This is a genomic window from Nocardia sp. NPDC102475 (assembly GCF_055584605.1).
The window spans coordinates 56,832-113,313 of record NZ_JBVJLS010000026.1 but is presented as its reverse complement, the minus strand read 5'-3'; the positions used below and the strand labels follow the sequence as shown (position 1 = coordinate 113,313).

Annotated in this window: 57 protein-coding genes (2 of these 57 only partly in view); 39 read left to right on the top strand and 18 right to left on the bottom strand. The window is 65.0% G+C overall.

Annotated elements, in window-relative coordinates; all coding sequences use genetic code 11:
• Positions 1-924 carry the 3' portion of a beta-ketoacyl synthase N-terminal-like domain-containing protein gene (locus ACZ60G_RS35685; RefSeq protein ID WP_465815865.1) on the top strand. It extends 267 nt beyond the left edge of the window, so the window shows 924 of its 1,191 coding nt (coding positions 268-1,191); the start codon falls outside the window, past its left edge; the stop codon is at positions 922-924.
• Positions 925-930: 6 nt separating this feature from the next.
• Here the strand turns inward: ACZ60G_RS35685 and ACZ60G_RS35680 are convergent, their stop codons facing one another.
• A complete protein-coding gene (locus tag ACZ60G_RS35680; protein WP_465815863.1) occupies positions 931-2,670 on the bottom strand; it encodes a sensor histidine kinase in 1,740 nt (579 codons plus the stop codon).
• Positions 2,671-2,808: 138 nt separating this feature from the next.
• Here ACZ60G_RS35680 and ACZ60G_RS35675 point away from each other — a divergent pair, with 138 nt between their 5' ends.
• Positions 2,809-3,597: a sigma 54 modulation/S30EA ribosomal C-terminal domain-containing protein gene (locus ACZ60G_RS35675; RefSeq protein ID WP_465815861.1), complete on the top strand. Its 789-nt coding sequence runs from the start codon at positions 2,809-2,811 to the stop codon at positions 3,595-3,597.
• Here the strand turns inward: ACZ60G_RS35675 and ACZ60G_RS35670 are convergent.
• Positions 3,594-4,226 (bottom strand): response regulator, encoded by a 633-nt coding sequence (locus ACZ60G_RS35670; protein ID WP_465815859.1) that lies wholly within the window; start codon positions 4,224-4,226, stop codon positions 3,594-3,596. The genes ACZ60G_RS35675 and ACZ60G_RS35670 overlap by 4 nt on opposite strands.
• 572 nt (positions 4,227-4,798) lie before the next feature.
• Here ACZ60G_RS35670 and ACZ60G_RS35665 point away from each other — a divergent pair.
• The 3 genes from ACZ60G_RS35665 to uvrA all read left to right on the top strand — a co-directional run bounded on the left by ACZ60G_RS35665 (position 4,799) and on the right by uvrA (position 10,240).
• Complete coding sequence (locus ACZ60G_RS35665) at positions 4,799-5,008, top strand: hypothetical protein (protein ID WP_465815857.1); 210 nt, start codon at positions 4,799-4,801, stop codon at positions 5,006-5,008.
• Complete coding sequence (locus tag ACZ60G_RS35660) at positions 5,005-7,101, top strand: amylo-alpha-1,6-glucosidase (protein WP_465815855.1); 2,097 nt, start codon at positions 5,005-5,007, stop codon at positions 7,099-7,101. Before ACZ60G_RS35665 ends, ACZ60G_RS35660 begins: the two co-directional genes overlap by 4 nt.
• A 115-nt stretch (positions 7,102-7,216) precedes the next feature.
• Positions 7,217-10,240: an excinuclease ABC subunit UvrA gene (gene uvrA / locus ACZ60G_RS35655; RefSeq protein WP_465815853.1), complete on the top strand. Its 3,024-nt coding sequence runs from the start codon at positions 7,217-7,219 to the stop codon at positions 10,238-10,240.
• Positions 10,241-10,867: 627 nt separating this feature from the next.
• On the opposite strand, the gene ACZ60G_RS35650 is transcribed toward uvrA, so the two are convergent.
• From ACZ60G_RS35650 to ACZ60G_RS35635, 4 genes are all read right to left on the bottom strand, one after another.
• A complete protein-coding gene (locus tag ACZ60G_RS35650) occupies positions 10,868-11,575 on the bottom strand; it encodes an alpha/beta fold hydrolase (RefSeq protein ID WP_465815851.1) in 708 nt (235 codons plus the stop codon).
• A 232-nt stretch (positions 11,576-11,807) separates the two neighbouring features.
• The gene (locus ACZ60G_RS35645) at positions 11,808-13,349 is read right to left on the bottom strand and encodes an FAD-dependent monooxygenase (RefSeq protein WP_465815849.1); all 1,542 of its coding nucleotides are present in this window, start codon (positions 13,347-13,349) and stop codon (positions 11,808-11,810) included.
• Positions 13,350-13,395: 46 nt separating this feature from the next.
• Positions 13,396-14,016 carry a TetR/AcrR family transcriptional regulator gene (locus ACZ60G_RS35640; protein WP_465815847.1) on the bottom strand — a complete coding sequence of 207 codons (621 nt, stop codon included), beginning with the start codon at positions 14,014-14,016 and terminating at the stop codon, positions 13,396-13,398.
• Positions 14,017-14,076: 60 nt separating this feature from the next.
• Positions 14,077-14,430 carry a DUF1844 domain-containing protein gene (locus ACZ60G_RS35635; protein ID WP_063044273.1) on the bottom strand — a complete coding sequence of 118 codons (354 nt, stop codon included), beginning with the start codon at positions 14,428-14,430 and terminating at the stop codon, positions 14,077-14,079.
• Between the two features lie 339 nt (positions 14,431-14,769).
• Here ACZ60G_RS35635 and infC point away from each other — a divergent pair, with 339 nt between their 5' ends.
• The 4 genes from infC to ACZ60G_RS35615 all read left to right on the top strand — a co-directional run bounded on the left by infC (position 14,770) and on the right by ACZ60G_RS35615 (position 17,030).
• Positions 14,770-15,456, top strand: coding sequence for a translation initiation factor IF-3 (gene infC / locus ACZ60G_RS35630; protein WP_465815893.1), 687 nt, complete (start codon positions 14,770-14,772; stop codon positions 15,454-15,456).
• A 61-nt stretch (positions 15,457-15,517) separates the two neighbouring features.
• Positions 15,518-15,712 (top strand): 50S ribosomal protein L35, encoded by a 195-nt coding sequence (gene rpmI, locus ACZ60G_RS35625; protein ID WP_040689021.1) that lies wholly within the window; start codon positions 15,518-15,520, stop codon positions 15,710-15,712.
• 102 nt (positions 15,713-15,814) lie between these two features.
• Positions 15,815-16,195 carry a 50S ribosomal protein L20 gene (gene rplT / locus ACZ60G_RS35620; protein ID WP_040689024.1) on the top strand — a complete coding sequence of 127 codons (381 nt, stop codon included), beginning with the start codon at positions 15,815-15,817 and terminating at the stop codon, positions 16,193-16,195.
• A gap of 37 nt (positions 16,196-16,232) precedes the next feature.
• Positions 16,233-17,030: a TrmH family RNA methyltransferase gene (locus ACZ60G_RS35615; RefSeq protein WP_465815844.1), complete on the top strand. Its 798-nt coding sequence runs from the start codon at positions 16,233-16,235 to the stop codon at positions 17,028-17,030.
• Positions 17,031-17,277: 247 nt separating this feature from the next.
• Here the strand turns inward: ACZ60G_RS35615 and ACZ60G_RS35610 are convergent, their stop codons facing one another.
• Positions 17,278-17,538, bottom strand: a complete 261-nt coding sequence (locus tag ACZ60G_RS35610) for a hypothetical protein (protein ID WP_465815842.1) — start codon at positions 17,536-17,538, stop codon at positions 17,278-17,280.
• A 936-nt stretch (positions 17,539-18,474) separates the two neighbouring features.
• Between ACZ60G_RS35610 and ACZ60G_RS35605 the strand changes: the two genes are divergently transcribed.
• The 11 genes from ACZ60G_RS35605 (at position 18,475) to ACZ60G_RS35555 (ending at position 25,376) form a co-directional block, all read left to right on the top strand.
• Entirely contained in the window at positions 18,475-19,365 is an 891-nt protein-coding gene (locus ACZ60G_RS35605; RefSeq protein WP_465815840.1) for a helix-turn-helix domain-containing protein, read from the top strand.
• Positions 19,362-19,568 (top strand): DUF397 domain-containing protein, encoded by a 207-nt coding sequence (locus ACZ60G_RS35600; protein WP_327096465.1) that lies wholly within the window; start codon positions 19,362-19,364, stop codon positions 19,566-19,568. The genes ACZ60G_RS35605 and ACZ60G_RS35600 overlap by 4 nt, the downstream gene beginning before the upstream one ends.
• A gap of 330 nt (positions 19,569-19,898) precedes the next feature.
• The gene (locus ACZ60G_RS35595) at positions 19,899-20,489 is read left to right on the top strand and encodes a DUF3558 domain-containing protein (protein ID WP_465815838.1); all 591 of its coding nucleotides are present in this window, start codon (positions 19,899-19,901) and stop codon (positions 20,487-20,489) included.
• Positions 20,490-20,547: 58 nt separating this feature from the next.
• Positions 20,548-21,066: a hypothetical protein gene (locus ACZ60G_RS35590; RefSeq protein ID WP_465815836.1), complete on the top strand. Its 519-nt coding sequence runs from the start codon at positions 20,548-20,550 to the stop codon at positions 21,064-21,066.
• Between the two features lie 317 nt (positions 21,067-21,383).
• Positions 21,384-21,722, top strand: a complete 339-nt coding sequence (locus tag ACZ60G_RS35585) for an ESX-1 secretion-associated protein (RefSeq protein WP_465815834.1) — start codon at positions 21,384-21,386, stop codon at positions 21,720-21,722.
• Entirely contained in the window at positions 21,719-22,018 is a 300-nt protein-coding gene (locus ACZ60G_RS35580) for a WXG100 family type VII secretion target (protein WP_465815832.1), read from the top strand. The genes ACZ60G_RS35585 and ACZ60G_RS35580 overlap by 4 nt, the downstream gene beginning before the upstream one ends.
• Positions 22,019-22,023: 5 nt before the next feature.
• Positions 22,024-23,412, top strand: a complete 1,389-nt coding sequence (locus tag ACZ60G_RS35575) for a hypothetical protein (protein WP_465815830.1) — start codon at positions 22,024-22,026, stop codon at positions 23,410-23,412.
• Entirely contained in the window at positions 23,412-23,798 is a 387-nt protein-coding gene (locus ACZ60G_RS35570) for a hypothetical protein (RefSeq protein WP_465815828.1), read from the top strand. Before ACZ60G_RS35575 ends, ACZ60G_RS35570 begins: the two co-directional genes overlap by 1 nt.
• A 487-nt stretch (positions 23,799-24,285) precedes the next feature.
• Complete coding sequence (locus tag ACZ60G_RS35565; protein WP_465815826.1) at positions 24,286-24,501, top strand: DUF7336 domain-containing protein; 216 nt, start codon at positions 24,286-24,288, stop codon at positions 24,499-24,501.
• Entirely contained in the window at positions 24,422-24,757 is a 336-nt protein-coding gene (locus tag ACZ60G_RS35560) for a DUF7336 domain-containing protein (protein ID WP_465815824.1), read from the top strand. Before ACZ60G_RS35565 ends, ACZ60G_RS35560 begins: the two co-directional genes overlap by 80 nt.
• Before the next feature lie 55 nt (positions 24,758-24,812).
• Positions 24,813-25,376 (top strand): hypothetical protein, encoded by a 564-nt coding sequence (locus ACZ60G_RS35555; protein WP_465815822.1) that lies wholly within the window; start codon positions 24,813-24,815, stop codon positions 25,374-25,376.
• 94 nt (positions 25,377-25,470) lie between these two features.
• Here ACZ60G_RS35555 and ACZ60G_RS35550 read toward each other — a convergent pair whose 3' ends face one another.
• The 3 genes from ACZ60G_RS35550 to ACZ60G_RS35540 all read right to left on the bottom strand — a co-directional run bounded on the left by ACZ60G_RS35550 (position 25,471) and on the right by ACZ60G_RS35540 (position 27,318).
• Positions 25,471-25,881, bottom strand: a complete 411-nt coding sequence (locus ACZ60G_RS35550; protein WP_465815820.1) for a rhodanese-like domain-containing protein — start codon at positions 25,879-25,881, stop codon at positions 25,471-25,473.
• Positions 25,882-26,064: 183 nt separating this feature from the next.
• Positions 26,065-26,589 carry a cysteine dioxygenase gene (locus ACZ60G_RS35545; RefSeq protein ID WP_465815818.1) on the bottom strand — a complete coding sequence of 175 codons (525 nt, stop codon included), beginning with the start codon at positions 26,587-26,589 and terminating at the stop codon, positions 26,065-26,067.
• Between the two features lie 171 nt (positions 26,590-26,760).
• Positions 26,761-27,318, bottom strand: a complete 558-nt coding sequence (locus ACZ60G_RS35540; protein ID WP_465815817.1) for a TetR/AcrR family transcriptional regulator — start codon at positions 27,316-27,318, stop codon at positions 26,761-26,763.
• A 125-nt stretch (positions 27,319-27,443) separates the two neighbouring features.
• On the opposite strand from ACZ60G_RS35540, the gene ACZ60G_RS35535 reads away from it, so the two are divergent.
• The 8 genes from ACZ60G_RS35535 (at position 27,444) to ACZ60G_RS35500 (ending at position 37,375) form a co-directional block, all read left to right on the top strand.
• Positions 27,444-28,868 carry an MFS transporter gene (locus ACZ60G_RS35535; RefSeq protein ID WP_465815815.1) on the top strand — a complete coding sequence of 475 codons (1,425 nt, stop codon included), beginning with the start codon at positions 27,444-27,446 and terminating at the stop codon, positions 28,866-28,868.
• A gap of 475 nt (positions 28,869-29,343) precedes the next feature.
• Complete coding sequence (gene pheS / locus ACZ60G_RS35530; RefSeq protein ID WP_465815813.1) at positions 29,344-30,402, top strand: phenylalanine--tRNA ligase subunit alpha; 1,059 nt, start codon at positions 29,344-29,346, stop codon at positions 30,400-30,402.
• Positions 30,403-30,448: 46 nt separating this feature from the next.
• Positions 30,449-32,953 (top strand): phenylalanine--tRNA ligase subunit beta, encoded by a 2,505-nt coding sequence (gene pheT, locus ACZ60G_RS35525; RefSeq protein ID WP_465815812.1) that lies wholly within the window; start codon positions 30,449-30,451, stop codon positions 32,951-32,953.
• A gap of 535 nt (positions 32,954-33,488) precedes the next feature.
• Entirely contained in the window at positions 33,489-34,463 is a 975-nt protein-coding gene (locus tag ACZ60G_RS35520) for an alpha/beta hydrolase (RefSeq protein ID WP_465815810.1), read from the top strand.
• 184 nt (positions 34,464-34,647) lie between these two features.
• The gene (locus ACZ60G_RS35515) at positions 34,648-34,938 is read left to right on the top strand and encodes a DUF427 domain-containing protein (RefSeq protein ID WP_465815808.1); all 291 of its coding nucleotides are present in this window, start codon (positions 34,648-34,650) and stop codon (positions 34,936-34,938) included.
• 54 nt (positions 34,939-34,992) lie between these two features.
• Positions 34,993-35,760: an alpha/beta hydrolase gene (locus ACZ60G_RS35510; protein ID WP_465815807.1), complete on the top strand. Its 768-nt coding sequence runs from the start codon at positions 34,993-34,995 to the stop codon at positions 35,758-35,760.
• Between the two features lie 25 nt (positions 35,761-35,785).
• Positions 35,786-36,304 carry a PspA/IM30 family protein gene (locus ACZ60G_RS35505; protein ID WP_465815805.1) on the top strand — a complete coding sequence of 173 codons (519 nt, stop codon included), beginning with the start codon at positions 35,786-35,788 and terminating at the stop codon, positions 36,302-36,304.
• A 42-nt stretch (positions 36,305-36,346) separates the two neighbouring features.
• Positions 36,347-37,375 carry a hypothetical protein gene (locus ACZ60G_RS35500; RefSeq protein ID WP_465815803.1) on the top strand — a complete coding sequence of 343 codons (1,029 nt, stop codon included), beginning with the start codon at positions 36,347-36,349 and terminating at the stop codon, positions 37,373-37,375.
• Positions 37,376-37,380: 5 nt separating this feature from the next.
• On the opposite strand, the gene ACZ60G_RS35495 is transcribed toward ACZ60G_RS35500, so the two are convergent.
• The 4 genes from ACZ60G_RS35495 to ACZ60G_RS35480 are packed head-to-tail and all read right to left on the bottom strand — an operon-like array spanning position 37,381 to position 40,399.
• Positions 37,381-38,154 carry an ESX secretion-associated protein EspG gene (locus tag ACZ60G_RS35495; protein ID WP_465815801.1) on the bottom strand — a complete coding sequence of 258 codons (774 nt, stop codon included), beginning with the start codon at positions 38,152-38,154 and terminating at the stop codon, positions 37,381-37,383.
• A 23-nt stretch (positions 38,155-38,177) separates the two neighbouring features.
• Positions 38,178-39,440 carry a hypothetical protein gene (locus ACZ60G_RS35490; protein ID WP_465815799.1) on the bottom strand — a complete coding sequence of 421 codons (1,263 nt, stop codon included), beginning with the start codon at positions 39,438-39,440 and terminating at the stop codon, positions 38,178-38,180.
• Positions 39,441-39,456: 16 nt separating this feature from the next.
• Positions 39,457-39,843, bottom strand: a complete 387-nt coding sequence (locus tag ACZ60G_RS35485; RefSeq protein ID WP_433521765.1) for a hypothetical protein — start codon at positions 39,841-39,843, stop codon at positions 39,457-39,459.
• A gap of 22 nt (positions 39,844-39,865) precedes the next feature.
• Positions 39,866-40,399: a DUF3558 domain-containing protein gene (locus tag ACZ60G_RS35480; RefSeq protein WP_465815797.1), complete on the bottom strand. Its 534-nt coding sequence runs from the start codon at positions 40,397-40,399 to the stop codon at positions 39,866-39,868.
• A gap of 445 nt (positions 40,400-40,844) precedes the next feature.
• Here ACZ60G_RS35480 and ACZ60G_RS35475 point away from each other — a divergent pair, with 445 nt between their 5' ends.
• The 7 genes from ACZ60G_RS35475 to ppc all read left to right on the top strand — a co-directional run bounded on the left by ACZ60G_RS35475 (position 40,845) and on the right by ppc (position 48,796).
• Positions 40,845-43,802 (top strand): sensor histidine kinase, encoded by a 2,958-nt coding sequence (locus tag ACZ60G_RS35475; RefSeq protein ID WP_465815795.1) that lies wholly within the window; start codon positions 40,845-40,847, stop codon positions 43,800-43,802.
• Complete coding sequence (locus tag ACZ60G_RS35470; protein WP_063045565.1) at positions 43,799-44,227, top strand: roadblock/LC7 domain-containing protein; 429 nt, start codon at positions 43,799-43,801, stop codon at positions 44,225-44,227. Before ACZ60G_RS35475 ends, ACZ60G_RS35470 begins: the two co-directional genes overlap by 4 nt.
• Positions 44,224-44,661 (top strand): DUF742 domain-containing protein, encoded by a 438-nt coding sequence (locus tag ACZ60G_RS35465; protein ID WP_465815793.1) that lies wholly within the window; start codon positions 44,224-44,226, stop codon positions 44,659-44,661. The genes ACZ60G_RS35470 and ACZ60G_RS35465 overlap by 4 nt, the downstream gene beginning before the upstream one ends.
• A 28-nt stretch (positions 44,662-44,689) precedes the next feature.
• The gene (locus ACZ60G_RS35460; protein WP_465815791.1) at positions 44,690-45,265 is read left to right on the top strand and encodes a GTP-binding protein; all 576 of its coding nucleotides are present in this window, start codon (positions 44,690-44,692) and stop codon (positions 45,263-45,265) included.
• A gap of 10 nt (positions 45,266-45,275) precedes the next feature.
• The gene (locus ACZ60G_RS35455; protein ID WP_465815789.1) at positions 45,276-45,437 is read left to right on the top strand and encodes a maltose acetyltransferase domain-containing protein; all 162 of its coding nucleotides are present in this window, start codon (positions 45,276-45,278) and stop codon (positions 45,435-45,437) included.
• 100 nt (positions 45,438-45,537) lie between these two features.
• Positions 45,538-45,957, top strand: a complete 420-nt coding sequence (locus tag ACZ60G_RS35450) for a VOC family protein (RefSeq protein WP_063045568.1) — start codon at positions 45,538-45,540, stop codon at positions 45,955-45,957.
• Positions 45,958-46,024: 67 nt separating this feature from the next.
• Positions 46,025-48,796: a phosphoenolpyruvate carboxylase gene (gene ppc, locus ACZ60G_RS35445; RefSeq protein ID WP_465815787.1), complete on the top strand. Its 2,772-nt coding sequence runs from the start codon at positions 46,025-46,027 to the stop codon at positions 48,794-48,796.
• Here the strand turns inward: ppc and ACZ60G_RS35440 are convergent, their stop codons facing one another.
• The 3 genes from ACZ60G_RS35440 to ACZ60G_RS35430 form a co-directional block, all read right to left on the bottom strand.
• Positions 48,797-49,204 carry a RidA family protein gene (locus tag ACZ60G_RS35440; protein WP_465815786.1) on the bottom strand — a complete coding sequence of 136 codons (408 nt, stop codon included), beginning with the start codon at positions 49,202-49,204 and terminating at the stop codon, positions 48,797-48,799.
• Positions 49,201-49,971, bottom strand: coding sequence for an IclR family transcriptional regulator (locus ACZ60G_RS35435; RefSeq protein WP_465815784.1), 771 nt, complete (start codon positions 49,969-49,971; stop codon positions 49,201-49,203). Before ACZ60G_RS35435 ends, ACZ60G_RS35440 begins: the two co-directional genes overlap by 4 nt.
• 64 nt (positions 49,972-50,035) lie before the next feature.
• Positions 50,036-51,133, bottom strand: coding sequence for a sugar kinase (locus ACZ60G_RS35430; RefSeq protein WP_465815782.1), 1,098 nt, complete (start codon positions 51,131-51,133; stop codon positions 50,036-50,038).
• 88 nt (positions 51,134-51,221) lie between these two features.
• On the opposite strand from ACZ60G_RS35430, the gene ACZ60G_RS35425 reads away from it, so the two are divergent.
• From ACZ60G_RS35425 to ACZ60G_RS35410, 4 genes are read left to right on the top strand one after another with little or no spacing between them, the layout of a single operon-like run.
• Positions 51,222-52,505 carry a type III PLP-dependent enzyme domain-containing protein gene (locus ACZ60G_RS35425; RefSeq protein WP_465815780.1) on the top strand — a complete coding sequence of 428 codons (1,284 nt, stop codon included), beginning with the start codon at positions 51,222-51,224 and terminating at the stop codon, positions 52,503-52,505.
• A gap of 9 nt (positions 52,506-52,514) precedes the next feature.
• Positions 52,515-54,125 (top strand): N-acyl-D-amino-acid deacylase family protein, encoded by a 1,611-nt coding sequence (locus ACZ60G_RS35420; protein WP_465815778.1) that lies wholly within the window; start codon positions 52,515-52,517, stop codon positions 54,123-54,125.
• A 23-nt stretch (positions 54,126-54,148) separates the two neighbouring features.
• A complete protein-coding gene (locus ACZ60G_RS35415) occupies positions 54,149-54,748 on the top strand; it encodes a bifunctional 4-hydroxy-2-oxoglutarate aldolase/2-dehydro-3-deoxy-phosphogluconate aldolase (RefSeq protein ID WP_465815891.1) in 600 nt (199 codons plus the stop codon).
• Positions 54,749-54,759: 11 nt separating this feature from the next.
• On the top strand, positions 54,760-56,211 hold the full coding sequence (locus tag ACZ60G_RS35410) for a GntP family permease (protein WP_465815776.1): 1,452 nt from the start codon (positions 54,760-54,762) through the stop codon (positions 56,209-56,211).
• Here the strand turns inward: ACZ60G_RS35410 and ACZ60G_RS35405 are convergent.
• Positions 56,204-56,482: the 3' end of a helix-turn-helix transcriptional regulator gene (locus ACZ60G_RS35405; RefSeq protein ID WP_465815775.1), read on the bottom strand. 741 nt of this gene lie beyond the right edge of the window; the window shows 279 of its 1,020 coding nt (coding positions 742-1,020); the start codon falls outside the window, past its right edge; the stop codon is at positions 56,204-56,206. The genes ACZ60G_RS35410 and ACZ60G_RS35405 overlap by 8 nt on opposite strands.

The following is a 56,482-nucleotide window of genomic DNA, read 5'->3' as shown; positions in this document are numbered from 1 at the left end:
GCCGACGCGTCCGCGCGCGGTTGGCGACCCGGCCGCACCGTCGGCCTGCTGCACGCCATCGTGCTCGGCGACGTCGCCAATTGGCGCGACTTCTATCTGGTCGATGAGGGGCACCGGCGCTCACGCGACTACATGCGACTACTGCCCTCCACACCGATCTCGGTGCTACAGCAGGAATTCGGCTTCCACGGGCCATCGATGAATGTCTCGGCGGCGTGCAGTTCGGCGAATGTCGCGCTGATCACCGCCGAACTCTGGCTGCGGTGCGGTGTCGCCGACGACGTGATCTGCATCGCCACCGATATGTCGGCCACCCCCGAAATGCTCGAGCACTTCGTCCGGCTCGGCGCCGCGGTCGGCGATGCCGAACCACTGGCCGCCTGCCGCCCCTTTCAGGAGGGCAGCCGCGGTTTCAGCATGGGCGAGGCGTCGGTCGCCTTCGTCCTCACGCGCTCGGTCGAGCGGCCCTATGCCGCGGTGCTCGGCGGCGGCATGACCAATGACGCCTATCACGTGGTTTCGGTCGATCCCGGGCACACCCAGATCTTCAACTGTGCGCGCCACGCGCTCGCGGACGCTGCTATCGCCCCCGCGGACGTGCGGTATTTCAACGCGCACGGCACCGGCACCCGGCAGTGCGATGTGGCCGAGCGGGATCTGCTGCGGCGGATGTTCGACGACCGGCCGCACGTCTATTCGGTCAAGCCGCTCGCCGGGCACTGCCAGGGGGCGGCGGCCGGTGTCGAGGTGGCCGCGGCGGCACTGGCCTACGACCGCGGCATCGTGCCCGCCGCACCGATCGTCGCACCCGCCTACGAGCGACTATTGGACGGTCCCACGCCCTTCGAGGGCGGGATCACGGTCAAGCTGTCGCTCGGCATGGGCGGCAATAATTCGATGGTCGTGCTCGGCCCGGTGGACTGAGCCGATCTACGGAAGCGGCACCGACCAGGACAACTTCGTGCCCGGCATGCCCTCTGTTTCGTGCATACCCGCCACCGCGGGTCCGATGGTGAACTGCCCGTCCGACTTCTCGGCCCGCTGCTCCAGATTCCGCAATCCGCTGCGGATCACGTGATTCGGGATGCCCCAGCCGTCATCGGTGACCACGATGGTCAGATCATCGGCCACACTGATCTCCACCGAGACGGTCGCCGCGCCGGAATGCCGCACCGCATTGCTCACCGCCTCGCGCACCACCGCCTCCGCGTGATCGGCCAATTCGGCCTCCAGTACCGACAGCGGTCCGGTCACCTGCACGGTGGCCCGCAGCGGCGAATCGGTGGTCTGCTGGCGCACCGCATCCTCGATCCGCTGCTGCAATTCGATACTGCCGCCATTGCCGCCGTGCAGATCGAAGATGGAGGTGCGGATCTCCTGGACCACCTCCTGCAGATCATTGATGACCGTCGAAAGATGTTGGCGCACTTCGGGTATCTCGGCGCGCGGTACCGCGCTCTGCAGGGTGAGCCCGATGGCGAACAGCCGCTGGATCACATGGTCGTGCAGGTCGCGGGCGATGCGGTCGCGGTCGGCGAGGATGTCGAGTTCGCGCATTCTGCGCTGGGTTTCGGCCAGCTGCATGGCCAGCGCGGCCTGGTCGGTGAAGGCGTTGGTCAGCTCGACGAGTTCGTCGGGGTAGGGCGGTGAGCCGATGGGACGCACGGTGACCAGCGTGCCGAGGGTGGCGTCGGGTGTGCACAGCGGCAGGATCAGCGCGGGCCCGACATCGTGCAGTGGGACGCCGAGGTCGATCCGGGCTGCATCGTCGAAGCGCAGCGGTGTGCGGCGGGTGAAGGCCTCGCCGAGTGCGGTGCCGTCGGCGTCCACGATCAGTCCGTCGAATCCGCTACCCGGACCGGACCATTGGGTAATGACGAGTTCGGAGACCGCGGCGAGTTGGAGTTGCGGTACCGCAGTGCTGGCCAGGAACGACTGATGTGAGCCGGTCAGGGTGCGCGCATGGTCGACGACGTGGGCGAGCACCAGATCGGGTTCGGTGCCCGCGAGGAATTCGGTGGCGATGTCGCGGGTGGCCTCGATCCAGGCCTGTCTGGTGCGCGCCGATTCGTAGAGCCTGGCGTTGTCGACCGCGATACCGGCCGCGGCCGCCAGCGCCTGCACGAGTACATCGTCGTCCTCGGTGAACGGCTGACCATTGGCTTTCTCGGTCAGGTAGAGACTGCCGAAGATCTCGTCGCGAATGCGCACCGGGACGCCGAGGAAGGTGTGCATCGGCGGGTGGTGTTCTGGAAACCCCACGGAGGCAGGGTGTTTCGAGAGTTCGTCGAGGCGCAGCGGTTTGGGTTGGGTGAATACCTCGCCGAGTACGCCGTGTCCGGCGGGAAGCTGGCCGATGCGCTCCCGGATGGTGTCGTCCATGCCCTCGTCGAGGAACTGGGTGACCTGCTGCTCATGTCCGCGCACGGCCAGCGCGCCGTAGCGGGCGTCGACCAGGCTGGTGGCGGTATGCACGATGGCGCGCAGCGTTTCATCGAGGTCGAGGCCGGAGGTGACGGTCAGCATCGCCTCGACCAAGCCGTCCATCCGGTCGCGTGAATCGATGATCAGCTCGACGCGTTCCCTGACCTCCGACAGCAGCTCCCGGAGCCGAAGTTGCGACAGCGTGTCGCGTACCGAATAGAGGCCGCTGCCCAGCTCTTCGGTCATGACGGCATCCTGTTCTGGCTGGCGCGTAACAGCGCCTACGCCAGTCTAGTTGGTCGATCGAGGACTTTCGGCCCTGTTCGCGGTGGCGTAGCGGTGATGGCATAGTCGCACACCGGGAATAGAAAGTAGGGATGTCCTATGAATTCGCCGTTGCGTTCGTCGGAGCTGTGGGCCACTGCCGCCGACCCCGAACTTGCCGTGACCACCCGGGGTGCGGTGCCACCCGCGGATGTGACCAGGGCGGTGCGGGGGATCGGCCGCGTACTGCGCCGGCACCACCTCGACGCAGCGGCACGGGTGCGGGTGACCGCGCCGGTGGATTCGGAAGAACCCACGTTGGTACAGGCCAACATTCGCATACACGACACCCCGACCCGCGTGCAGGTCACCGGTCCGCGCGGCTTCGCGGTGACCTTCGCGGTGGAACGGCTGGACCGTCAGATCGCCCGGCTGGCGACCAAACAGTCACGCGAGTGGCCCGATCCGGCGCGTCCGCCCCTGGCCAGGGTCACCGAGCCGCGCCCGATCGTGCGGAGGAAGCGCTGCGCGTTGCTGACCGGTACGCCCGCCGAGGCGTCGGCGGTGATGGATGCGATGGATTACGACTCATACCTGTTCATCGATGCCGAAACCGGTGAGGATGCCCTGGTGAGCTGGGCGGATCCACTCGGCATCCGGCTGACCAGGCAACGCACCACCCTGCCGCCGCAGGCTCCGGCGCAGCGGCCGCTCACGGTGAATTCCCTACCCCTGATCATGGATTCGGATCCGGCGCCGGTCCTGATCGAGGAGGCGGCGGTGACCCGGCTGTGCCGTAAGGGGCTGCCGTTCCTGTTCTTCACCGATGCCGACAGCGGCCGCGGCCGCCTGCTGTATCGCCGCTACGACGGGGATCTCACCATCGTCGTTCCGGTAGAAATCCGCTAGCTCTCACGCAGTTTGGAGGCCAGCACCGCGGCTTGGGTGCGTCGTTCCATGCCGAGTTTGGCCAAAAGCCGGGAGACGTAATTCTTGACGGTCTTCTCCGCCAGGAACATTCGTGCCGCGATTTGTCGATTGGTCAATCCCTCGCCGAGCAGTGCGAGCAGTCGGCGTTCCTGTTCGGTGAGGCCGGCCAGCGGCCCGTCTTTTTCGGTGCTGGACCGTAGCCGGGCTTTGAGTGCGGCCGCCGCGCGGTTATCCAATAGCGAACGTCCGATGCCGACCTGTTTGATCGCCGCGGCCAATTCCATGCCCTTGATGTTCTTGACGACATAGCCGCTCGCGCCCGCCAATATCGCGTCCAACATGGCATGTTCATCGGTGTAGGACGTCAGGATGAGGCAATGCAAATCGTCGATTTCGGCAAGTAGGTCGCGGCACAGTTCGATGCCGTTGCCGTCGGGAAGTCGGACGTCCAGTACAGCGACATCGGGTCGCAGGGCGTGAATGCCCGCTATGGCGTCCGCGACGTCGCCGGCCTGGCCGATCACGGTGAGTTCCGGATCGCTCTCCAGCAGGTCGACTAGGCCGCGCCGGACGATCTCGTGGTCGTCGACGAGGAACACTGTGATCACGCGACCTCCTGTGCGGTGCAGGGGATCTCGTGCGCCCCCGGCGTTTGGTCCTACCCGACAAGGTATCCCTCGGCGGGCCGCACCGGTATGCCTGGGAACGACATTTTCGAGTAATGGGGACTCGAATTTACCGACGAGCGCTATCGAAACACCGAAAGAAACCGACCGCTTGAATGGCATTGTGCGAATCGGGGTTCCGGGTATGCTGAGGCCGAAGTCATTCATAGCGGTCTTCGGTAGCGCGGCCTTGGAGGGCCCCATGCATAGTTATGTCGAACAATGACATATTCAGCGACGCTCGATTTCGGCAATATTTTCGGTACGCCGCGGAGCTGTCCCGATTGTGGTTCGCATGCTATCGGCACCTTCGTCGACCACCGGGACGCCCTGTTCCGGTGCGGAGAATGCGGCGTGCAATGGCGGTTCGCACATGGCCGCGCCATTCGAGAGCGCCCTGTGATCGATCCCCAGCCGGGACCCGAAGAAGCGTGGACGTGTCCATGAAGATCGGGCTGATCGTGCCGCCGTGAGTGCCGGCACCGGTGGCTACCTCGCCTTCGTCGGCCGGATGAATGCGGAGAACGGGTGCATCGAGCGGTCCGGACCGGCTGGCGCGCCGAAAACCGGTGATGATCACCGAGATCCGCGAACCGGAGCAGCGGCGCTACTACACTGAGCCGGTGCGTCCACTGATGGGAGCCGACAACCCCGAACCGCGCGAGGAGCCACTGGCGCCTCGGGTAGCGACGAGCCGGGCCATGCTGCCCACGCCGGTCGCTTGACGAGCCCCTGGGGTGACGGCGCCGATCCCGTGGCCCCCCGAGCGGTCGCCGGGGTCACCTTGGTCGAGGGCTCGACCTTCTGTATCAGCGAGGACGGCGGTGTCATCAGCCCGAATCGTGCCGAGGGATTGTTCGTGCGCGATACCAGGGTGCTGTCGCGGTGGCGGCTGACCGTCGACGGGTTGGCGCCGCAACCGCTCACCGTCCAGCACACCGAGCCCTACAGCGCGACGCTGCTGGCCAGGACGCCGCCGCGGCCCGGACGCGCCGACAGCACGGCACTGGTGACCGTCGCGCGCTATGTCGGCGACGGTATGCGCGATGACGTGACCGTCCGCAATCTCTCCGGTGCGGCGATCAGCTGTGTGGTGGTGCTGGAACTCGATGCCGATTTCGCCGATCTGTTCGAGGTGAAGGAGGGGCGGATCGGCGACAGCGTGGTGGTCACCAAGAGCAAGGCGACGGCGGGCACGGTCGAGATCAGCCGGACCGATCTGCCGCTCGCGGTGACGGTGACCGCCGCGGGGGCGACCGCGGTCGATCGCGAATTGCGGTGGCAGGTCGAGCTGCCTGGGCGCGGGGAATGGTCGGTGTGCATCCAGTACCAGCCGACGCTCGGCTCGGTGGTGACGCCGCGGCATCCGTGTGGGAATCCGATCTCGCACAGCGCGCCCGCATTGCGGATGCGCGAATGGTACGAGAATTCGCCGTCGGTCCAGACCGACGATCAGACACTCGCCGCGGTACTGCGCCGCGCTGTCGTCGATCTCGGCGCACTGCGCATCTTCGATCCCGGTCATCCGGAACGGGCGGTGGTCGCCGCGGGCGCGCCGTGGTTCATGGCGCTGTTCGGGCGGGACTCGCTACTCACCTCATGGATGGTGTTGCCGCTGGACCGGCGGCTGGCCGTCGGCACGCTGCAGAGTCTGGCCGGCTTGCAGGGCAGCGAGGTTCGCGCCATGACCGAGGAGGAGCCGGGAAAGATACCGCACGAGGTGCGGTTCGGACGGGCGGCGACGTCGCTGCTCGGCGGTGACACCGTGTACTACGGAACCGCTGATGCCACACCGCTTTTCGTGATGTTGCTCGGTGAGTTGCATCGCTGGGGACTGGACGTCGAGACCAGGGACGAGCTGCTGCCGCATGCGGATCGGGCGCTGGAGTGGATCGAACACTTCGGTGATGCGGACGGCGACGGATTCGTCGAGTATCAGCGCGCGGCCGAGCACGGTTTGGCGAATCAGGGGTGGAAGGACTCGTGGGACGGGGTGAACTTCGCCGACGGCAGGCTGCCCGAGGCGCCGATCGCGCTGGCCGAGGTGCAGGGATATGTGTACGCCGCGTATGTGGCGCGGGCGGCGCTCGCGGCCGATGTGGGTGATCACCCGACCGCGGATCGGTTCCGCGTCAAGGCGGCCGCATTGAAGGAAGCGTTCAACAAGGCGTTCTGGTTGCCCGAGCACGGTTGGTTCGCCATCGGTCTGGACGGGGACAAGCGGCCGATCGACGCGCTGACCTCGAATATCGGGCACTGCCTGTGGACCGGGATCATCGACGAGGACAAGGCGCGGCCGGTCGCGGATCACCTGCTGTCGCCGGAGATGTTCAGCGGGTGGGGTATCCGCACCTTGGCCACCGACATGGGTGCCTACAACCCGGTGAGCTATCACAACGGATCGGTCTGGCCGCACGACAACGCGATCTGCGCCGCCGGACTGATGCGCTACGGCTTCACCGAACATGCCAACCGTGTGATCGACGGGGTTCTCGACGCGTCGACTCGCTTCGGCTATCGACTGCCCGAGCTGTTCAGCGGTTTCGACCGCGCGGAATTCGACGCGCCGGTGCCGTATCCGACCTCCTGCTCGCCGCAGGCGTGGGCGTCGGCGGCGCCGCTGCTTTTCATGCGGAGCATGTTGCGGTTGGAGCCGGGTACCGGCTCGGCGTCGGTCGCGCCCGCGGTGCCGGATCGGTACCTGCCCCTGCGGGTGAGCGGGGTCCGGGTGGGGTCGGATGTGCTCACCGTCACCGTGGACAATGGGGGCTGGCAGCTCAGCGGATTGGCTGGAAAGCTGCGTCGATCCGACTCCTGACCTGGACCGATGACCGGGGAACCCGGCGTGCGACGAAACTTGTCGGTGGGTCGGCCTAGCATGGCGCTGGGGGTATCACGTCTGTTGGACCGACACGATCGAGAAGGGACACCTGGTGGCGGAACGCCTCACTGTGCGCGGAGCTCGGGAGCACAATCTCAAGAGCATCGATCTCGATCTGCCCCGCGACAGTCTCATCGTGTTCACCGGTCTATCCGGTTCGGGCAAATCCAGCCTCGCCTTCGACACGATCTTCGCCGAGGGGCAGCGCCGCTATGTCGAATCGCTGTCGGCCTACGCGCGCCAGTTCCTCGGGCAGATGGACAAGCCGGACGTCGACTTCATCGAGGGCCTTTCGCCTGCCGTTTCGATCGATCAGAAGTCGACCAACCGCAACCCCCGATCGACGGTCGGCACCATCACCGAGGTCTACGACTACCTGCGTCTGCTGTATGCGCGCGCCGGTACTCCGCACTGCCCGGTCTGCGGTGAGCTGATCGCCAAGCAGAGTCCGCAGCAGATCGTGGATCAGGTGCTCGCCATGGAGGAGGGCATCAAATTCCAGGTGCTCGCGCCGGTGGTGCGCACCCGCAAGGGCGAATTCGTCGATCTGTTCGACCAATTGAACAGCCAGGGCTATTCGCGCGTCCGGGTCGACGGCGTGGTGTATCCGCTCACCGATCCGCCGAAGCTGAAGAAGCAGGAGAAGCACGACGTCGAGGTCGTGGTGGACCGGCTCCAGGTGAAGCCGAGTTCCAAACAGCGCCTTACCGATTCGATCGAGACCGCGCTGCGGTTGGCCGACGGCATCGTGGTACTGGACTTCGTCGACCGCGACGAGCACGCCCACGATCGGGAGCGCCGGTTCTCCGAACGCCTGGCCTGCCCCAACGGTCACCCCCTGGATATCGAGGATCTCGAACCGCGCTCGTTCTCGTTCAACTCGCCCTACGGTGCGTGCCCGGACTGCACGGGACTCGGCATCCGTAAGGAGGTCGATCCGGAACTGGTGGTGCCCGATCCCGAATTGAGCCTGGCCGAGGGCGCGATCGCACCGTGGTCGCGCGGACAGACCGCCGAATACTTCACCCGGCTGCTGTCGGGTCTGGCCGAATCCGTCGGATTCTCCATGGATACGCCGTGGCAGGACCTGCCGCCGAAGGCACGCAAGGCGGTGCTGGAGGGCAGTTCGGATCAGGTGCACGTCTCCTACACCAACCGGTACGGCCGGAAGCGTTCGTACTACGCCGATTTCGAGGGCGTGATGCCGTTCCTGCAGCGGCGCATGGAGAGCACCGAATCCGAGCAGATGAAGGAGCATTACGACGGGTACATGCGCGATGTGCCGTGCCCGGTGTGCAACGGTGCTCGGCTGCGTCCGGAAATTCTGGCCGTCACCATCGCCTCGGGCGGTGAGAAGAAGTCCATCGCCGATGTGAGCGAATTGTCGATCGGTGATTGCTCGGCATTCCTGAACGCCTTGACGCTGGGGGAGCGGGAGACCGCCATTGCCGGGCAGGTGCTCAAGGAAGTGCAGGCGCGCCTGGGCTTCCTGTTGGATGTGGGACTGGAGTATCTGAGCCTGTCGCGAGCCGCGGCGACGCTGTCCGGTGGTGAGGCGCAGCGCATCCGGTTGGCGACCCAGATCGGATCCGGGCTGGTCGGTGTGCTGTATGTGCTCGACGAACCGTCGATCGGTCTGCACCAGCGCGACAACCGGCGGCTCATCGAAACGCTCACGCGGCTGCGGAATCTCGGTAATACGCTGATCGTGGTCGAACACGACGAGGACACCATTCGGGCCTCGGACTGGGTGGTCGATATCGGTCCGCTGGCAGGTGAGCACGGTGGTGAAGTCGTGCACAGCGGTCCTTATCAGGAACTGCTCACCGACCCGAAATCGCTGACCGGCGCATATCTTTCGGGCCGCGAGCGCATCGAGGTGCCGATGGTGCGGCGGCCGGTCAGTAAGAAGCGCCAGCTCACCGTGGTCGGTGCGAACGAGCACAACCTGCGCAATATCGATGTCAGCTTTCCGCTTGGCGTGCTCACCGCGGTCACCGGTGTTTCCGGTTCCGGTAAGTCCACGCTGGTCAACGACATTCTGGCGACCGTGCTCGCGAACAAGCTGAACGGTGCGCGGCAGGTGCCGGGCCGGCACACCCGGATCAACGGCCTCGATCATCTGGACAAGCTCGTGCAGGTGGACCAGTCGCCGATCGGCCGGACGCCACGCTCGAATCCGGCCACCTATACCGGCGTATTCGACAAGATCCGGACCCTGTTCGCGGCAACCACCGAGGCGAAGGTGCGCGGCTACCAGCCCGGCCGGTTCTCGTTCAATGTCAAGGGCGGCCGTTGCGAAGCGTGCTCGGGTGATGGCACTTTGAAGATCGAGATGAACTTCCTGCCGGATGTGTATGTCCCGTGCGAGGTCTGCCACGGCGCCCGGTACAACCGGGAGACGCTCGAGGTGCACTACAAGGGCAAGACCATTGCCGAGGTGCTCGATATGTCGATCGAGGAGGCCGCGGGGTTCTTCGAGCCGGTCACCTCGATCCACCGCTACCTCAAGACCCTGGTCGACGTCGGCTTGGGCTATGTGCGACTCGGCCAGAGTGCGCCGACCCTCTCCGGCGGTGAGGCACAGCGCGTCAAACTGGCGGCCGAACTGCAGAAGCGCTCCACCGGGCGCACCGTCTACATCCTCGACGAGCCGACCACCGGCCTGCACTTCGAGGACATCCGCAAGCTGCTGCTCGTCATCAACGGCTTGGTGGACAAGGGCAATACGGTCATCGTCATCGAACACAATCTGGACGTCATCAAGACCTCCGACTGGGTGGTCGATATGGGTCCCGAGGGTGGCTCCGGCGGCGGCACGGTCGTCGCCGAAGGCGCCCCGGAAGATGTTGCGGCAGTGGGCGACAGCTACACCGGTCAGTTCCTGAAGGAAGTCCTGGCACTGCCCGCCGCGACCGAGCCCAAGGCTCCGGCCAAGAAGGCGGCGAAGAAGGCAGCCCCAGCGAAGAAGGCGACGAACAATTCGTCGGCCACCAAGGCGACGGCGACGAAGATTCCGGCACCGAATGCTGCCGCCGCGAAGCGCGCATCGCGGAAGGCCGCCGCGCTCCGCTGATCTCTCGGCAGAGCAAGCCCGGTCAAATGGCTATAAACCTAGCGAGGGTAGTCAAATGGTTGCTCGAAACAGCACCCACAACCACCATTCGACTACCCTCGCCAAAACGCTCTAGAACGCGACCACAGCCAGTTGGCTGAGCTGGAAATTGTTGGCTGCGTGCATGAACGCGGGAGGTATGTCCGGTACGGCACTCGGCGTGCCAGCACTGCTCCGGCAAAACCGTGGGATGGCAAATTGTTGCTGGGCTGGCCTGACCCGAGGAGTCGGTGCAGGACAACGGGACCTACCGCAGCTTGACCTGGCCAAAATGACAAAATCTCCCCAAGGGGTGGCGTTCCCGTCTCCGCTAGGTCTCCCTTCGGGAGGCCTGTTGTTGCGCACCGACTTTCAGGGAACCGCTGAACAAGACAGGCGTGGCCGTCCAGTGGTTGTACCGGAGCAGTGCTGGGCACCTCGTGTGTCGTACCCGCCGTACCTTCCGCAGTCGGCTGGACAGGCTCGCAGCCTCCAGCTCAGTCGACCGGCCGTCGTTGCGTTCGGAGCGGCTTTTCGGCGAAGGTAGTCAAATGGTGGTTGTGGGTGTGTTTGGAGCCACCATTTGACTACCGTCGATGGGTTGCGGGCTCAGCGGTTCGCGATGCAGTGGATCAGTTCGGCGAGTTCCTTGTATCGGGACCACATCGGCCAATGGCCGGTGGGCAGATCGATGTATTCGGCGTCGATCTTGGCCAATTCGGCGAACATTGGTTCCTGACCCGCATCGCGGAGTTGTTTGACCAGGTCGGCGGTGATGCTGTTGCAGATCACCGTCGTCGGGATGGCAAGGCGCGCCGGGGACTCACTCAGTCGCAGGGGAGCGGCGGCGACTGCGGCGGGTTCGGAAACGGCACATTCGCGGAACCGGGCCAGGGACGCATCGTCCAGTCCGGTGAGGCTATTGCCGTCGGCCTCCAACTGATCCCAATCCGGTAGCGCGAGTTCGCGAACGGTCGCATCCAGTGCGGAATTGAGGATGAAGCCATTCGGTAGCGGAGCGGCGTCGACATAAATGCCGCGGCTGAAGCGTTCCGGGGCGATATCGGTGGCGAGGTAGGCGGCCGCCGCGCCGCCCGAGTGCGCGACGATCACCACCGCCTCATCCGGGGCGATTTCGTCGAGGATGGCCTGCGCCTGTATTTCCAGGGTCGCGCCGAGCCGGTCGTCATCGTCCGGGTCGAGTCCGGGCAGGGTCAGCGCCAGCACATCGTCACCCCGGCCGCGCAGATCGGCCGCGACGTCGTCCCATGCCCACGCGCCGAGCCAGAATCCGGGGATCAGAAGTATCCGTGCCATTCAGTGAGCATCGCATGCCGAACCTGGCGGAACGCAAATCCGCAGCAATATGTCTGGGTCACCGAGATGGCCACGCGCACAATGCGTTTCATTGTTCACAAGGTGAACTACTTCGGGTCGAGTTGGATTGCCCCGTGAGATCGACGGGCAGCGGCGGCACGGATTGCCCCGCGTTGCTTGCCGCCCACCCGGGTGGCATCTCCGCGATTCCGGGCGGGCCACATCGGCGTGCCTACGAGCTTCGAGCTGGACCGAACCACCGCGTCAATGCGTTCCGGAGTCGGTCATCTTCGGTACCGACTTCGCCTGCCCAGGCCACATATCCGTCCGGTCGGATAAGTAGCGCGTCAGCGGGCGCGTCCGGACAGGTCGCGATCACGGTGTCGACGCGGTCGTTCCAGTCGCCCGCGATATCGGCGAACCCGCCGTTCTCGGTCAATTGGACCAGTACAGCTCGTGCCGAGTGCAGCAGATCGGCGATACGCGTTCGGCCGCCCGAGGTTTCGAGGGTGAGGTCCGGGACCATGCGGCCGGACAGTGGGTGCGGATCGCCGATGTCGTAGCGGATATCGGATCCGGCGAGCAGATGTGCGATATGTCCAGCGCTTTCAGGTGCTTTGAGTAGTTCGCCCATGAACTCGCGCAGCGCGGTGACCTCCGGACCGGGCGCCATCAGTGCGAGCTGGGCCAGCGAGTGCATCATTACGCGCTCGCCGACCGGGTATCGCTCGGAGTGATAGGTGTCCAGCAGTCCCACGGGTGCCCAACCGTTCACCTGTGCGGCGAGCTTCCAACCGAGGTTGGCCGCGTCCTGCAAACCGAGGTTGAGGCCGGGGCCGCCCATCGCCGAATGCACGTGGGCGGAATCGCCGAGCAGGAACACATTTCCGTCGCGATAGCGTTCGGCCAGTCGAGTGTTCTGGCCTTCGGTCCGGCGCAAGGCGTGCGGGCCGGATCCGGGCGGTGGCGCGATCGGAAGGTCGACACCGAGCACCCGCCGCAGACTCGCGCGTAGTTCGTCGAGCGTCATCGGCGTGTCCTCCGGTACCGGATCGCCGTCGAACTCCATGGTCGCGACCAACGGGCGGCCGCGTTCGAGCTCTGCGAAGATGAACATGCCACGTTCGAGTCGGTTATGTCCGAAGGGAAGTCGCCCGAGGCCGGGAATCAGGATGCCGCCGTCTCCGGTTCGCAGTTCCTCCGGCAGGCTCACGTGTGCCATCCGGACCAACTTCGATGCGTTTGTGCTGCCGGGGAATTCGATTCCGGTGTGTTTGCGGACGAAGCTCTTGCCGCCGTCAGCAGCGACCAAGTATGTGGTGGTCAGGTCGTACTCGCGGTCGGGACCCGTCACTGTGACGGTCACGCTCCCGTCCTGCTGGACCAGATCGGTCAGCTCATGGCCCCAACGGATTTCGATACCGAGTTCGCGTGCCCTCTTCTCCAACAGGCGAACCAGTTTCGGCTGGGGGATGAGCAGCGCGTACATCGGATTGTTCACAACTTCGGCGAATGACACCGGCATCCCACTGAACAGATAGCCGGGCACGGGCTGTGGAGCGCCCGGCGCGCCGCCGAATTCGTGGTACAGGCCGCGCATATCCAGCAGCCGAATCACCTGGCCGACAAGGCCGTTCGCTTTCGGCTCGGCACTGGGCTCGCTCAGTTTCTCCAGCACGATGGGACGCACGCCGGCCAGTGCGAGTTCGCAGGCGAGCATGAGCCCGTTCGGTCCGGCACCGGAAATGACTACGTCGAAAGAGTTTTCGGGCATGACAAATACACCTCTTGTTGCCTTTGAAAAGTGAGTGTGCGGTGAGTCAGTCGTCGACGGAAGGCGCGGGAAGTCCCGCGGCTACCTCGTCGATGGCTTGTCGTAGCAGTGTGGTGAGCAATACCGGCGGATTCGCGTACACATAGGTCGCGGTAGCGGCCTGGTAGATCGCGCCGATCGCGCCGACGACGAGGCGGGGATACAGATCGCGGGCCGCGTCGGTTCCGGTGCGTGCCGCGATCGCCTCGATCCAGTCGTCGGATACCGCCTTGGACACCGCGGTCCGGGTCTCCGGCGCTTCGAGTAATTCGCGAATGACGGCCAGTTGGCGCGGTGTCGGCGGGTGGTCCCCGGCGCCGTCGACTTCGAGTGGTTCCAGGATCGCCGCGGTGATCGCGGTCCAGAGCGGCTCGTCCACGGGCCGGTTCCGCAGTGCGATCAGACTGCGCTGGATCCGCTCGGTCTGCCGGTAGGCCAGCGCCTCGTGCTTACCGGTGAAGTAGTTGTTGAAGGTCCGGACCGACACGCCCGCGCGGGCGGCGATGTCCTCTCTGGTGATATTGGCCAGTCCGTGTTCGAAAGCCAGCTCGAGCGTCGCATCGCTGAGTGCCTTGCGGGTGTCGAGCTTCTTGCGCTCGCGAAGGCCGAGGACTTGCTCATCTGGCATGACACCAGAGTACGGCGAAACTTGCCCAGCGGGCAATGTTTCCCGCTGGGCAAAATTCGGCTAGGCGTAGACCGGGCCGGTGTACTTCTCGCCCGGACCCTTGCCCGGCTCGTCCGGATGCGCCGAGGACTCACGGAAGGCGAGCTGCAACGACTTCAGGCCGTCGCGATACGGACCGGCATGCGGACCGAAGTATTCGATAGACGAGGTGATCAGCCCGGCGAGCGCGGTGATCAGGCGGCGCGCTTCGTCCAGATCGCGGCGCGGACTGTTGTCCGGATCCTCGTCGGCGAGCCCGAGCTTCTCCGCCGCCGCGCTCATCAGCATCATCGCGGCGCGGCTGATGATCTCGACCGCGGGGATCTCGGCCAACTCGCGGACGTCGGTCGCATCGGATACTGCCTCGTCACTCATAGGCACGAGGATGGCATCGTGGTGGTCGGGCGCGGTCGCCGGGGCGGGGCGATTCGGCGATAGCGAGTAGGAATGTTAGACTTTCCGCTGACGACCGCCCCGGGCTTGCCCGGGGCTGATAAGTGGAGCCCGACTCCCACCGTTGCCGACGAGCAATCGTACTGGTCAAACGGTCCGGTCCCCCGCCCTGCCTGGGCGGGTTTCTTGTGCGGAGGATCCTCGGTGAGGATCGTCATGGACAAGGTCGACACGAGCATGCTCGTGGTCGAAGGCCGGTCGACTCGGGCCCCGTGGCGGAATACCGCACCGGGGCCTTTGTGTTGAAAAGGGGCTGCCGTTATTGCGTGCGGTCGTCTGACGACACCGCTTGACCTAGGAGGCCCCATCAGCACTGAGACCCGCATCAACGATCGCATCCGCGTTCCCGAGGTCCGACTTATCGGACCGGGTGGTGAACAGGTTGGGATCGTGCGTGTTGAAGATGCACTACGCGTCGCCCTCGAGGCGGATCTCGACTTGGTCGAGGTCGCGCCGGATGCCCGTCCACCGGTCTGCAAGATCATGGACTACGGCAAGTTCAAGTACGAGACGGCGCAGAAGGCGCGCGAGTCTCGCAAGAACCAGGTGCAGACCGTGATCAAGGAGCAGAAGCTCCGTCCCAAGATCGACGACCATGACTATGAGACCAAGAAGCGCAACGTTGTTCGCTTCCTCGAGGCCGGCTCGAAGGTCAAGGTCACGATCATGTTCCGCGGTCGTGAGCAGTCGCGCCCCGAATTGGGTTTCCGGCTGCTGCAGCGTCTGGCCTCCGACGTCGCCGAATTGGGTTTCGTCGAGACCTCCGCCAAGCAGGACGGTCGCAATATGACCATGGTCCTCGCACCGCATAAGGGTGCGAAGACGCGGGTGAAGGCGCAGGAGGATTCGCGGGCACCGCGTCCCACCGCCACCGAAGCGCCTGCCGCTCCCGCACCTGCCGCGGGCGCACCGGTCGCCGAACAGGCCGCGCCGGCCGACCCGCAGTAATACCGATCAGAAAACCGGTGGTCCGACGAGGACCACCGGTACGAGACAGATAGAGGAATCCATGCCGAAGATGAAGAGCCACAGCGGCGCCTCGAAGCGATTCAAGGTTTCGGGCCGTGGCAAGCTGCTGCGTCAGCAGGCGAACCGTCGCCACCTGCTCGAGCACAAGTCCACTCGCCGGACTCGTCGTCTGGACGGCACGGAGGCCGTCGCGTCCGTTGACGTCCCTCGCGTCAAGCGCCTCCTGGGTCTCTGAGACCTAGGCCAGCACCCGCGCGACCGGGATTCCGGACGCCGACCACCGACCAATTCCAGGGCGTCACGCACAGCGCCCCCTAGATCGACAAAGGACTGACCCATGGCACGCGTCAAAAGGGCCGTCAACGCGCAGAAGAAGCGCCGTTCCGTTCTCGAGGCCTCCAAGGGCTACCGCGGCCAGCGCTCGCGGCTGTACCGCAAGGCCAAGGAACAGCAGCTGCACTCGCTCACCTACGCCTACCGGGACCGCCGGGCGCGCAAGGGTGACTTCCGCAAGCTCTGGATCGCCCGTATCAATGCCGCAGCGCGCCTGAACGACATCACCTACAACCGCTTCATCCAGGGCCTCAAGGCCGCCGGTGTCGAGGTGGACCGCAAGATCCTCGCCGAGCTCGCCGTCTCCGACGCCGAGGCGTTCGCCGGTCTGGTCGCCGTCGCCAAGGCCGCCCTCCCGCAGGACGTCAACGCCCCGGCAGCCTGATCCGGCCTGCGTGACGACACAGCATTCGGAACGACCCGTGGATGCGCTCTCCGAGCACAATCCGCGGGTCGTTTCCGCTGTCAAGCTCCAGCGCGCCGCAGCCCGCCGCAAGACCGGACAGTTCCTGGCGGAGGGCGCGAATTCCGTTGCCGCGGCGCTGGAAACCGGCCGGGTGCGTGAGCTGTTCTATTCGATGCACGCCGCCGTGCGAGAGAACCAGCTGATCGCCGGGGCTGCCGCCGCGGGCGTGCGCACCACGTTGGTGAGTGAGCGCGCCGCCGAACACCTCGGTGAAACCGTCACCGCGCCAGGGCTTGTCGCGGTGTGCGACCACATCGACGTGCCGCTGGCGGAAGTGCTGGCCGAGCGGCCGACACTGCTCGCCGTCCCTGTCGAGATCGCCGAGCCCGGCAATGCGGGCACACTCATTCGAGTCGCCGATGCGGTGGGCGCGAATGGTGTTGTGCTGGCGGGAGATGCGGTCGATCCGCACAATGGCAAATGCGTCCGCGCGAGTGCGGGCAGTCTGTTCCATGTGCCGATCGCGCGGCATCGCGATATCGGCGAGGTGCTCGATGCCGTTGCGGCAGCAGGCATTACGGTGCTCGCCACTGCCGCCAAGGGTGAGGTCGACCTGGACGACGCCGACGAACTGCTGGCCGGTCCGGTGGCTTGGCTGTTCGGTAATGAGGCGCATGGCCTGGACCCGTCGGTCGCCACCCGGGCCGACCACCGAGTGCGTATCCCGATCCACGGCCGCGCCGAGAGCCTCAACCTCGCCGCCGCAGCAGCTATCTGCCTGTACGCGAGCGCGCGGGTTCAGCACACGAAGTAGGTTGGCGCGAACCTGCAGTGGAACGGTCGGGTCGGATGAGCCCGATGGCCAGGAATCCGTTCGGTCACAGCGAATTTCACTCCGCTTTGCGAAGCAGTCAAAACCCTTGTGGGTCTTTGCTATTCACTTCCGCGCCGATTGCGCTTGGGCTTACGCTGCGATACTTGCACCGGCCAGCACAGCGCCCAAACCAACACCGCCAACGGCACACCAGCCGCCAGCACCAGCCCGGCCGTGCTCCAATTCATCATCCCTGCCTTCCACAGGAGAACGCGGTCCACCGAGCGAAAGACATTCGCGGAGCAACAGTTTCGACGTCCGCGACACACATCACCGCATGCAACATCAGTACATCCAGATGCAGCGGCGACGGCATGATTACAGCATCCACATCCGCACCCCGAACCTGGTCGACCAGCGGCACCAGCGTGATCTCCGGCGGCCATACCAGTGCGTAGCCGAGCCGCCGCGCGAGCCGCCGTACCTGTGCGGCGTCCCATTCCGGCATGCCGGTGACTACTGGGTCTATCCAACCCAGCGCGGTCGGACGCGGCCTCATCGCTGCCTTGCATCGCGGGGCGCGGTTGTCGGTGTGAGCCGTGCGGCGAGTGCTGCGGCATTCGCGCCTGGGTCGGTCAGCCCATCCAGCACGTCCAGCAAGGTCTGCATGTCGGGGCCGGGCGTCGCCGGTGGCCGAGGCTCAGGGAGGTAGCGACAGTCCAGCCGCTCGGCGTCGCAACGAGTCTCGATCACGCGCTGCGGCGCGTCCAGCGCAGACCCACTATCAGCGATCTGTTGTCGGGCAGAGGGTCTGGTGCAGGCCGGGCAGTCGGCGGGCGAATCGGTGGGGTGCGGATGTCCCGTCTCGATCAAGCGCGTCCAACAGCCGCGCAACATCTCACAAGTCCCCACCGTGCAGTCAGCGTGTAGATCGCGGGAGATCTCCCGATGCATCTCTGCCGGTGCCATCGCCTGGCTCGGATACCGGTGCTCGATGCGATCGGCGGCCATATCAGAACCCCTGGTGCGGAACATCAGCCGGGACCAACCGCCCCGCATCGATCAGCCGTTTCTTCGCCTGCGCCTTGACCGGGCACATCGACGCAACGCAGTCCAGGTGGGACTGCATTGTCGCGTGGGCGTATTCGATTGTCATCACAGGCAATTCGCTGTGGTTCGTTACGGGCAGGCCGTGCATGCGGATACTCCGAGCGTAGGTGTGAGTGTCTGGAATACCCGATAGCCGAGGCCGAAACTGACTGTGCGACATAGTGATTAAATGAGGCAGTGGGTACATCCCGGCTACCGGGGTGATTTCAGTAGTACGCTTCTCAGCGGGGCTGTGGAAGATTTCAGCACGTGAATTAACCAAGTTTGTTCCAAAATTCCACGGCGAGGAGCAAACTGATTCCAAACCGACATCACCCGATAGCGAGGCTAAGGAATGTCCATTGGTTCAACGGGTTCCACTCTGCCGCGTCGTATGCTCGGCCGAGCGCTCAAGCGGTTGCGGGAAGGATCGGGTGTACCGCCAAAGGTTGCGGCGCAGGCCATTCGGGTATCGGCGCAAACGTTGTGGCGGATCGAAACCGGACAACAGGGACCGAAGCTGAAAGAGATTTATGTGCAAGCGCTCTGCCAGCTGTATGGAGCGGCATCGGACGAGACGAAGGTCCTTGTCGGTCTCGTGGAGCTGGCCGAGCAGAAGAACTGGTGGCACCCGTACGAGGATGTCATTCCAGAAGTCTTCGCCCTGTTCATCGGCCTGGAAGAGTTTGCCAGCGAGCTTACGACCTTTCAGCTCACACTGATGCCGGGTCTCCTCCAGACCGCGGACTACCGACGCGCCGGTGTCTGGGCGCTGCAGCCCCAGGCCAGTCCGACCGAGGTGGAGCGCAACGTGGAGTTGACGATTCGGCGGCAAGAGCGACTCCGGAAGGATAGCCAGAACTTTACTGTGCACGCTCTTTTGTGCGAGTCGGTGTTGCGGCACCCGATCGGTGGTCCGGCGGTCATGGGACGCCAGCTCCGCCACCTCGAGGAGGCGACTCAAATGCCTAACGTGTCGATTCGCGTCGTACCGCTCAGCGCAGGAATGCATATCGGCCTGCAGGTAGGCAGCTTCGTCTTGCTGGAGTTCCCCGAACATCCAACCGCGTACTTGTCCGAGCCCCCGGTCGTCTACGTCGATGGGTACACCGGTGCCCTCTACCTGGAACGTGAGCCGGAGATTAACCAGTATCGCTCCGGACTTGCAGGCATACGCCGTGTCGCGTTGGATGAAGGGAAATCCAGGGAACTGGTGGCCCAGATAGCAAGGGAGTACGAAGGGTGAGCATCGACCTATCCGGGGCGAAGTGGTTCAAGTCCAGCCGCAGCAAGGACGCCCAGGCGTGCGTAGAAGTTGCACACCTCAACGGAGGCATGGTCGGCGTGCGCGACTCCAAGGATCGCACCGGTCCGGCGCTGGTTTTCAGTCCTGCGGAGTGGGATGCCTTCGCGGCAGGAGTCAAAGAAGGCGAGTTCGATCGCGCCTGATCGGCGGTCGACACACGAAACTGAATGAGCCCCAGGAATTTTCGCAGCCTGGGGTGTTCCACTCCAAGAGCCCCCCTGCCCGCGCGTCGGTGGCGGTACGGGGACGCGCGTCGGTTCGGCTGACCGTGGTCCGTCCGAGGTGGCGTACGACGCGTCCGATGTCCGCAACATTGGCTTCGACATCCAGCGTCATCGTTGTCGGCGTGGCTGGCCCTGAAGAATCCACTCCGCAGGAATCGCCAACGTCTTTGCGGGCTGGTGACCTGGCCGGTACGGTCTAGACGAGCTTGCGGGGGCGGAGAAGCCGGTCCGGCCGCGAGTCTGGCACGGGTGCGAGAGGACGAGATGGCCAGCTGGAGCAGTGTTATCCGGAGTGCGGTTCTCGGTGCGGGGGTGGTTGCATTGGTCTCGGCGTGCAACTCCGGTGAGGACTCGAAGGGCAGCACGAACAGTGCGTCGGCGACGCCGACCGTCGCGGCGGATGTGCCAGCGGGGTTTGACGCGTGTAAAGATCTCCCGCAGAGCCTTATTCAGTCGGAGAAGCTGAAGAACGGGGGGCCCGACAACACAGATAGGCCCGGTGGCATCAAGTGGCGCGGATGCGGTTGGGTTCAGTCCAACGGCTACTTCGGCTCGATCGATACCACCAACATCACCCTGGCGATGGTGCGCGCAAACAGTCAGTACACCGTCACCGAGGATCTCAATGTAGGTGGGCGGGCGGCACTTACCTATCGCCCAAGCGATGATCAGACAGATCAACATGAGCACTGCATCCTGCTCGTTGAGATGAAGGGGGGAAGCCTCGAGGTCAGTATCAGCAACCCACCTTCGGCCAAACTGACTGCCTCCCAGCACTCTTGTGACATCGCTAACCGTCTGGCGGAGCAGATCGTTCCAGCGATACCTGCCACCCTCTAAACTTGTACCGACCTTCGGTGGCTTCAAAACCGAAGAGCACAGGGGAGGAAGATCAACGATGAGTAGCGATACCACGACACAGTCTGCGGGTCCGCTGGCCAGCGCGATCAAGGACGCTCAGGACGGCAAGCTAACCGTCAGGTTCAGCAACGAAGTGCGAGTCAATGCCGACGAGTTCGTTTACATCGAACGCGACTGCCAGGCTTTCATGGACGAGATCCGGAACCTTCAACGGATCGCGAAATCGATCTCGGACCGAAAGAACTGGGGTATCGGCGAGATGACGGACGGCCTGACCTCGGCCGCCACGCTGGTGGCTCGTTTCCGCGGTAAGGCAAAGATTGTCGATCCGGCCACAGACTCGGACAACAACGTCTTCGACATACTCGAGCAGCATTATCAGATCGCCGAGGATATCCAAACCCTCCACCGCACAATCGCCCAGAAATACGTCGAACAGGATCAAGAATTCGCCGCTCGCTACAACGAGTTGAAAGCGGATTGGGGAGTCAGCCAGATCGGTACGACCACCCAACTAGGCGTAACAGCGCCCCCGGCCGTCGGTGCCTCGAAATGAATGATTCGAATCATCCGGGGGCGCGCAGACCAGCGCGATCAAGGATGCTCGGACGCTGAATTACCCCGCAGCGGCCGACCATGGACGAGCGCCAGGAGTTCGCCGCCCAACGGGGTGCGGTGAACAGAGCGACCGCGTCGCTCAAGCTTGGCCCAGTGTTCTCGAAATGTCGAGATCCACAGCCACGCTGCGGAACTCGAAGCGGGCGACCCCAACAAGGCGGCTATCGAAGGCGACACGCTGACCTATACCCGGCGCCCCAAGGCCTTCCGCTTCGCGGTATCACCACCCAACCGGCATCGGTTAGGATTCGCATCATGAGTGATGGGGGGACACCAGCCTCTGGCCAGAACCTCTCGGTGGTGCCCGAGAAGGTGCGCGAGGTCGGCAAGTACGTCTACGAGTTGGCCGAGGCACTGCGCACGGCGTTGGATTCCGCCGCGAAGGACGTCGCTTCGCTGACCGATGGCAGCTGGACCGGAGACGCGGCCAACGAATTCTCCGAGGGCTGGACCGAAGTGCGTGACGGCGGATCCCAAATCATGACCGCTCTGACCGGCATGGCGGAGAAGCTGGGTGTTACCGCCGACACCTATCAGGCCCAAGATGAGAGCAACGCCGCCACATTGAGCACTTCGAGTTTGGATCTGCCATGAACTCTCAGTTTTCGGTCGATCTCGACCATCTCGATGAGATCGTGGTCCGTCTGTCGAGTCTGGCCGGGTTCATCGGCGAGCACCTCGATGAGATCGACCACCGGGTCGCCACCCTCACCGGCAGTGGATGGGAAGGCGTTGCCGCCCAGGCATATACCGATGCTCACGCGCAATGGGTCGCTGGCGCAAGGGAATTCGTCGAAGGTGTGAAGGATGTCAGCGATGCCGCGAAGGCGGCGCACGCGCGCTACACCACCGCCCACGACACCAATTACAAAATGTTCTCGCAGGGATAAGACACATGGGTGTACTGGTTATCGACTGGCAGACCTACTACGAGGCCGGCAAGAAATGCCACGCCCTGGCCACCGACCTGCGTGCCGCCGACAAACCGGTCCACGATGCGGTCAAAGGTGAATGCGCGGGCATGGCCGGTGACAACGCGGGCTGCGAATCTTGGGGCAAAACCTATGACCGCGTCGCCCAGGAAACGATGCAGACCTGCACGAACCTAGCCGACGCCCTGACCAACTTCGGCAACATGCTCTACGCCGCCGGGCACAACTGGGCACTGTCCAATAAGTCCAAACCGATGCCCGACCGGCCCACCGTGACGGCGATGTCGGAGTACAAGGTGACCATCCCGACGTCGGTCGGCAACAACGGCGACGGTGTCACCGAGGGAAAGGGCAGCATCCCCGGCTTCTACGACGCCCTGGTCGGGAAGGTCCAGGAAGAGTTCGGCAGCAAGCTGCCCAACGGCAACAAAGACAAACTCGCCAAGGCCGCATCGACCTGGAAAACGTTCGCCGAACACAAAACCATCACCGATGCCGCATCCCGGATCACCGAGATCACCAACCTCTTCAGCGACATCCAGGACAAGAAAGGCCTCGACCCCCTCCTCGGCCACCTCACCACCCTCAATGGCGGCGCCACCCAACTTGCCTCCGCATCCCTCAACCTCGCCACACCCGTCGCCGAATACAGCACCGCTACCTCCGAAGCCCGCGACAAGTTCCGGGACGCGGTCACCAACGCGTTGATAGCAGCCGGAACCACGGTCGTCATCGGCGTCGCCGCCTCCTGGATCACCGCTGCCCTCAGCGACGTCGCCGCGGGCGTCGGAGTCGTGGCGATCGCCGGCAACACCGCCAGAGTGCTCAAAAGCACCTACGACACCAGCAAACTCATCAAAATAATCGGCACCGCGGCGGCAGTCGCGGGAACCGCAGCCTTCACGGTCACCGCGTTCGACAAAGTTCCCAGCCTCACCGATATCGCCATCAAACTCGGTGCCATCATCGCCATGAAGGTCTACATCGATGACGATGGAAACCCGGCAAACGAAGGAGACTCCTCCGGCATTCCCTCGAGCGCAGTCACCGATGAGATGGCAAGAATGCTGCGAGAGGGCATTCATCCGGGCGAAGATTGTTCCGAGATTGCAGAACATTTAAAGAAGGTTGCCGCTGGGGAAGGCGAGATACTCAGGGTGGATCCTGCTCCGGGGACAGAGGTAACTGTTGAAGAATATGGGCTGCGTGAACAATTTCTATATCACGAGGTATATACCGATGGAAAATATGTTTACGATCCGAGGCACAGTCCAAACCCCATCCCCATCGAGCAATGGCGGAAGACTATTATGGGAGATAATCCCGGCGCTACGATCAAGGGAGTAGGGTAGTGAATTCTGGTGACTTTATTACTCGACTGAAGCGGTACGGAGACCTGGAGTGGTATCGCCATGCGGGTGGCATCGGTGAAGACGGCACTCCCGCTCCGCCGCTTGTTGTCTGGCGTTTCCCTGAACCTCGGCCAGCTCGTGTTGCTGAACTGTTGCACGAGGCCGCTTTTGTCGACAATCGAGAGATCGACTGGTTGTTTGACACTACTCGACGAAACTGGGTGCTCGTACCTGCACGAGTGATGGCTGAGAAAGAACTTCACGGACTGGCAACCGAAGCGCAAGCTGTGGACCTCTTAGTGAGGACGGATCCAGAGTTCTGTCAGCGTTCGGTACGTGATTTCGAGAGAATCATCGCAGTGTTGGATCGATATTCTGGCAGCTGACTCACGAGTTCGCGGCGGCACCTCATTGCGTAACCAACCTTCAACTGCTGGAACCGGACCGATACTTCGATGATCACAGGACGCACACTCGCGTTTCGGCGTGGTTACAGCTGATCCGAATCCTCGCAACCTCAAGGGGTTTCGCTCGTCGACCATGGTGTACCGGCTGTGTCCCCCTGGATGGTCTTGTCACACATCGGCGGAGCGATACCTCGTCGGAAGATGCCGGTGGCTCAGACCAACCACTACGAGCATGCGTTTCCGTGTCGGTCCCGTGTCAGCGCCGTGCATTCCGCCCTCGAATGTTCGACCGGATCGTCGTGGACAAAAGGTAATGCACCGTACGGAAGGCAAACTCGATGCAGCGATTGACGATTCGCGCACACACATCGCCCGCGCCCAACCTCCACCATGGGCTCTTGCACCAAGCCCTCGATCTCGGATTGCAAGTAAAATCCGAATTAGGAAGTGAAGAAGAGGAGTGCCGATGCGCGAAATCTTCATCCTAGACCACTGGTATGAGTTGGAGAGCGGCGAGGAGTTTGTCAGAACCGTTGGGATGTACTCCATCGAATCGAGGGCTGTGCGGGCTGCAGAGCGAATGAAGGACCTGCCAGGTTTCCGTGACCGACCTGACGATTTTCATATCGATCGGTACACAGTCGGTAAGGATCACTGGTCTGAAGGTTTTTTTCACCCCTGATTCGCAAGCGATACGAGAGGTCGGATTGATGGGTTCAGTGTTCTTACTCGAGCATGTCTATCAGAACGATGATAGGGAGGAGGAGCGCAAGCGAATCGGCGTGTACGAATCAGAAGAAGACGCCCGCAATGCCATCCTCCGCCTTCGTGATCAGCCGGGGTTCCGCGACTACCCTGAGAATTTTGTTGTTAAACCCTACGAGGTAGACAAAAGCTATTGGCCGGAAGGTTACGGTAATACTGACGAGGGTCGATGAAAAGGCCTGCTCGCCCCAATTTTGGATATAAAGAAAATAGCTGCGAGGGAGCAGAATGGTTGCCGCCGCGATGATGAAGCTCGAGGTCGAGAAGCACGGGATCGCTGCTGTTGACGAAGACGACACGAGCGCCGCGTATCCGGTGGCGCGAGTGGTCACTTCCACGGTTTCCGCGATGGCTGAACCCAATATAGGTGGGGGCGCCCGGGTTCTGGTGGAGGTGCTACGCCGCTTCGGCGGCATCGCACCGCATGCTCTGCTCGGCGCGGAGTTTCTCGCCGGAAACGATCCGGCTGTGCAGATCGAAATCGCAGTCGCGCCTTTCGACCTGCTCGACGGAGCCGACCAACCAACTTGCCCGAGCCGACTGTGGACACGTCCGTTCACCTCGGGTCTGCCGACGGATATGGCCGACGCTGTCCTGCGCGGTTTGACTGCCGAGCCCCGAATCGCCTTGCCTCCCGGTGTGCTCCGCGTCGACCGCGCAGGTTTTGACGTCATGAACTCTTCGGAACCGATATTCACCCAGGCTGCGACGGTTTTGGGGATCGCTATCTCGGCGAAGCTTCTCGGTAATGACCCCGAACCCGCGTTGCGGGACGCCATCCAGACTTGGTAGTGGCTGGTAAAAGCCAGCTTGTTCCACGTGCCGATCACGCATCGCGATATCGGCTTTGTCGCTCTGAGGGTTCGAGGCTTGAAACGGGGGTGGGCTAGGGGGCGGCTGGCGTGCCGCCCGGGACTACCGGTAGGCCAGCCGCTTGCCAGGCGCGGAAGCCGCCGATGAGGTCGGTGGCTCGGTGCACGCCGAGTTCGAGGACGTCGGCGGCGGCGAGGCTGGAGGCGTAGCCCTCATTGCAGACCAGCACGACCGGAGTGTTCGTGGTGAGACCGGGCAGCCGATGCGCGCCGGTCGGGTCGAGGCGCCATTCCAGCACTATTCGTTCCACCACGACCGAACCGGGGATTTCGCCCTCGGCGAGGCGGTTGGCGTGCGGGCGGATATCGACCACCAACGCGCCGTCGGCCAGTAGTGCCGCCGCCTGCTCCGGGTCGACACGATTGAGTTTGGCTCGCGCCCGGTCGAGCCTGTCCTCGGCGCTGATAGCACTACCTTCTTTCATGGCTGGGACCTCCAGGAATGCTTTCGGCGCTTGTCCTTCGAGGACTGAAATGAGACGGCGTCCCCGGAGGTTTTAGCTGGAGGCAGGTTGTGTTGGAGGGTAGCGTCCCGGCGAGGACTGGTCTCATGCCTGCGCCTCGCTGGCGCTCGGCTGCGGCATGACCGGTTCGCTCACTGCGTTCGCTCATACGCCCACGAAATCCGTGAGCGCGCGGTACTCGCGGACCGGTCGCAGTGGTGGCGAATACGCGTGTACCGAGGCGGCCGGGCGGGTGCTGTGATTGCGCAGCCGATGCGCGCGTTCCGGCCCGAAGGCGACGGTTTCGCCCGCCCGCCATTGCGTCGTGCGGACCGGGCCGTCTGAATTTCGGTATTCCTCGCCGAGTTCGCCGATGGATACCGTGAACGAGCCGGAGGCGCCGCCGTGATCGTGCGGTTCGGTGCCCTGTCCCGGTGCCCACGACAGCAGCCACACTTCGACGCCCATGGTCAGCGCCAGCCGGGTCCACCAGCGTTGCCGCGTATCGAACCGCACGATGTCCAGTAGCGGTGTCGCCATGGCATCGGCGACCGACCTGGTCAACTCCCGCAATTCCGTGGGCGACCACAGCGTCCGCTCCGGACACACCGCCTCGCGCATCAGCGGTCCATCGACCGAGGGGTGAATATCGTTGGTGTGCTTGAGATTCACCGGCAGTGATGTGGTCAAGCGAGATACTCCTGACAAGGTCGTGGGGACAAATCGACTGCGCTGCCATCAACCGCGACGAAGCGGTCTCGCGCATTTTCCGGCACCACGACGCCGTTGCCATCGGTCTGGATCACCATGAGCAAAACTGCGCACCCGCAGACCGTGCCGTCACCGCACGGGACACACCGGCTACTCCGCCTCGGCACGGAGGCTTTCGAGCATGTCGGTGGCCCAGCAGACCTCGACCGAATCGGGGCCGGCGACACCCATGGCGGCCATCACGGTGAGCAGCATGCCGTTGCCGAGGAAGCGGCAAATCTCCGCGATGGATGCGCCGGTGAGCTCTTGGATCACGCTGTAGATGCCGCCGAAGCGCTCGCGGACGTTCGGGCCGATGGCCGGATCGGAGGCGGCGGCGAAGGCATGTAGCAGCACCAGGAGTAGTTCGCGTTCGTCGAGGAACGTCTTGTAGCCCTGGCCGAGCGCGCGCATCTTCTCGTCCTGCGTGGAGTCGGGTGTGATGCCTTCGGCGGCGGCCGCGCGGAAGACGTCTTCGATGCGGTCGCATACTTGGTTCGCCGCAGCCAGGAACAGTTGCTGTTTGGTGCCGAACAGGCGGATCACATACGGCTGCGAAACCCCGGCCAGCCGCGCGATCTCATCGGTTTTCGTTGCGGCATAACCGGATTCGGCGAATGCGGTGACGGCCGCGCGCAGTACTTCCTCGCTGCGTTCGGATGCGGTCATCCGGGTTCGGGTTGAACTCGCCATCGTGCTCCACTTCGTCGTCGGCCGCTCGCCATTGACATGTTATCAGCCGATGCATACCCTTCGAGCAGTTAGTTATCAGTCGATTACAACAAAGGCTGGACATGTCCGAGACACTCGTAACCGCCGCCCCGCAGGCGTCCGTCGAACAACGCGCGGGCGGGCGGGCGCTGGCCGCCGTGCTCGCCGCGGTCGGCATCCCGATGTTCATGGTCACGTTGGACAACCTGGTGGTGACCAATGCGCTGCCGGTGATCCGCACCGAACTCGGCGCCTCCCTCGCCGATCTGCAATGGTTCGTCAACGCCTACACGCTGGCCTTCGCATCGCTACTGCTGACCGCCACGTCCATCGGTGACCGGCTCGGCCGCCGCCGGGTCTTTCTGGCCGGTATCGCGATCTTCACGGCGGCGTCGGCGGCCTGCGCGCTGGCCACCGAGCCCTGGACGCTGATCGCCGCCAGAGCGATTCAGGGTTTCGGTGCGGCCGCGGTGATGCCGCTTTCGCTGACCCTGCTGTCATCGGCGGTCCCGGAGAAGATGCGCAGTGCCGCCATCGGCATCTGGGGTGGCATCTCCGGGCTCGGCGTCGCACTCGGACCGCTGATCGGCGGTGCGGTGGTCGAGGGGCTGAGCTGGCAGTGGATCTTCTGGGTGAATGTGCCGATCGGCGTGCTGGCGCTGCCCTTCGCGGCGCGGGTGCTGACCGAATCGCACGGGCGGGCCAAGCGGCTGGATCCGCTCGGGCTGGTGCTGTCCGCGGGCGGCGTGCTCGCGGTGGTGTGGGGCGTGATCCACGGCGCCGATGACGGTTGGACCTCGACCGGCGTGCTTACCGCGCTGATCGGCGGTGCGTTGCTGCTCGGACTGCTGATCGTCTGGGAGTTGCGGACGCCGGATCCGATGCTGCCGCTGCGGTTGTTCCGCTCGCGGGCATTCCGGGTGAGCAATACGACCGTCTTCACCTTCTCGGTCGGCGTCTTCGGTTCGATCTTCCTGCTGGCGCAGTACTTCCAGGTAGTGCAGGGCTTCGGGCCGTTGCAATCCGGGATCCGGACCATGCCGTGGACGATGGCGCCGATGGTGGTCGCGCCGCTGGCCGGGTTGATCGTGGACCGGGTCGGCGCGCGGAATCTGCTGACGGCCGGACAGACGTTGCTTGCGGTGGCCCTGGCCTGGATGGCGGCGGTGGCCTCGGTCGACGCGAGCTACCTCGCATTCGTCGGGCCGTTCCTGCTGGGTGGCATCGGGATGGGGTTGACCTTCGCGCCCGGTGCGACCGTGGTGATGGCCAGTGCGAGTCCAGAGGATCGGGCGATGGCTTCGGGCACCAACAGCACCATCCGTGAGGTGGGTGTGGCCATGGGTGTCGCCGTGCTGGCGTCGGTCTTTGCCTCACACGGCTCCTATACCGATCCGCAGAGCTTCGTCGACGGTCTGATTCCCGCCGTGTGGGTCGGCGCCGCGATCGTCGCGGTGGGCGCGGTGCTTTCCCGGCTGTTGCCCAGCCGCATCACCGCAGTGGACTGATCATCACGGCACCGATCGGCGGCTATGCGCCCGCCCCATGTCATTCGCGTGGGGCGGGCGCACAGCTGCGTTCTGGTATGGCCGCCGTCGTATGGTGCGCGCCACTTCCGGGCCTTATCACGACGGGCTTTTGGACATGAGTGGTGCGTGCCGGGCATCGAACCGGGCGCAACCTGCGGCGAGGCCGAAGCGTGCGCTGTTCGCAATCCTGGTCCTCGTCGCGGGGTTCGCGCTGTTCGTCGTCGGAAATGGGAACTGCGGCGCGCTGTGGCGATCAACGAATTGCCGCTGTCCGTCGAGCCGCGCTGGCCGTGGGTGAACTGCGCAAGTTCGAGCTGGCACACGCTCGGCAAGCGCCACAGCGGTAATCCGGGTGAATCGGCCGCGGCGCATCGAATACGATTCGACCAGCAGCAATGTGGGTAGGCAATCACGCGGACCCGCGAACCGATCCCCAGGGGAGAGACGAACGATCGTGGCCGACGACAACGATGGAGTCGAGAACGCAGCGCTGAGCGAGGAGGCATTGGCCGCCGCCGCGGCAGAGGCCGAGAAGGCGTTTGCGGCGGCCGCCGATCTGGATGCGCTCGCGGTCGCCAAGACCGAGCATCTCGGCGGTAAGGCGCCGCTGGCCTTGGCGCAGCGCGCGCTCGGCGGCCTGCCGAAGTCGGAGAAGGCGGACGCGGGCAAGCGCGTGAACGTCGCGCGGGCGCGGGTATCGGAGGCTTTCGAATCGCGCCGCACGGTGCTGCTCGCCGAGCGCGACGCGGCCGTGCTGGTCGCCGAGACGATCGATGTGACGCTGCCCGCGCGCCGGGACGCCGTCGGTGCACGGCATCCGATCACGGTTATCTCCGAGCAGATCGCCGACGTCTTCGTCGCGATGGGCTGGGAGGTCGCCGAAGGGCCCGAGGTCGAGACCGAGCACTTCAACTTCGACGCGCTGAACTTCCTGCCCGACCATCCGGCCCGCACGATGCAGGACACCTTCCATATCGCGCCTGAAGGTTCGCGGCAGGTGCTGCGCACCCACACCTCGCCGGTTCAGGTGCGTTCGCTGCTCGAGCGCGAACTGCCGATCTATGTGGTGTGCCCCGGTCGGACCTTCCGCACCGACGAGCTCGACGCCACCCACACCCCGGTCTTCTCCCAGGTGGAGGGACTGGCGGTGGACAAGGGTCTGACCATGGCGCATCTGCGCGGCACCCTGGACGCGTTCGCGCGCGCCCTGTTCGGGCCGGATACCCGGACGCGTATGCGTCCCAACTACTTTCCGTTCACCGAACCCTCTGCCGAGGTCGACGTGTGGTTCCCGGACAAGAAGGGCGGCGCGGGCTGGGTCGAATGGGGCGGCTGCGGCATGGTGAACCCGAAGGTGCTGATCGCCAGCGGGATCGATCCCGAGGTGTACAGCGGGTTCGCGTTCGGCATGGGGCTGGAGCGGACGCTGCAGTTCCGCAACGGCATCCCGGACATGCGGGACATCGTGGAGGGCGACGTGCGTTTCACGCTGCCCTTCGGTATCCGGTCCTGAGCTTGTCGATTTCAACGACCCTTCGATCGAGAGAGCGAAACGTCAAGTGCGAGTAGCGCAGTCCTGGCTGACCGAAATTCTGCGGCGGACCACCCCCGACTGGTCGGTGACGCCGGAGGAGCTCGATGCCGGATTCGTCCGCGTCGGGCTGGAGGTCGAAGAGGTCGACAAGCTCCAGCGGGTGAGCGGTGATATCGATAAGCCGCTGGTGGTCGGTCGCGTCGCCGAGATCACCGAGCTGACCGAGTTCAAGAAGCCGATCCGGTTCTGCAAGGTGGACGTCGGCAACCCGGAGCTGCAGGAGATCGTCTGCGGCGCAACGAACTTCGCCGTCGGCGACCTGGTGGTCGTGGTGCTGCCGGGCGGGGTGCTGCCGGGCGGATTCCAGATCTCCTCGCGCAAGACCTACGGGCATGTGTCCAACGGCATGATCTGCTCGGTCGCCGAACTCGGTATCGGCAAGGACCATTCGGGGATTCTGGTGCTCGAGCCGGGTACCGCCGAACCGGGCACCGACGCCAATGAGCTCCTGGGGCTCGACGATACGGTCATCGAGCTGAACATCACGCCCGATCGCGGGTACTGCTTCTCGACCCGCGGTCTGGCGCGCGAGCTGGCGTGCGGATTCGATCTCGACTACGCGGATCCGGCGGTGCGGACCCTGCCCGATGACGAGCAGGACGCGTGGTCGGTCCGGCTCGAGCCGGCGTCCAAGTGCACCCGTTTCGCGGTGCGCCGGGTCACCGGTATCGACCCGAATGCGGTGAGCCCCTGGTGGTTGCAGCGTCGGCTGCTGCTGTCGGGTGTGCGCCCGATTTCACCCGCGGTCGATGTCACCAACTATGTGATGCTCGAGCTCGGCCAGCCGCTGCACGCCTTCGATGCGGCCAAGCTCAACGGCGGTCTCGTTGTGCGCACGGCTGATAAGGGCGAGACGCTGCGCACGCTGGACGAGGTCGATCGGGTGCTCGATGCCGAGGACGTGGTGATCGCCGACGATTCCGGCGTGGTCTCCCTCGCGGGCGTAATGGGCGGTGCGGCAACGGAAGTCGGCGCGGAGTCGACCGATATCGTGCTCGAGGCCGCCACCTGGAATCCGCTGCTGGTCTACCGGACCGCGCGCAGGCACAAGCTGGTCTCCGAGGCCGGTAAGCGTTACGAGCGCGTCGTCGATCCGGAGATCAATGTCGCCGCGCTCGATCGTGCGGCCACGCTGCTGGCCGAAATCGCCAGTGGCACTGTGGAATCCGCGCTCACCGATGTTCGGGTGCCGGTGGCCTCCGCGCCGCCGATCCGGATCGATATCGATCTCGCCGATCGGGTGGCGGGCGTGGTGTATCCGACCGGCACGTCGGCACGTCGGCTCGCGCAGATCGGCTGCACGGTCGAGGTGGGCGTCAACGAGGCCACCGGGCACGGACAGCTCGTCGTCACACCGCCGAGCTGGCGGCCCGACCTGGCCCAGCCTGCCGACCTCGTCGAAGAGGTGCTGCGGCTGGAGGGGCTGGAGCAGATTCCGTCCGTCATTCCGACCGCGCCGGCCGGCCGTGGGCTGACCACCGCGCAGCGCCGCCGTCGCGCGGTGAGCCGGGCGCTGGCCTTCGCCGGATGCGTCGAGGTGCTGCCGCCGCTGTTCCTCGCCGCCGGGGTTTTCGACATCTGGGGTCTGGATGCCGACGATCCGCGCCGCAACACCACGCGGGTGCTGAACCCGCTCGATGTGGAGCGCGCGGAATTGGCGACCACGCTGTTGCCAGGGCTGCTGGAAGTGGCCGCGCGCAATATCTCTCGTGGTGCGCGCGATCTCGCGATCTTCGGAATCGCGCAGGTGGTGCTGCCTGGTCCGAATGTGCGCGCGGTGGCGGCGCTGCCGGTGGATCGACGTCCGACCGATGCGCAGATCGAGGAACTGCTCGATTCGCTGCCCGCCCAGCCGGTGCACATCGGTGCGGTCCTGACGGGTCGGCGGGAACCGCGTGGGCCGTGGGGTGCCGGGCGTCCGGCGGAGGCCGCCGATGCCTTCGCGCTCGCCGATGTCGTCGCCGCTGCGGCGGGCGTGACCATCGAGCGTCGTCCGGCGGTCCACCTGCCGTGGCATCCGGGGCGGTGCGCCGAGCTGGTGGTCGATGGTCAGGTCATCGGGCATGCGGGTGAACTGCATCCGGCCGTGCTGGAGCGGGCGGGCCTGCCGCCGCGCACCTGCGCCGTCGAACTCGATCTCGATGCCCTGCCGCTGCGCGAATCCCGGCCTGTCCCAGTGGTTTCCCCGTTCCCGGCGGTACTGCAGGACGTTTCGGTGAGTGTCGCGAAGTCGGTGCCCGCGGCCTCGGTCGAGTCGGCGCTGCGCACCGGCGGCGGTGCGTTGCTGGAGGATATCGCCCTGTTCGACGTGTACGAGGGCGCGCAGGCGGGTGAAGGTCGCAAGTCGCTGACCTACGCACTGCGTTTCCGCGCCAGTGACCGGACACTGACCGAGGACGAAGCGAGTGCCGCGCGTGATTCGGCGGTCGCGGCCGCCGCCGGCGCGGTCGGCGCGGTATTGCGCGGCTGATGAGCTGATATCGGCCCCGGGCGCTACTGCGTCCGGGGCCGATTTGCGTTGTGGCTCGGTGACTTACGTGTCGCCCGTGACCCTGTGATTTGCCGATGTGGTCAGTACGGTGCTGTGCGGCTGGTGAGCTGTTATCGTGCCCGGGCGCTCCTGTGCCCGGGGCGATTTGCGTTGTGGCTCAGTGCATTTATGTTCCCCTGCGACCATGCGATCGCCGACGCAGGTATCAGCCGATTCGTTGTGCGCCGGTATCGTGCGTGCCGCCGATGCGCTCACTGCCACCACCGTACGAAATCCGCGATATTGCTGAGAATTGGCGCTGTGGCGATAGGAGCACGGATATGCAGGCGCCCGGCTGTCGTCACACAGTGAGGGCCGCAGATTGCAACGTTGCCTGATAGTTACCGACGGTGGGAAGTCTGAGTGCGCGTTCCATGGCATTGTCGACGCGAATCAGCCACGGGCCGCGAAAGGGCCGACTGTCGATGAGAGGGTGCACATGGGTTTGCGCATGTCGGTGTTGCGAGGACGTCGGGTGTTCCGCCGAGTGGGGGCTGTCGCCGCGACCATGGCGGTCGCGGTCGCGCCACTGATCGTCGCGGCTCCGCAGGCGAACGCGGCCGCCACCGTCGAGCGGATCGAGCACACCTCAGCGCAGCAATGGCAGATGTATGTTCGCTCGCCCGCGATGAACCGGACCATCCACCTCGACGTGCTGGTACCGGCGAACCAGTCGGCATCCCGGCCGACCCTCCTACTGCTCGACGGAAACGGGGCGTTGGAATCCCAGCCGGCGAGCACCTGGACGCTGCGCGGCGGCGCCACGGAGTTCTTCGCCGACAAGCCGGTCAATGTGGTGATGCCGGTCGGCGGCGGGGGCACCTACTACACCGACTGGTTGAAGGATGACCCGAAACTGGGGCACCAGAAGTGGGAGACCTTCCTGACCTCGGAGCTGCCGCCGTTGATCGACCGTGAGCTGAAGGGCAACGGGATCTACGCCGTGGGTGGTCTTTCGATGGGAGCGGGAGCGGCGGCCATTCTGGCGGTGCGGCATCCGAATATGTTCAGGGCCCTGGCGGCCTTCAGTGGCTGCTACTCCACCGACGGTGTCGGGCAATTGTCGGTGCGGCCGGTAGTCGAATCCAAGGGCGGGAATCCGGACAATATGTGGGGAGCCGCGGGTAACCCGGAGTGGGCGGCGCACGATCCGAGCAAGCACCTCGACGCGCTGCGCGGTAAACCGGTCCACCTGTACGTCGGCACGGGCGTGCCCGGACCCGATGATGCCCCGTTCGATGATCGCTGGTCGTGGCCCAACGACCCCATCCGGTCGAACGAGATCGAAAACATCTCGCACGACTGCACCCTCGCTATCTCGCCGGCTATGAAATTGTTCGGCGCCGATCTCTCCATCGACTACGCCGCCGTAGGCGTGCACTCATGGCCGTACTGGAAGGCCGCACTGCCCAAATCCTGGCCGGCGCTGAAAGCGGGTCTCGGCGTATAAGGGAACGCCGGTCACACGTGGTTGCTGCTGGCACGCACGGCGGCCAGCAGCAGGTGCGCGGTGTAAAAGGATCGGCGGCTGCGTCGCGGAACACGAGCGCGGGAATAGGGCGGGTGTGAGGCGGGTTACACACGTCAGCCGTGGTTTGTGCGCGGCGGAATCCGGTGCGACGTGGGGAGATTCGATGAGTGTACGAGCCATCTGGAATGGCACGGTGTTGGCCGAGAGCGACGACACCGTGGTGGTCGAGGGTAATCACTACTTTCCGGCGGGAGCGCTGAAGACGGAGTACTTCCGGGATAGCGATACGCATACCGTGTGCGGGTGGAAGGGGCTCGCGTCGTATTACACGGTCGAGGTCGAGGGCACGAAGAATCCGGACGCCGCCTGGTACTACCCGGATCCGAAGCCGGAGGCCGAGCAGGTGCGTGACCGGGTCGCGTTCTGGAAGGGCGTCGACGTCGTCGAGGTGTAGTGCATTCGGGGAGTCGGCGCGCAGCGGCGGCGGGTTCCGGGTAAGAACGATGGCATGCGACATCCGGCCAGTCCGATCCTCAATGCGCTGACCTTCATGCCCGATCGCCAGGTCGTGCAGACGCCGTCGATCCTCGAGATGGATTACACCGAGTTGTCCATCCGCACGACCGATGGCGAGACGCTGCAGGGTTGGTGGCTGCCCGCCGCACGCTCGATCGGACACGTCCTGTTCGCGCACGGCAATGCGGGCAATATCGGTGATCGGGTGCCGATCTACGCACTGCTCACCCAAATCGGTTTGGACGTACTGACTTTCGACTATCGCGGCTACGGACGCAGCACCGGGCGACCCACCGAGCACGGCACTTATCTCGACGCCCACGCGGCCCGGCGGGTGCTATTGGAACAGCCGGGCGTCGATCCGGATCGCGTGCTCTACCTGGGTAAATCGCTCGGCGGCGGTGTGTTGCTCGAACTGGCGACCGAGCATCCGCCCACCGGACTGATACTGATGTCCACCTTCACCGGCCTGCGTGACGCGGCCCGCTCGGTATATCCCTTCCTGCCCAGCCCGTTCGTCCCGGACGCCTACCCGAGCTTGCGCCGGATCAGCGAGCTGCGCGCACCCGTCTTGATCATGCACGGCGATCAGGACGAACTCCTACCGCTGCGGCATGCCGAGCGGCTGTTCGCGGCCGCGCCGGAGCCGAAGCGATTGGTGGTCTTTCCCGGCGGGGGTCACAACGATCTGATCATGTCGACCGGGGTCGATTGGGCGGATCTGATCCGCTCCTGGGCGGGTGATCTGCTCGCCCGCTGATGGCGCTCGTGCGTAACCTGGCGATATGAGCGATTTGGGTGAGATCACCGCGCGGCTCGCGGCGCTGTCCGATGACGAACTCTTGGCGGTACTCGGCACTGCCACCGCGGGGCGACCTCGGCTCTCGTGGGTCCACACCGCGGTTGTGGAGGCCGCCGGACTCGGCCATATCGGATCCGAGTCGAGTGTGAGTCCCGCCACTGTGATGCCGCAACCGCATGACAAGGAGTCGGGGGCCAGCGCATCCGGGCAGGTCGGAGGCTTTTCTCCGGTACCCGCGGTACCGGTACCGCCGACCGGTATCCCGTCCGGCTCCGAGGTGGGCGGATATTCGCCCGGCGGCGTACCTACTTTTGAGTCAGTTCGCGATAAGGTCGAGCAGCGCTTCGGCACCGCGCAGGGGATGGGCGAACTCGACCGGCAGACTCCCGCGGGCCGCAGCGCCGACGAACAATGGGAGGCGCGCGAGAAAGCGGCGCGCGAGCGTCTGGCACAGATACGGAAATCGTTGCACGGCAACGACGTCGAATCGAACGATCCGTAAGCTGACCGAGCGCGACGGACTACGAATGTGATGGTGTATTCGATGAGCGAGCCGCGTGAGATCGCCGAACGGCTACTCGATGCCCAAGTGGAGTTCCTGCTGGCCGAGGTGAGCGGCGAACGCTTCGCCGAGGTCGTCGTCCGGGACGTGGAATCGGTGCTCGGGGTAGCCGACACCCTCGTCTTCCGTGACGTCGTGGGCGTCGACGATGCCAAGGAGACGGTCCGCACCGTCGTCGATCTGATCGGCGGCAGTCCGGTCATCGCGGATATGGTCGGGGTATTCGCCGACTCGATCTACGACCACATCGCCGCGAACAACGACTACACCCTGGGGCAGGTGGTCGACCGCGAACCGGTCGAGGCGCTGCTGGAGAAGATCTTCGGCATGCATCAGGCGCAGGAGCGCATCCTGGAGCGGCTGACCGAGAGCCCGCTGGTCGCCACGGTCGCCTCCAAGTTCGTGGACAAGCTCATCTCCGATTTCATGGAGGCGAATAAGCAGTTCGCGGGCAAGATTCCCGGTGTCTCATCGCTGATCTCCATGGGACAGTCGGCGGCCAAGACTGCCAAGAAGGCCACCGAGAGCACCTTCATCGGCGATATGGCAGGCAAGGGTGCGGTATTCGCGCTCAAGCGCACCAACAATGCCATTCGGGAGATGTTGCGCGACGCTCCGGTGCACGATGCCGCGATGGAGTTCTGGGATCTGCACGCCGATGAGCCGGTGAGCGGTCTGCGGGACTATCTGACCCAGAAGGATCTCAACGAACTGGTGCTGCTCTGCTACGAGATCGCGGTGACCACCAGGGAGAAGGAGTATTTCGGGCTGCTCGTGGACGAGTGCGTGGATGTCTTCTTCACCAAGTACGGTGATTACACGCTGGCCGCGATGCTGCCGGAGCTCGGTCTGTCCGGCGACGATATCGCCAAGGAGATCCTGCGGTACGGTCCCGCCGTCATCGAGGGTGCGAAGCGCAATGGCGTGCTGGGCTCGCTGATTCGCGAGCGGCTGGAGCCGTTCTACATCTCGGATGTGGTGCTCGGGATCCTGGGCGACGTCAAGGGCTGAGCCCGTCAGCGTGCGAGATGATCGCCGTTTCGGACCTCTTCGACTGTGCGGCCGATCATTTCGCGCAGCGTCGCGGTGATGCGCTGGCGATCGGTCGGCTTCACGATCACCGTGCGACTGCCGAAACTGACGTAACGGCCGTCATTGTCGAAATCGGTGATCTGGAAGTCCTTGCGGCCCTTGGTATGCCGATTGTCCACGCTGCCGAGCGGATACACCCCGACGTGCACGGTGGCGGTCGTCGGTTGACGGAAGAATTTGTCGAACTCCTCGCGCACCGTCGGACGCCACGCGTCGCGCACCACGGGCGGCGGCTTCTCCAGCTCCTCGATCGGTACCTGCATCGGTTTACCCTGTCCCGGATGGGATTCCGGCAATACGTCGACCACGGCCGGGGCTAGATCGTCGGCCGATAGGAACAGCAGGTCCACATCCCCGCCGTGCTCGTGCTCGGGTCCCGGCTCCTGCATCGCCAGTGCGCCGTGCTGGAAATGCACGCCGCCGTGCGCGCGGATCTTGCGCTCGTTGCGCGGACCGCGGAAGCCCGCCACCTCCACCCGTGCCTCCGGCGCCAGCAGCACCTCTACGGCTCGCACCAGCTCCTCGTCCAGTTGTGGCACCACCACCTGGGCCGCGGCCCGACGCAGGCGATCCGAATCCTCTTGGAAGACCTCGGTGGAACGATGTCGCAGCGGATAGGGAAGTACATCCCGTCCGGTCGATTCCCAGAGCACTCGGAATTCGAGCGCGGTAAAACGCCACCGCCGCGCGGTTGTCATGCGGTCTTCCTGTCTGCCGGTGCTCATTCGCCGATGACCGGCGGGACCGTCTTCGGTGCATCGGCGAGCCCGGTGAGTTCTTCGCCGTTCTGCTGGTTGATCAAGTAGTCGGGGATGCCTTTGCTGGACTCGTTTTCGTCCTTGCCACCGCGATTGCCGGGGGAGCCCATGCCGGACATGCCGTTGCGGCCTGTGGTGGTAGCGGTGGTTGGGGCCGCGGCGGCGGGGGTGGCGGAGCCGGTCGGTGTGCCGGTGACGGTTCGGCCCGGGGACTGGGCGGTCGAACCAGGGGTGCCGCTCGGGCTGCCCGAGTGGGTCGGCGAACCCGTGCTGGTCGGCGTTGTCGTCGACGACGGGTTGGTCGCGGTGGTGTCCGGCTTGGTCGTGGACGGTTCGGTGCTGGTGGTGTTCGGCGTCGTCGAACCATCCGTCGACCGGGTGCTCGACGGATCGGTGGACGGACTCTCCTCGGTGCTCGTGGGTTCTTGTTTTGGCTGGCTGCCGCCGGGGGTGGAGCCGGGCTGGCTGCCGCCGGGGTTGTAACCCGGCCCGGTGTTGGGGGTTTCGCCCGGCTTCGCGGTCGGGTTATCAGGTTTCGGGATGACCGGAACGTTGGTGTCGGTCTCCTCGATGACCGGCGCGTACACGGTCCTCAGCACGCGCACGGCTTCCGCATGCGCGGTGCTCTCGGCCTCGTCGTTATCGCGCCAACCGCGGCCCGCGATCCAATGCCTGGCGTTCTCGACATTCGACCGGAGCGCAGGAGCATGCGGCACAAGGGCTTTCGTCGGTTCCAGACCGGTCTCGAGTTCGGCGACCTTACTGCCCGTCAGCTTGGCGGCGTTGGCGAGTTGCACTGCCTGGGTGCTGTAGTCGCTCACCGCTTTGGCTACGGCATTGCGCGACGCGCCCTTCCAGATACTTTCATCGGTCGCGCGCTTCATCGCCTCGTTGAAGGTATTCAACGAGGTTTCAGCGCGTTTGCCGATTTCATTCCATGCGGTCGCGAGATTGCCGACAGCGGTGAGATCGATCTTGTCGACCTTTTCGCGCAGTTGCGAGGTAGACGGGGTATCGAAGTCGTCGCGGGATTTGACCGAACGCGGTCGGAACTCGCCCTGGAAGCCGATGCCATTGGCGGTGCTGCGGACGCCGTCGCGCTGCTGATTGAATTTGGTCTGCACTGTGGCGGGGTCGACGCCGGGTTTGCGTTCGTCGCCGGCGATCCAGTCGGTGAGGCTTTCCAGCATTGCGGAGCCGAGATCGCCTGCGCTCCAGTTGAACATGCCGAATCCCATGGTGTCAGCCGCCTAGTGATTCGGTGTTGGTGTTGAAGTTGACGGAGTTGGTCACGTCCTGGCCGGTAATGCGTTTGATGGAGAGGGCCATGATTTGGCCCATATCTTTGACGACCTCGATGTGGTCCAGGATGATCTTGTCGATCGAATTGTCCTCGCCGGTGGCTTGGCCCTTGAACATTTTGACGAGGTCATTGGCCATGTTGAAATCGCCGAAGCCGGAGACTCTTTGCGCCGCCTGCGCCTGAATCAGCATGTCCTGAAGATCACTGAGTCGTTGGTCGCAAGCCGTAAGGCATTGCCGCGCTGCTTCCTCGCTGTCCAAGTACAGTTCGCCCGACCGCGCTTGATCGGCAAATCGTGTCCATTGCGCGACATCGGATTGGCTCATTGACTTTCCTCCCCCTTCGGAGTTACTTCGGCAGCACCGGCACTATGGCCTCACCGGCCTGCTGCAGCAGGCCGCATGGTGGCGCGGGGTGGTCGAGCACCGGATTGTTGATCAGGGTGAGCTCGAAGATGCCCTGGGACGCAGGGAAGACAACATCGCACATCAGGTCATGGGACGCACCTTCGACACGGAACTGACGGCCCTGCCGTCCGGCGATCGTCACATCCTGGAACTCGACATTTCCCTGCTTCTGTTCGATCTCCCGCACAGTTCGGGCGCTGGAGAAGACTCCGAGGGAGTACTTCGAACCCTTCCAGTTGCAGATCTGCCACCCGGATTGGTGCACGCCGGCCACGCCGCTCTCTTTGGCGGAGGGGTTCACGCCCGCCGCCGTCAGCGCGCTATCCGGGATCCCAGTGCACGGATCGAACAACTTCACCGGCGCCGCACTCGTCTCACTGCTCGCACTCGGATTTCCGCTCGTGGTACTCCCACACGCGACCAACCCCGGCAGCGCAGCCGCCGCGAGCAGCATCAACTTCAATCGGTGCGCCATCCCCACCCTCTCGACCTGCGACTACCGGAGATCATGACCATATCAAACGATATGTGGGGCACGGCCTATCGCGATGGGTCGCACGACCCGAGTGCTCGGTCCAGAATCACGCACAGCGAATCCTCGGCGTAGCCACCTGAGACGGCCGTCACGTCACACTGTCCGGCGGTGTGGTGTGAGCGGATCGATACCGCGGAAACGGTGGATTACCAGCATGTATACAAATGCGCCCGATGTCCGTTTTGTCCGAGTTTCGCGTTGACAGCGACCTAACCTCTGCAGCAGGCTGCTGCGTGACTTTCCATCGCTCGCCGTGGAGCTGTCACGGCTTGGCAATCGGAGGAGCAGGGTGGTGCGTTTACGTCAACGGTCGGAAAAACCCGGTGGCACAACGGATATGACTGCCGACTCCAGAAGTGAACGCCAGGTTGCCGGAAGCAGAATAGTGCGACCGCGCACGATTCGGGGGCAATTGGCCCGAATCCTCGTCGTCTCATTGGTTTTGGTATTGGCGCTGCTCGGCGTGACGGTCGCCCGGGAGGCCACGGCCTTCCGAGACAGTGGTGACACCGTGCGCGCGGTCTCGCTCGCGCTGGCCGTCCAGGATCTGGTGCAGGAGGCGCAGCGCGAACGTGGGCTCAGCAATGGTCTGCTGGGCGGCGATACCCGGCTGGTGCAGACCGTGGCCGATCAGCGGGTCGAAACGAATCGTGCGCTGGCCGCACTCGAGCAGGCCGCGGCCGGGAACGCGCCGGGCACCGCCCAGGTCCGTGCGGCGATCGGCCAATTCGACGCGCTGGATGCGACCCGTACCCAGATCGATGCCCGCCGCACCAGCAGGCAGGCTGCCTTTCAGTTCTATACCGACGGCATTTCCGCACTGAATCGTCTGACGCTCGGCCTCGATCAGGCGCGCGACGCCGAGGTTCGGCACGGCCTCGAGGCGCTGTACGCCCTCGGCGAGGCAAAGGAGCAGACGGCCAAGGAACGCGGATTCCTCAACGGCGTCTTCGCCGCCGATGAGTTCCGCAATGGCGAGTATGTCGAATTCCTCGATATCCGCGCCGCCAAGATGGCCGGTCTGACCGCCTTCGCGCGCGATGCGACCGCGGCACAGCAGGGCGCGCTCGATGCGGCGCTGCGCAGCGAGAATGCCGTCAAGGCAGGGGAATCGGAGCGGATCGCGATCGCGTCGAGCACCGGTCCGCTGGTGCGTTCGGTGGATGCGAGCACCTGGTGGACGCAGATGACGGCGGTCATCGATGAGCAGCGCACGGTCCAGCACGCGGTCGGCGACGATGTGCAGCGGCGCGCGGCGGCGCTGCGCCGGGATGCGTTCTCGACTCTCGGCGGCTTCCTGCTCGCTGCGCTGATCGCCGTTGCCGCCGAGGTAGCGTTGGTCTTCACCAGTGTGCGCGCCATCGTGCGTCCACTCGCCGAGTTGGCGGCGGAGGCGGATGATGTCGCCAATCACCGACTGCCCGGGGTGATCGCGGCGTGGCGGGAATCCGATGACACCCAACCGGATCCGCCTGCGCCGGTGCGCACACCGCGCGGCGCGAGTGTCGAAATCGCCGCGGTGGCGGGCGCACTGGACGGTGTCCAGACCACGGCCTTCGAATTGGCTTCGGAACAGGCGCTGGTCCGCCGCAATACCACCGAATCGATGGCGAATCTGGCGCGGCGCAACCAGAATCTGGTTCGCCGTCAGCTCGGGCTGATCAGTGAATTCGAACGCGAGGAACTCGATCCCAAGGCGCTGTCCAATCTGTTCGAGCTCGATCACCTCGCTACCCGCATGCGGCGCAATGCCGAAAGTCTGCTGGTGCTGGTGGGTGCGGGAAGCCCGCGGCGCTGGGCCGAGCCGATTTCGCTCACCGATGTGATTCGCGCCGGGTTGTCGGAGGTCGACGACTATCGCCGGGTGGTGCTGCGGCGAGTGGACGATCTCGCGATCACCGGCGCGGTGGTCACTGATCTCGCGCATATGCTCGCCGAGCTCATCGAGAACGGATTGGCCTTCTCTCCACCGGATATGGAGGTCGAGATCTACGGACGCAAGCTGCCTGCCGGATATCTGCTCGCGGTGGTGGATCACGGTGTCGGGATGCCGGTGGAGCAGTTGGACGAGGCGAATGCCCGGCTGCGCGGCGAGACCGATTTCGTTGTCGCGCCGACGCGGTATCTGGGCCACTATGTGGTCGGCCGGTTGGCGCGGCGGCTCGGGATCGAAGTCGAGTTGAATGTCTCGCCGGTGAGCGGGGTCGTCGCGCGGCTGCTGTTGCCCGCGGGAATCATTGCGGGAGAGAAAGATCGGCGCGCACCCGCAGCGCGAGAGCGGAGCGATTCGGCTGCGGTGGCCGGTGCGCAAGGGCAGGTCGAGTCGGCGGCGACCGGTGACCTCCCGGCCTTGGGGGGATCTCCCGCGAGCGAAGCTGTTTCGTCGAGACCGATGCTCGGCAGGCCGCGGCACAGTGCTCCGGCTGATGGGGCTCCTGGCGCTCTGGTCAACGGCGCTCGGATAGCTGGTGCCTCGGTGAACGGGACCTCGGTGCCGGTCGCTCTGGTCAATGGTGCCCCAGCCGATGACGCGGTGGTAGGTGGCGGCTCCATGCCTGGTGCCCCGCTCGCCGGTGCTCCGGGCCCCGACGCTTCGGTGCCTGGCGCTCCGCTATCCGGTGCGCCGACCCGTGATGCGCGGACGACCGGCGCATCCGACCCCGACGGCACCGCGTCTCGGCCACCACGCTCCGGTGGACCCGCGCATTCCCGACCGGGATTCGCCGCACCGGGACCCGCGCCGTTCGCCCAATTCCTTTCCACGCCGGACGGTTCCGATCACAGTGCCGAATCCATCGGTACCGGGATCGATGGATTTGTATACACACGCGACGGGAGCAATGGATCGCTGACCCGGCTGCCCAGCGCTACCGGAAGTGATGGTGCCAGCCGAGCCCCGCACGGTGTGCCCGCAGCCGACGGATCCGGTGCCCGCCCTATCGACGGCATAACCACATTCAAGGGTTCACAGCCCGCTTCGCCGTCTTCGGCCAGCGGATCGCTATGGCTGGTTCCCGAAACGGTAACAGCGGCAGCGGAATCCGATAGTGCGCGGACCGTGGTGCAGCGCACCAAGAACGGATTGGTCAAACGCAACAAGCGAGCACGTCCAGCGGACATCGGAAGTGACAGCGCACCAGGGCTTCTCGCTCCTGAGCCGCCGAGTGCTCCGGTCGCGGATCGCTCACCGGCCGAAACTCGCAGCATGCTCTCGTCCTTCCGGGCCGGACATGAGCGCGGCGCTCTCACCCCGCCACGAACCGGGACGCCCGAAAACATCCCGCGCGCCACGGATTTGGCGCAAACCTCGGCTTCACCCACCACCGCAGAGGAGTTTCGATGACCACCCATATACAGGCTGCGGACCCGCACACCTTCAACTGGATGCTGGCCAACTTCGTCCGCAATACCGATGGCGTCCGCGATACGGTCGCCGTTTCCTCCGACGGCCTGCTCATCGCCATGTCGGAGGGCCTGGACCGTACCGGTGCGGATCGACTGGCGGCTATGGTGTCGGGGCTGTCCAGCCTGGCCCGAAGTGCCTCGCGCAGTTACGCATTCGACGGCCTGAAGCTGATCATGATCGAGATGAAGCGCGGCTTCCTGCTGGTCTCCGCCCTCGGTGATGGCAGCTGCCTCGGGGTCATCGCCGACGGCGGTTGCGATGTCGGTCTCGTGGGCTATGAGATGGCGGTGCTGGCCGAACGGGCCGGTGCGCTGCTGGACCCGGCGCTCATTTCGGAATTGCGAGAGTCGTTGCGCCGATGAGAGATCCATACCGGCCGCGGTTGCCGGACCCGCGGATGATCCCGGTCAACCAAACTTTCGGCTGGCTCGCGGCCGGTCGGTCGCCGAAAGGCAGTCCGGACGAGCGGGACCTCGATGACCGATTCGTACGCCCGTTCGTCGTCACAGCGGGACGCACCACGCCATTGATCGACGGGCTGCGCATCGAAACACTGGTGCGGGCACTGCCCGCCGCGCTGTCCGCGCCGCTGCACTTCGAACAGCGCACCGTTGTCCGGCTGTGCCAGCAGCCGCATTCCATCGCCGAAATCGGGACGGCGCTGCACGTTCCGGTGGGCGTCGCGAAGGTGATTGTCAGCGATCTCGCGGCCGCCGGGCATGTTTCGGTCCGGGACGCCCTAGAACTTTCCACCGCAGCCATCGAGAGGATCAGGGACCTTGTACGGGCACTCTGAAGATCGGACACCACCGGCCGAGCGGTCGATGCCCTCGTCGGTCAAGATCGTGATCAGCGGCGGATTCGGTGTCGGCAAAACAACATTCATCGGCGCGATCTCCGAAATCGAACCGCTGGTGACCGAGGCGGCGATGACCGAGGTCGCCATCGGCGTGGACGATCCGGGGCGGCGCGCGGATAAGACCGAGACCACCGTCGCCCTCGACTTCGGCCGCATCACCCTCGACAGCTCGCTGATCCTGTACCTGTTCGGTACCCCCGGCCAGGACCGCTTCGTCTTCCTATGGGACGACTTGGTCGACGGCGCGCTCGGCGCGGTGATCGTGGTGGACACGGGCCGGGTCCAGGACTGCTATCCGGTGCTCGACTACTTCGAAGAGCACAACACGCCATTCGTGGTGGTGGTCAACCGATTCGAAGAGGGCGAGCACTTCGAACTCGACGAGGTTCGGGAGGCACTCGAGCTCGACGAGTGGATCCCCATCCTGGAATGTGATGCGCGAGACCGGGGATCGGTAAAAGAGGTGCTCGTCGCACTGCTCGAACAGGTGCTCGTCCAGCGGCTGTCCGCACCGCGCAGGCAACCGAGCGAGGTCGGCTGACCTGGCGCTCGTGGGCGAGCAAAAGAAACGGATGCTGCGCGGCGAGTTGTACCGGGACAGCGATCCGGAGTTGGTGGCCGAGCGCATCCGGGCGCAGCGGTTGTGCGACGAGTTCAACCGCACCGGCCCGGAGGAAACCGAGCGGCGCGATGCGGTGCTGCGGGGGCTGTGAGCGATTCACCGAGATCGAATGTTTTCGCGGGATCACCGATGAATTCCGGAAGCACTCGCCGTCTTTGCTGGTGATACCGCTCGAGACTAGGAGATATCAAATGAGCAACGGCAAGGATTTCACTCTCACCCACGTCGCGGTGCTGGTCGGCGACCAGGACAAGGCGCTGGAGTTCTACCGCGATGTCATCGGCTTCGAGGTTCGCCAGGATATGCCGTTTCCGGGCGGTCGCTGGTTGACCGTCGGACCCGCGTCGCAGCCGGGTATCGAATTCATCCTGGAGAACCCTGGGATGAACCCGAACGAGGCCGCTCGAGAGGCCGCCGAGGCCAGGCTGGCCAGCGGTGCGCAGGGCACCCTGATCTTCACCACCGAGGCCGTCGACGACACCTTCGCCCGGCTGCGCGACGCTGGTGTCGATGTCGATCAGGAGCCGATCACCCAACCGTACGGCGTCCGCGACTGCGGTTTCCGCGATCCGTGGGGCAACCACCTGCGGTTCTCCCAGCTGCTCGGCTGATTCTCGCGAACCGCCCGAGGCGAATGTCACCGCCAACCAGGTCGCACCTGGCACTAGGGTCGAAATCATGACCCAAGCGCGGATCGAGACGGAACAGGATGCGACCCGGCCACTGCGCGATGACATCCGCTTCCTTGGCGGCGTCCTCGGCGACACCATCCGCGATCACGAGGGCCCCGAGGTCTTCGACCTGATCGAGCGGGTGCGGATCGAGGCGTTCCGGGTGCGGCGCGAGGAGGTCGAGCGCAGCGCGGTGGCGGAGATGCTGGACGGCGTCGAGATCGCGGTCGCGCTGCCGCTGATCCGCGCGTTCACCTATTTCGTGCTGCTGGCGAATCTGGCCGAGGATATCCAGCGCGATCGGCGGCGCGCGGCGCATGAGGCGGCGGGGGAGCCCCCGCAGGATTCCTCCTTGGCGGCGACCTACCGCAAACTGGACGCTGCGGCCCTCGACGGCGCCGAGGTCGCCGATCTGCTCGCCGACGCCCTGGTATCGCCGGTGATCACCGCACATCCGACCGAAACCCGGCGCCGCACCGTCTTCGATGTGCAGACCCGCATTACCGAGTTGATGCGATTGCGGCAGCGCTATACCGAAACCGAGCGGGCACGTGCGGATCTGGAGCTGCGGATCCGCCGCCAGGTACTCTCGCTGTGGCGCACCGCGCTGATTCGATTGCAGCGCCTGCGGATTCAGGACGAGATCTCGGTCGGTCTGCGCTACTACGACATCACGCTCTTCGACGTTATTCCGGCGATCAATGCGGAAGTTCGGGCGGCGCTGCGGTCCCGGTGGCCGGGCGCGGAATTGCTGCCGCGGCCGATTTTGCGCCCCGGATCGTGGATCGGCGGCGATCGTGACGGAAATCCTTATGTGACAGCGGATGTCGTGCGTCAGGCGGCGTCGCAAGCGTCGGCGGTGGCATTCGGACGGTACCTGCACGAGCTGGTGGAGCTGGAGAAGTCGCTGTCGCAATCGGCGCGACTGGTGCCGGTGACACCGGAGGTGGCCGCACTGGCCGAGGCCGGTTATCCCGATCCCGCGACGCATTCCGATGAGCCGTATCGCCGTGCGCTGCACCGGATTCGGGCGCGCCTGTCGGCGTCGGCACTTGCCGCGCTCGGCGAATTGCCCGCGGACGGGCTGGACATGGGTGCACCGGCATACGCGACCCCGCAGGCGGTACTCGACGATCTGGACGCCGTGGACGCCTCGATGCGGGCCAGCGGTGACGGTCTGCTCGCCGACGATCGGCTGGCCGCACTGCGATATGCCGTCGAGACATTCGGATTTCACCTGCAGGGCCTGGATATGCGCCAGAACTCGGAGGTGCACGAACAGGTCGTCACCGAGCTGCTGGCATGGGCGGGTGTGCATCAGGACTACGCGAGTCTCGCCGAGCCGGAGCGGGTGGAGCTGCTCGCCGCCGAGTTGCGTACCCGTCGTCCGCTGCTCGGCCCGCATGCGCGGCTCAGCGAACTCGCCGCCAAGGAGCTCGATATCGTCCGTGCCGCACGGGATGTCGTCGTCACCTTCGGCGTCGAGGCGGTGCCGAACTACATCATCAGCATGTGCACCTCGGTCAGCGACATGCTGGAGGCGGCGCTGCTGTTGAAGGAGGGCGGGCTGCTCGATCCCGGTGAGCCCGATGGGCCGCCGAGCTGCCCGGTGAATATCGTGCCGCTGTTCGAGACCATCGAGGATCTGGGTGCCGGTGCGGCGACCCTGTCCGCGGTGCTGGATGTTCCGGTGTATCGAGAGCTGGTGGCCGCCAAGGGAATGCGGCAGGAGGTAATGCTCGGATACTCCGATTCCAATAAGGACGGTGGGTATCTGGCCGCCAATTGGGCGCTCTACCGGGCGGAGCTGGATCTGGTCGAGGTGGCGCGCAAGACCGGAATTCGCCTGCGGCTCTTCCACGGTCGCGGCGGCACGGTCGGTCGTGGTGGCGGGCGCAGCTATGACGCCATTCTCGCCCAGCCCGTCGGCGCCGTGCGGGGTTCGCTGCGGTTGACCGAGCAGGGTGAGGTGATCGCGGCCAAGTACGCCGAATCCGGTGCGGCGCATCGCAATCTGGAGTCGTTGATCGCGGGCACCCTGGAGTCGACGCTGCTCGATGTGGAGGGGCTCGGTCCCGATGCCGAGCCGTCCTATGACCTCATGGACGATCTGGCGGCGCGCGCTCGTGCGGCCTATGCGCGGCTCGTGCACGAAACCCCGGGATTCGTCGAGTATTTCCGGCAGTCCACGCCGGTCGCCGAGGTCGGCGATCTGAATATCGGCAGTCGTCCCGCCTCCCGCAAGCCGACGAATTCGGTGAACGATCTGCGGGCCATTCCGTGGGTGATGTCGTGGAGTCAGGCCCGCGTCATGCTGCCGGGCTGGTACGGGACCGGTGCGGCGCTGGAGGAGTGGGTCGGCGGCGATCCCAACCGCTTGGCGATTCTTTCGGACCTCTATCGCCGCTGGCCGTTCTTCCGGACGGTGCTGTCGAATCTGGCCCAGGTCATGGCCAAGAGCGATCTGGATATCGCGGCCAGGTACGCCGAACTCGTCGATGATGTGGCCTTGCGCGAGCACATCTTCGGAATGATCCGCGACGAGCACGCCCGCACCATCCGCATGCACGCCGCCATCACCGGCAATGAGCACCTGCTCGCCGACAACCCGTCACTGGCGGAATCGATCCACAACCGCTTCCCGTACCTGGAGCCGCTGAACCAGATGCAGGTCGAGTTGCTGCGCAGGCTGCGGGCGGGCGACGATTCCGAACTCGTCAAACGCGGCATCCTGCTGACCATGAACGGACTCGCCACCGCGCTGCGCAACTCCGGCTAGTTACGCCGACAAGATGGCGACCGCATCGATCTCGACCAGCATTTCCTCCCGCGGCAGGCCGGTGAATACCGTTGTGCGGCTCGGTAATACGTCGCCGGTGGTGTTGGCGGTGACGAACTCGCCGTAGGCGTCGTTCATGACGGCGAAGTCCTCGCGCTTGGTCAGGTAGACGCGCAGCATCACCACATCGTCGAAGGTGGCGCCGCTCGCCTCGACGATCGCCTTGACATTCTGCAGCGTCCGAATCGTCTGGGCGGCAACGTCGCCGGGGAAGAGGTACTCATTGGTCGCCGGGTCGACCGGACCCTGGCCCGAGACCTGCACGAACGGGCCCTTGCGCACGCCCTGGGAGAAAGTGTGCGCGGGTGCGGGGGCGTCGGTGGTGCGGATGGCGATTTTCTCACTCATAACTGGCCTTTCGTTGCGGTGCGGCCGGGAGTCCAGCCGAGTTCGGCAGAGATGGCATCGGCCGCCGCGCGGACCCGCGGCAGCTCCGCCAATACCTGGTCGTGGTCGAGCAGCATGTCCGGCACCGACATCGAGACCGCGGCGACCACCGTCCCGGTGCCATTGCGCACCGGGACGCCGATGCAGTTGACGAAGCTCTCGTGTTCCTCGTGATCTTCCGCATAGCCCTGTGTCGCAACGAGTTCCAGCTCTTCCAGATAGCGCTCCGGGGTGCGGATGGTGCGGTCGGTGAACTTGCGGTAGTCGAGGCGCTCGGCGATCGCGCGCCATTCCGTGCGCGGCTGTGCGGCGACGAGCACCTTCCCGACGGCTGTGCAGTGCAGCGGGGCGGGTCGGCCGATGCGGGAATACATGCGCACGCTCTGGATCGCGTCGAATTTGTCGATGTAGATGGCGTCGCCGGATTCGTAGGTGGCGAGGTGAACCGTCTGTCCGGTAGCGGAATTCAGTGCGCTCAGGTGCGGGCGGGCGAGGGTGCGAACATCACGCTGTTCCAAGGCGCGGTTGGCGAGTTCGAAAAGCCGGGAGCCGAGAACGTATTGGTGCTGACTGTCATGGGTGACGAAGCGCTGCGATTCCATGGTCTGCAGCAGCCGTAGCACCGTGGACTTGTGCACGCCGAGTTCACCGGCCAGCTGATCGAGCGAGCGCGCATCCTCCCCGAGCGACAGCAGGATCGTCAGGGCACGCAACAAACTCTGGCTCATGACTGCGCCTCGCCGGCGCTCGGCTCCGTCATCGCCATGGGCGCTGTGGCTTCGATTCGCTCGCTCATGACGCCACATTCTCTGCTACGACATCTCTGCTGTAATGCACGCGCCCCCAGGCGGACTCGTCGAGTATCGCCAATGCTTCCAGCGCATCGGGTGAAGGCAATTCCGCGACATCACCGGTGCCGGTCAGCGCGGCGGCGGCACACAGATGCCCGAAGCGCAGCCGCTGCTCCAGGGGGCGTCCGTGTAGCAGGGCGGCCAGATATCCGCCCGCGAAGGCATCACCGGCACCGATTCGCTCGGTGATCTCGAGTTCCAGCGCGGGCACTTCGACGCGCTCGGTTCCGGAGAATCCGGTCACCGAATGCTCATTGTTCTTGACCACCAAGTGTTCCGGCTCGGGGAACAGTGCGCGCAGTCGGTCGGCATCGTCGGTGCCGAAGACCGCATCCGCCTCGTCGGCGCCGAGGAACACCACATCGCAGCCGCGTACATGACGAGCCAGCACCTCAGCGGCCTGCTCGACGCGCCCCGCCCACAGCGCCGGACGGTAATTCAGATCGAAGCTCACCAGCTTGCCGCGGCGGGGAAGTGCGACAAGGGTTTCCGTGAGGCGGGTCGCGGATTCCGAGAGCGCGGTGGTAATTCCGGTGAAGTGCACGAGGTCGGTGCGTTCGAGCAGTCCGGCCGCCGCCGTCAGATCGGCGGTGGACAGCGCGCTGGCGGCGGAGCCGGTGCGGTAGTACAGCATGCGGCTGGCTCCATCGGCCAGATCGGTCGCCTTGCCCGAGCCGCTGCCGCGCTCCTTCACATACACGGCGGTGGGGCGTGCGGGATCGATGACAACCGCCGACACATCCACGCCGCGTGCCGCGAGGTGTCCGGTGAGATACCGGCCGAATCCGTCATCGCCGACCCGGGAAATCCACCCGGCGTCCACATCGAGCTGAGTGAGCACGGTGGCCACATTCGCCTCGGCGCCGCCCGCGGTTCGCTCGAAGTTCTCCGAGTTCTCCAGCGGACCGGGACGCGCCACCAGCACGGCGAGCCCCTCACCGATGGTCACCGCCCGCGGGCGGAGCGACGTAGTAGGCCACGTCACATCGATCTCCCTTCTGCCCTTGCGGCCATCGGCCATCCAGTGCAGAATAGCCACACAAAACACGATGTGCAACAAGCGTTGCAAAATATGCAATGCCTGAGCGATATGATTCGGCGGAGAAGATTCCGCGGGAAGGAGCGACATGGCTATCGATGAGAAAGCCGTTGCCGCACTGGCGGATCGGACGCTCGGACCCGAGCACAAAGGTCTGCCGCCCGCGGCTTGGGGACGCACGGTTCGCGACTTCCTGGACACCGCACCGCACCTCGACGAGTTCGAAACCCCGGTATTGACCGTCGACCGCGCGGCCGTCGCGGCGAATGTCGCGGTAATGGCGGATTGGGCCGCGGCCGCGGGTGTGCGCCTGGCGCCGCACGGGAAGACCACCATGGCTCCGCAGCTGTGGGCGCAGCAGTTGGCCGCCGGGTGCTGGGGGATCACCTTCGCCACCGTGTGGCAGGTACAGGTGGCCCGGTCGTTCGGAGTCGGACGGATCGTGCTGGCCAATGCACTCGTCGATCCGGTCGGATTGCGCTGGGTCGCCGCGGAATCCGCACGGGATCCGGAGTTCGAATTCTTCTGCTGGGTCGACAGTGTCGAGACCGTCGCGCTGATGGAGCAGCACCTGACGGGTGATGTGCGAATTCGGGTGATCGTCGAACTCGGTGGGCCGCACGGGCGTACCGGCGCACGCACGGTCGAACAGGCGCATGCGATTGCCGAGGCAGTCGGCCGCGCCGAGCGACTGACCCTGGCCGGAGTCGGCGGTTATGAGGGTGCGCTCGCGCATGATCGCACCCCGGACGGGATCGCCGCTGTCCGGCGCTATCTGGACGAAATCGCCCGCCTGCACCGCGAACTCGCCGCGGCCGGACACTATCCGGAAGACGCGATCGTCACCGCGGGCGGCAGCGCCTTTCCGGATCTGGTCGTCGAATGTCTGGCCGGACTCGCCGACGAGCAAGGTGTTCCGACCACAGTGGTACTGCGCTCCGGTGCGTACATCATTCACGACGACGGCTTCTACGCGGGCATTTCGCCGCTGGCCGCGCCACGCAGCGAACGACCGCTGCGCTCGGCGATGCACGGCTGGGCGCGGACCGTTTCGCGACCCGAGGCAGAACTCGCGCTGCTGGACGCCGGTAAGCGTGATCTGCCATTCGATGAGGGGCTTCCGGTCCCGCAATTCGTTGCGGGACCGGAAGGTTCGTTGAATCCGGCGGCACATGTCAGTGCGCTCAACGATCAGCACACGTTCCTGCGGCTGCCGGGCGGTGCCGCCGGTGACCTGCCGGTCGGCAGTGTGGTGCGGCTCGGTCTGTCGCATCCCTGCACCGCGTTCGACAAGTGGCGGTTGATCCCGGTCGTCGATGACGCCGATGCGGAACGGCCACGTGTTGTCGATCTCGTCCACACCTTCTTCTGACGAGTGGCCATGACGGACTTAGTGTTTCGCGATATCGATGTCATAGACGGCACCGGAGCGCCACGCTTCCGCGCCGATGTCGGCATCGATCGGGGACGGATCAGCACTATCGCCGACCCGCGAACGATCACCGAGGCGGCCCGGTTCATCGACGCGCCCGGTTCGGTGCTCGCCCCCGGCTTCATCGATATGCACGCGCACTCCGATCTGCATCTGCTCACCGAGCCCGGTCATTTCCCGAAGATCAGCCAGGGCGTCACCACCGAGGTCATCGGACAGGACGGGCTTTCGTATGCCCCGATCGATGACGCCACGCTGGCGGTACTGCGGCGTCAGATCGCCGGATGGAACGGCAATCCCACCGATCTGGACTTCTCCTGGCGCACGGTCGCGGAGTATCTGGACCGGCTCGATCAGGGCATAACACCGAACGCCGCGTATCTCGTACCGCAGGGCACGCTGCGGCTGCTGGTCGTCGGTAGCGAGCAGCGGCCTGCGACGGTGGCGGAGATCCGGCGGATGCGGGACCTGCTCGCGCAGGGACTGCGCGAGGGTGCGGTCGGCATGTCCAGCGGGCTCACATATACGCCCGGAATGTACGCGGACACCGGGGAATTGGCGGCGCTGTGCGAGATCGTCGCGGAATACGGCGGGTTCTATGCGCCGCATACGCGCTCTTACGGTAAGGGCGCGTTGGCGGCATACGCCGAGATGATCGGCCTGGCTCGCAGCACCGGGTGCGCGCTGCATCTCACCCACGCGACCATGAACTTCGGCGTGAACCGCGGGCGCGCAGCGGAATTCCTGGCGCTGATCGATGCCGCCCGGGCCGAAGGGTGCGATATCACCCTCGACACGTATCCGTACCTCCCCGGCTCCACGACACTTTCGGCGCTGCTGCCGAGCTGGGCGATGTCCGGTGGCCCGGATGCGGCATTAGCTCGCATCGATGATCCCGGGATGCGCGCGCGAATCACGTTGGACGTGAACGTGAATGGTTCCGACGGCTGCCACGGCGTCACGGTCGAATGGGAGACCATTCAAATCAGCGGTGTCGCCAATGCGGAGCTGGGGCAGTACGTCGGTAAGACCGTCGCGGAAATCGCGGCCGATGCCGATCGCGCACCCGTCGCGGTGTTCTTCGACCTGCTGCGCAGAGATCAGTTGGCCACCACCATTCTGCAGCACGTCGGGCACGAGGAGAACGTGCGCGCGATCATGGTGCACCCGGTGCATATGGGCGGCAGTGACGCACTGCTCGTCGGTGGTCGGCCGCATCCGCGCGCCTGGGGCACCTTCCCGCGCTATCTGGGCCATTACGTTCGCGAACTCGGTGTGCTCGGGCTCGAGGAGTGCGTGCACCACCTCACCGGTCGGCCCGCCGAGCGGCTGCGGCTGAGCGACCGCGGACACGTATTCACCGGGTACGCAGCCGATCTCGTGCTGTTCGACCCATCGACGATCACCGATACCGCGACCTTCGACAACCCGAAGCAGCAGGCGCGCGGCATTCAGCACGTGCTGGTCAACGGCGAATTCGCCATCGAGAACGGTGCGCCCACCGGCAAGCTCGCCGGCCGCGCGCTGCGCATGGATGCCACGCGGAAGGAGACATATTGAACGCCACGAGCGCTCTGGAAGTCATGCGCGCCGACCGCGTGCTGACTGTGGTGCGGGCGCCGGAGATTCCGGATCCATTGGCGCTCGCGGATGCGCTGGCGCGCTCCGGGATTCGCACCTTGGAACTCACCTTCACGACGCCGGGTGTGCTCGATTACCTGCGTATCGCCGCGACGGCTCCCGCTGCTGTCGTCGGCGTCGGAACCGTACTGCATGCCGATCAGGCCGCGGCCGCGATCGACAACGGTGCACGGTTCCTCGTCACGCCCGGTGTGCGCGCGGAGGTCGCGGCCGTCGCGGCCGCACGCGACATTCCGGTCGTCATGGGCGCTTTCACGCCCACCGAGGTGCTGACCGCACTCGACCTCGGCGCCGCCGCGGTGAAGATCTTCCCCGCCAGGGCACTCGGTCCCGGCTATTTGAAAGACCTGCGCGGTCCCTTCCCTGATGTGGCGCTGATTCCTTCCGGGGGCGTCAATGCGGGCAATGCCGCCGAATTCCTCGCCAACGGAGCCGTGGCCGTGACCGCGGGTACCGATGTCGTGGCCCCATCCGACGTCGCCGCGGGCCGATGGTCCGAAATCGCCTCGCGTGCGGCGTCATTCGTTCGATCCATGAATTGAGAGGTACCCACATGGGCACCACTGTCGACTGGCTGCGCACCACCACACCCGGATTGCTGGTGCTGTGCGGTCTCGCGATTGCCGTACTGCTGTTCGCCATTATCAAGGTCAAGCTGGAGCCGTTCATCGCGCTGCTGCTCACCGGACTCGGGCTGGCGCTCGCCGCCGGACTACCGGTGTCGAAGATCGTCGGTACGGCGATCAAGCCCGGTGATTCGCTGCTGGAGACCGGTTTCGGCGGCATCCTCGGGCATATCGCGGTCATCATCGGCCTCGGCACGGTGCTCGGCGCGATTCTCGAACGCTCCGGTGGTGCGGATGTTTTGACCGGCAAGCTGCTGAGCATCTTCGGTGAGAAGGGCGCACCGGTCGCGATGGGTCTGCTCGGGCTCATCTTCGGCATCCCGGTCTTCTTCGATATCGGCATCTTCGTGCTCGCGCCGCTGATCTATGTGGCCGCCAAGCGCGGTGGGCGATCGCTGGTGCTGTACGCCATGCCGATGTTGGCCGGTCTGTCCATGACCCACGCGTTTCTGCCGCCGCATCCGGGTCCGGTGGCACTGGGTGGACTGCTCGGGGTGAGCCTGGGATGGCTGATCATCATGGGATTCGTCTGCGGCTTACCGGGTTTCATCGCCGCGGGCATCGTGTGGGGCACTTACATCGGCAAGCGGGTACAGGTCGAGGTGCCTGCCGAGTTCTTGGTGCGGCCGGAGGCCGAGTCCGCGGCGAAGGGCGAAGGTCCGGGCACCGCAACCGATCCGGAGACTGTCCGCACCGAAACCCGCCCGCCAGCGGTCGGGCTCATCGGCGGCATTATCGCGATTCCGCTGGTGCTCATCCTCGGTGCGACCTTCGGCAGCCAATGGCTGGACAAGGATTCGCGGCTGCTGCAGGTGCTGACCTTTCTCGGCACACCTGCCGTGGCGCTGTTGATCGCCGTGCTCGTCGCGTTCTATCTGCTCGGTGTGCGGCGCGGTTCCAGCGTGCAGGAGCTCAGTACGCTCACCGCGGAATCGCTGAAGCCAGTCGGCATGCTCCTGCTGGTGGTCGGTGCGGGTGCGTTCTTCGGAAAGGTCATCTCCGCCACCGGAATCGGCACCGCACTCGCCGACACCATGTCGGCCGCCGGTCTGCCGGTGATCGTGCTCGCGTACATCATCAGCTGCGGTCTGCGGATCGCACAGGGCTCGGCCACCGTTGCCATCGTGACCACCGGCGGCATTGTCGCGCCGCTGGTAACCGGGCACGGCTATTCGCAGATGGCCATTGCACTCATCGCGATGGCGATCGCGGCGGGGTCGATCATCCTCAGCCATGTGAACGACGGTGGCTTCTGGATCATCTCGAAGTACTTCAACCTGACGGTGAAGCAGACACTGCAGACCTGGACGGTGCTCGAAACTGTGCTCTCGGTGGTCAGCTTCGCGGTCGCGGCGGTGCTGTTCGCGATTGTCAGCTGAACTCGCTCCAGCCCGGCGTCGGATCCCGGTGCCGGGCTGGTCGATTCGTGCAGTCGAAGTTCTGTAGCGCGGCGGTGCAGCGGTCGGCTTGGGCACGAATGGCCGCGGCGAGTTCGGGTGGGCCGCTGAGCAGTGTGAAGTCGATATCGACCGAGGTGATAATCCAGACCAGCGCCTCCGGCGAATCCGCCCCCACGTGCAGTTGGCAGCTGTGGTCGTCGACTGCTTCGATGACGCCCATACCGGGCCAGACATTCGCCGCGGCATCCTC

Coding starts and splice junctions, on each gene's coding strand:
- ACZ60G_RS35605 (WP_465815840.1), top strand. CDS start 18,475: ATGTCCATTGGTTCAACGGGTTCCACTCTGCCGCGTCGTATGCTCGGC.
- ACZ60G_RS35460 (WP_465815791.1), top strand. CDS start 44,690: ATGCCCTCGTCGGTCAAGATCGTGATCAGCGGCGGATTCGGTGTCGGC.
- ACZ60G_RS35515 (WP_465815808.1), top strand. CDS start 34,648: ATGAGTGTACGAGCCATCTGGAATGGCACGGTGTTGGCCGAGAGCGAC.
- ACZ60G_RS35465 (WP_465815793.1), top strand. CDS start 44,224: ATGAGAGATCCATACCGGCCGCGGTTGCCGGACCCGCGGATGATCCCG.
- ACZ60G_RS35535 (WP_465815815.1), top strand. CDS start 27,444: ATGTCCGAGACACTCGTAACCGCCGCCCCGCAGGCGTCCGTCGAACAA.
- ACZ60G_RS35640 (WP_465815847.1), bottom strand. CDS start 14,016: ATGCCAGATGAGCAAGTCCTCGGCCTTCGCGAGCGCAAGAAGCTCGAC.
- rplT (WP_040689024.1), top strand. CDS start 15,815: ATGGCACGCGTCAAAAGGGCCGTCAACGCGCAGAAGAAGCGCCGTTCC.
- ACZ60G_RS35585 (WP_465815834.1), top strand. CDS start 21,384: ATGAGTGATGGGGGGACACCAGCCTCTGGCCAGAACCTCTCGGTGGTG.
- ACZ60G_RS35675 (WP_465815861.1), top strand. CDS start 2,809: ATGAATTCGCCGTTGCGTTCGTCGGAGCTGTGGGCCACTGCCGCCGAC.
- ACZ60G_RS35450 (WP_063045568.1), top strand. CDS start 45,538: ATGAGCAACGGCAAGGATTTCACTCTCACCCACGTCGCGGTGCTGGTC.
- ACZ60G_RS35415 (WP_465815891.1), top strand. CDS start 54,149: ATGCGCGCCGACCGCGTGCTGACTGTGGTGCGGGCGCCGGAGATTCCG.
- ACZ60G_RS35665 (WP_465815857.1), top strand. CDS start 4,799: ATGCGGAGAACGGGTGCATCGAGCGGTCCGGACCGGCTGGCGCGCCGA.
- ACZ60G_RS35580 (WP_465815832.1), top strand. CDS start 21,719: ATGAACTCTCAGTTTTCGGTCGATCTCGACCATCTCGATGAGATCGTG.
- ACZ60G_RS35565 (WP_465815826.1), top strand. CDS start 24,286: ATGCGCGAAATCTTCATCCTAGACCACTGGTATGAGTTGGAGAGCGGC.
- ACZ60G_RS35650 (WP_465815851.1), bottom strand. CDS start 11,575: ATGGCACGGATACTTCTGATCCCCGGATTCTGGCTCGGCGCGTGGGCA.
- ACZ60G_RS35425 (WP_465815780.1), top strand. CDS start 51,222: ATGGCTATCGATGAGAAAGCCGTTGCCGCACTGGCGGATCGGACGCTC.
- ACZ60G_RS35590 (WP_465815836.1), top strand. CDS start 20,548: ATGAGTAGCGATACCACGACACAGTCTGCGGGTCCGCTGGCCAGCGCG.
- ACZ60G_RS35440 (WP_465815786.1), bottom strand. CDS start 49,204: ATGAGTGAGAAAATCGCCATCCGCACCACCGACGCCCCCGCACCCGCG.
- rpmI (WP_040689021.1), top strand. CDS start 15,518: ATGCCGAAGATGAAGAGCCACAGCGGCGCCTCGAAGCGATTCAAGGTT.
- ACZ60G_RS35575 (WP_465815830.1), top strand. CDS start 22,024: ATGGGTGTACTGGTTATCGACTGGCAGACCTACTACGAGGCCGGCAAG.
- ACZ60G_RS35610 (WP_465815842.1), bottom strand. CDS start 17,538: ATGCCGGAATGGGACGCCGCACAGGTACGGCGGCTCGCGCGGCGGCTC.
- ACZ60G_RS35490 (WP_465815799.1), bottom strand. CDS start 39,440: ATGTTCAACTGGAGCGCAGGCGATCTCGGCTCCGCAATGCTGGAAAGC.
- ACZ60G_RS35680 (WP_465815863.1), bottom strand. CDS start 2,670: ATGACCGAAGAGCTGGGCAGCGGCCTCTATTCGGTACGCGACACGCTG.
- ACZ60G_RS35645 (WP_465815849.1), bottom strand. CDS start 13,349: ATGCCCGAAAACTCTTTCGACGTAGTCATTTCCGGTGCCGGACCGAAC.
- ACZ60G_RS35435 (WP_465815784.1), bottom strand. CDS start 49,971: ATGAGCCAGAGTTTGTTGCGTGCCCTGACGATCCTGCTGTCGCTCGGG.
- ACZ60G_RS35550 (WP_465815820.1), bottom strand. CDS start 25,881: ATGAAAGAAGGTAGTGCTATCAGCGCCGAGGACAGGCTCGACCGGGCG.
- ACZ60G_RS35470 (WP_063045565.1), top strand. CDS start 43,799: ATGACCACCCATATACAGGCTGCGGACCCGCACACCTTCAACTGGATG.
- ACZ60G_RS35500 (WP_465815803.1), top strand. CDS start 36,347: ATGAGCGAGCCGCGTGAGATCGCCGAACGGCTACTCGATGCCCAAGTG.
- ACZ60G_RS35510 (WP_465815807.1), top strand. CDS start 34,993: ATGCGACATCCGGCCAGTCCGATCCTCAATGCGCTGACCTTCATGCCC.
- ACZ60G_RS35540 (WP_465815817.1), bottom strand. CDS start 27,318: ATGACCGCATCCGAACGCAGCGAGGAAGTACTGCGCGCGGCCGTCACC.
- ACZ60G_RS35485 (WP_433521765.1), bottom strand. CDS start 39,843: ATGAGCCAATCCGATGTCGCGCAATGGACACGATTTGCCGATCAAGCG.
- ACZ60G_RS35420 (WP_465815778.1), top strand. CDS start 52,515: ATGACGGACTTAGTGTTTCGCGATATCGATGTCATAGACGGCACCGGA.
- ACZ60G_RS35555 (WP_465815822.1), top strand. CDS start 24,813: ATGGTTGCCGCCGCGATGATGAAGCTCGAGGTCGAGAAGCACGGGATC.
- ACZ60G_RS35495 (WP_465815801.1), bottom strand. CDS start 38,154: ATGACAACCGCGCGGCGGTGGCGTTTTACCGCGCTCGAATTCCGAGTG.
- ACZ60G_RS35635 (WP_063044273.1), bottom strand. CDS start 14,430: ATGAGTGACGAGGCAGTATCCGATGCGACCGACGTCCGCGAGTTGGCC.
- ACZ60G_RS35505 (WP_465815805.1), top strand. CDS start 35,786: ATGAGCGATTTGGGTGAGATCACCGCGCGGCTCGCGGCGCTGTCCGAT.
- ACZ60G_RS35410 (WP_465815776.1), top strand. CDS start 54,760: ATGGGCACCACTGTCGACTGGCTGCGCACCACCACACCCGGATTGCTG.
- ppc (WP_465815787.1), top strand. CDS start 46,025: ATGACCCAAGCGCGGATCGAGACGGAACAGGATGCGACCCGGCCACTG.
- ACZ60G_RS35480 (WP_465815797.1), bottom strand. CDS start 40,399: ATGGCGCACCGATTGAAGTTGATGCTGCTCGCGGCGGCTGCGCTGCCG.